The 57671-nt window shown below is 68.6% G+C and carries 48 protein-coding genes and 1 tRNA gene (1 of these 49 running past the window's edge); 27 read left to right on the top strand and 22 right to left on the bottom strand.

Annotated elements, in window-relative coordinates:
• On the bottom strand, positions 1-201 hold the 5' end (the start) of the coding sequence (locus C5E07_RS09580) for a metallophosphoesterase (protein WP_104299279.1). It extends 1479 nt beyond the left edge of the window; 201 of the gene's 1680 nt are visible here — the first part of the coding sequence; it begins with the start codon at positions 199-201; the stop codon falls past the left edge of the window.
• Between the two features lie 286 nt (positions 202-487).
• Between C5E07_RS09580 and C5E07_RS09575 the strand changes: the two genes are divergently transcribed.
• From C5E07_RS09575 to C5E07_RS09560, 4 genes are all read left to right on the top strand, one after another.
• Positions 488-2773, top strand: coding sequence for an amino acid ABC transporter substrate-binding protein/permease (locus tag C5E07_RS09575; protein WP_104299278.1), 2286 nt, complete (start codon positions 488-490; stop codon positions 2771-2773).
• Positions 2774-2880: 107 nt separating this feature from the next.
• Positions 2881-3585: an amino acid ABC transporter ATP-binding protein gene (locus tag C5E07_RS09570; RefSeq protein ID WP_181057946.1), complete on the top strand. Its 705-nt coding sequence runs from the start codon at positions 2881-2883 to the stop codon at positions 3583-3585.
• Between the two features lie 96 nt (positions 3586-3681).
• Positions 3682-5385: a glycoside hydrolase family 13 protein gene (locus C5E07_RS09565; protein ID WP_258063853.1), complete on the top strand. Its 1704-nt coding sequence runs from the start codon at positions 3682-3684 to the stop codon at positions 5383-5385.
• Between the two features lie 168 nt (positions 5386-5553).
• Positions 5554-6309: an SDR family NAD(P)-dependent oxidoreductase gene (locus C5E07_RS09560; protein WP_104299276.1), complete on the top strand. Its 756-nt coding sequence runs from the start codon at positions 5554-5556 to the stop codon at positions 6307-6309.
• Positions 6310-6506: 197 nt separating this feature from the next.
• Here the strand turns inward: C5E07_RS09560 and hrpA are convergent, their stop codons facing one another.
• On the bottom strand, positions 6507-10442 hold the full coding sequence (hrpA, locus tag C5E07_RS09555; protein ID WP_374953201.1) for an ATP-dependent RNA helicase HrpA: 3936 nt from the start codon (positions 10440-10442) through the stop codon (positions 6507-6509).
• 59 nt (positions 10443-10501) lie between these two features.
• Here hrpA and C5E07_RS09550 point away from each other — a divergent pair, with 59 nt between their 5' ends.
• The 4 genes from C5E07_RS09550 to C5E07_RS09535 all read left to right on the top strand — a co-directional run bounded on the left by C5E07_RS09550 (position 10502) and on the right by C5E07_RS09535 (position 13972).
• Positions 10502-11344 (top strand): aldo/keto reductase, encoded by an 843-nt coding sequence (locus C5E07_RS09550; RefSeq protein ID WP_104299275.1) that lies wholly within the window; start codon positions 10502-10504, stop codon positions 11342-11344.
• A 155-nt stretch (positions 11345-11499) separates the two neighbouring features.
• Positions 11500-13152 carry a RecQ family ATP-dependent DNA helicase gene (locus C5E07_RS09545; protein WP_104299274.1) on the top strand — a complete coding sequence of 551 codons (1653 nt, stop codon included), beginning with the start codon at positions 11500-11502 and terminating at the stop codon, positions 13150-13152.
• A gap of 50 nt (positions 13153-13202) precedes the next feature.
• Complete coding sequence (locus C5E07_RS09540; RefSeq protein WP_104299273.1) at positions 13203-13601, top strand: hypothetical protein; 399 nt, start codon at positions 13203-13205, stop codon at positions 13599-13601.
• An 83-nt stretch (positions 13602-13684) separates the two neighbouring features.
• Positions 13685-13972, top strand: a complete 288-nt coding sequence (locus tag C5E07_RS09535) for a hypothetical protein (RefSeq protein ID WP_104299272.1) — start codon at positions 13685-13687, stop codon at positions 13970-13972.
• 79 nt (positions 13973-14051) lie between these two features.
• Here C5E07_RS09535 and C5E07_RS09530 read toward each other — a convergent pair whose 3' ends face one another.
• Positions 14052-14705 (bottom strand): CatB-related O-acetyltransferase, encoded by a 654-nt coding sequence (locus C5E07_RS09530; RefSeq protein WP_258063849.1) that lies wholly within the window; start codon positions 14703-14705, stop codon positions 14052-14054.
• 97 nt (positions 14706-14802) lie between these two features.
• On the opposite strand from C5E07_RS09530, the gene C5E07_RS09525 reads away from it, so the two are divergent.
• Positions 14803-15900: an SDR family oxidoreductase gene (locus C5E07_RS09525; RefSeq protein ID WP_104299270.1), complete on the top strand. Its 1098-nt coding sequence runs from the start codon at positions 14803-14805 to the stop codon at positions 15898-15900.
• Positions 15901-16198: 298 nt separating this feature from the next.
• Here the strand turns inward: C5E07_RS09525 and C5E07_RS09520 are convergent, their stop codons facing one another.
• On the bottom strand, positions 16199-17155 hold the full coding sequence (locus tag C5E07_RS09520) for a hypothetical protein (RefSeq protein ID WP_104299269.1): 957 nt from the start codon (positions 17153-17155) through the stop codon (positions 16199-16201).
• Between the two features lie 515 nt (positions 17156-17670).
• A complete protein-coding gene (locus tag C5E07_RS09515; protein ID WP_258063847.1) occupies positions 17671-19449 on the bottom strand; it encodes a dolichyl-phosphate-mannose--protein mannosyltransferase in 1779 nt (592 codons plus the stop codon).
• Positions 19450-19499: 50 nt separating this feature from the next.
• Here C5E07_RS09515 and rsmI point away from each other — a divergent pair, with 50 nt between their 5' ends.
• The 5 genes from rsmI to C5E07_RS09490 all read left to right on the top strand — a co-directional run bounded on the left by rsmI (position 19500) and on the right by C5E07_RS09490 (position 25360).
• Positions 19500-20312, top strand: a complete 813-nt coding sequence (rsmI, locus tag C5E07_RS09510) for a 16S rRNA (cytidine(1402)-2'-O)-methyltransferase (RefSeq protein ID WP_104299268.1) — start codon at positions 19500-19502, stop codon at positions 20310-20312.
• A 69-nt stretch (positions 20313-20381) separates the two neighbouring features.
• Positions 20382-21950, top strand: a complete 1569-nt coding sequence (gene metG, locus C5E07_RS09505; protein ID WP_104241737.1) for a methionine--tRNA ligase — start codon at positions 20382-20384, stop codon at positions 21948-21950.
• Positions 21951-22030: 80 nt separating this feature from the next.
• Positions 22031-22972: a TatD family hydrolase gene (locus tag C5E07_RS09500; RefSeq protein ID WP_104299473.1), complete on the top strand. Its 942-nt coding sequence runs from the start codon at positions 22031-22033 to the stop codon at positions 22970-22972.
• Positions 22969-23820: a 16S rRNA (adenine(1518)-N(6)/adenine(1519)-N(6))-dimethyltransferase RsmA gene (gene rsmA / locus C5E07_RS09495; protein ID WP_104299267.1), complete on the top strand. Its 852-nt coding sequence runs from the start codon at positions 22969-22971 to the stop codon at positions 23818-23820. The genes C5E07_RS09500 and rsmA overlap by 4 nt, the downstream gene beginning before the upstream one ends.
• Positions 23821-23998: 178 nt before the next feature.
• Positions 23999-25360, top strand: a complete 1362-nt coding sequence (locus C5E07_RS09490) for a hypothetical protein (protein ID WP_146080561.1) — start codon at positions 23999-24001, stop codon at positions 25358-25360.
• An 8-nt stretch (positions 25361-25368) separates the two neighbouring features.
• On the opposite strand, the gene C5E07_RS19470 is transcribed toward C5E07_RS09490, so the two are convergent.
• Positions 25369-25776, bottom strand: a complete 408-nt coding sequence (locus C5E07_RS19470) for an N-acetyltransferase (protein ID WP_181057901.1) — start codon at positions 25774-25776, stop codon at positions 25369-25371.
• A gap of 260 nt (positions 25777-26036) precedes the next feature.
• Here C5E07_RS19470 and C5E07_RS09480 point away from each other — a divergent pair, with 260 nt between their 5' ends.
• The 4 genes from C5E07_RS09480 (at position 26037) to C5E07_RS09465 (ending at position 30854) form a co-directional block, all read left to right on the top strand.
• Positions 26037-27077 carry an LLM class flavin-dependent oxidoreductase gene (locus tag C5E07_RS09480; protein WP_104299264.1) on the top strand — a complete coding sequence of 347 codons (1041 nt, stop codon included), beginning with the start codon at positions 26037-26039 and terminating at the stop codon, positions 27075-27077.
• Between the two features lie 18 nt (positions 27078-27095).
• Positions 27096-28439: an LLM class flavin-dependent oxidoreductase gene (locus tag C5E07_RS09475; RefSeq protein ID WP_104299263.1), complete on the top strand. Its 1344-nt coding sequence runs from the start codon at positions 27096-27098 to the stop codon at positions 28437-28439.
• Between the two features lie 126 nt (positions 28440-28565).
• Positions 28566-29915: a M20/M25/M40 family metallo-hydrolase gene (locus C5E07_RS09470; protein ID WP_104299262.1), complete on the top strand. Its 1350-nt coding sequence runs from the start codon at positions 28566-28568 to the stop codon at positions 29913-29915.
• Positions 29916-30086: 171 nt separating this feature from the next.
• Entirely contained in the window at positions 30087-30854 is a 768-nt protein-coding gene (locus C5E07_RS09465) for a MerR family transcriptional regulator (RefSeq protein WP_104299261.1), read from the top strand.
• A 133-nt stretch (positions 30855-30987) separates the two neighbouring features.
• Here C5E07_RS09465 and C5E07_RS09460 read toward each other — a convergent pair whose 3' ends face one another.
• From C5E07_RS09460 to C5E07_RS09440, 5 genes are all read right to left on the bottom strand, one after another.
• Positions 30988-31350: a hypothetical protein gene (locus tag C5E07_RS09460; RefSeq protein ID WP_104299260.1), complete on the bottom strand. Its 363-nt coding sequence runs from the start codon at positions 31348-31350 to the stop codon at positions 30988-30990.
• The gene (locus C5E07_RS09455) at positions 31347-31793 is read right to left on the bottom strand and encodes a hypothetical protein (RefSeq protein ID WP_104299259.1); all 447 of its coding nucleotides are present in this window, start codon (positions 31791-31793) and stop codon (positions 31347-31349) included. The genes C5E07_RS09460 and C5E07_RS09455 overlap by 4 nt, the downstream gene beginning before the upstream one ends.
• 9 nt (positions 31794-31802) lie before the next feature.
• Positions 31803-33629 carry an ABC-F family ATP-binding cassette domain-containing protein gene (locus tag C5E07_RS09450; protein WP_104299258.1) on the bottom strand — a complete coding sequence of 609 codons (1827 nt, stop codon included), beginning with the start codon at positions 33627-33629 and terminating at the stop codon, positions 31803-31805.
• Between the two features lie 56 nt (positions 33630-33685).
• Positions 33686-34291 carry a MarR family winged helix-turn-helix transcriptional regulator gene (locus C5E07_RS09445; protein ID WP_104299257.1) on the bottom strand — a complete coding sequence of 202 codons (606 nt, stop codon included), beginning with the start codon at positions 34289-34291 and terminating at the stop codon, positions 33686-33688.
• A gap of 128 nt (positions 34292-34419) precedes the next feature.
• Positions 34420-34872, bottom strand: coding sequence for a nuclear transport factor 2 family protein (locus C5E07_RS09440; protein WP_104299256.1), 453 nt, complete (start codon positions 34870-34872; stop codon positions 34420-34422).
• A 122-nt stretch (positions 34873-34994) separates the two neighbouring features.
• Here C5E07_RS09440 and C5E07_RS09435 point away from each other — a divergent pair.
• The 3 genes from C5E07_RS09435 (at position 34995) to C5E07_RS09425 (ending at position 37598) form a co-directional block, all read left to right on the top strand.
• Positions 34995-35066, top strand: a tRNA-Gln gene (locus C5E07_RS09435).
• A gap of 74 nt (positions 35067-35140) precedes the next feature.
• Positions 35141-36586 (top strand): bifunctional UDP-N-acetylglucosamine diphosphorylase/glucosamine-1-phosphate N-acetyltransferase GlmU, encoded by a 1446-nt coding sequence (glmU, locus tag C5E07_RS09430; RefSeq protein ID WP_104241711.1) that lies wholly within the window; start codon positions 35141-35143, stop codon positions 36584-36586.
• Positions 36587-36620: 34 nt separating this feature from the next.
• A complete protein-coding gene (locus tag C5E07_RS09425; protein WP_104241709.1) occupies positions 36621-37598 on the top strand; it encodes a ribose-phosphate diphosphokinase in 978 nt (325 codons plus the stop codon).
• Positions 37599-37785: 187 nt separating this feature from the next.
• Here the strand turns inward: C5E07_RS09425 and C5E07_RS09420 are convergent, their stop codons facing one another.
• Together C5E07_RS09420 and C5E07_RS09415 are read right to left on the bottom strand one after the other, a co-directional pair.
• The gene (locus C5E07_RS09420) at positions 37786-38457 is read right to left on the bottom strand and encodes a response regulator transcription factor (protein ID WP_104299255.1); all 672 of its coding nucleotides are present in this window, start codon (positions 38455-38457) and stop codon (positions 37786-37788) included.
• Complete coding sequence (locus C5E07_RS09415; RefSeq protein WP_258063846.1) at positions 38454-39731, bottom strand: sensor histidine kinase; 1278 nt, start codon at positions 39729-39731, stop codon at positions 38454-38456. Before C5E07_RS09415 ends, C5E07_RS09420 begins: the two co-directional genes overlap by 4 nt.
• A gap of 159 nt (positions 39732-39890) precedes the next feature.
• Here C5E07_RS09415 and C5E07_RS09410 point away from each other — a divergent pair, with 159 nt between their 5' ends.
• Both C5E07_RS09410 and C5E07_RS09405 read left to right on the top strand, forming a co-directional pair.
• Positions 39891-40589, top strand: coding sequence for an ABC transporter ATP-binding protein (locus C5E07_RS09410; protein ID WP_104241706.1), 699 nt, complete (start codon positions 39891-39893; stop codon positions 40587-40589).
• Positions 40586-41887 (top strand): ABC transporter permease, encoded by a 1302-nt coding sequence (locus tag C5E07_RS09405; RefSeq protein ID WP_104299254.1) that lies wholly within the window; start codon positions 40586-40588, stop codon positions 41885-41887. Before C5E07_RS09410 ends, C5E07_RS09405 begins: the two co-directional genes overlap by 4 nt.
• Positions 41888-41959: 72 nt before the next feature.
• On the opposite strand, the gene C5E07_RS09400 is transcribed toward C5E07_RS09405, so the two are convergent.
• From C5E07_RS09400 to C5E07_RS09365, 8 genes are all read right to left on the bottom strand, one after another.
• The gene (locus C5E07_RS09400) at positions 41960-42565 is read right to left on the bottom strand and encodes an HD domain-containing protein (protein ID WP_104299253.1); all 606 of its coding nucleotides are present in this window, start codon (positions 42563-42565) and stop codon (positions 41960-41962) included.
• 39 nt (positions 42566-42604) lie between these two features.
• On the bottom strand, positions 42605-43990 hold the full coding sequence (locus tag C5E07_RS09395) for a glycoside hydrolase family 32 protein (protein ID WP_104299252.1): 1386 nt from the start codon (positions 43988-43990) through the stop codon (positions 42605-42607).
• Positions 43991-44165: 175 nt separating this feature from the next.
• The gene (locus tag C5E07_RS09390) at positions 44166-45779 is read right to left on the bottom strand and encodes an ABC transporter substrate-binding protein (protein ID WP_104299251.1); all 1614 of its coding nucleotides are present in this window, start codon (positions 45777-45779) and stop codon (positions 44166-44168) included.
• A 46-nt stretch (positions 45780-45825) separates the two neighbouring features.
• The gene (locus C5E07_RS09385) at positions 45826-46698 is read right to left on the bottom strand and encodes a carbohydrate ABC transporter permease (protein ID WP_228496612.1); all 873 of its coding nucleotides are present in this window, start codon (positions 46696-46698) and stop codon (positions 45826-45828) included.
• A gap of 122 nt (positions 46699-46820) precedes the next feature.
• Positions 46821-47798, bottom strand: a complete 978-nt coding sequence (locus C5E07_RS09380) for a sugar ABC transporter permease (RefSeq protein ID WP_104241696.1) — start codon at positions 47796-47798, stop codon at positions 46821-46823.
• A complete protein-coding gene (locus C5E07_RS09375; protein WP_104299250.1) occupies positions 47795-48826 on the bottom strand; it encodes a LacI family DNA-binding transcriptional regulator in 1032 nt (343 codons plus the stop codon). Before C5E07_RS09375 ends, C5E07_RS09380 begins: the two co-directional genes overlap by 4 nt.
• 234 nt (positions 48827-49060) lie before the next feature.
• Complete coding sequence (locus C5E07_RS09370; RefSeq protein WP_104299249.1) at positions 49061-50134, bottom strand: alkene reductase; 1074 nt, start codon at positions 50132-50134, stop codon at positions 49061-49063.
• 143 nt (positions 50135-50277) lie between these two features.
• Complete coding sequence (locus C5E07_RS09365) at positions 50278-51468, bottom strand: ROK family protein (RefSeq protein ID WP_258063844.1); 1191 nt, start codon at positions 51466-51468, stop codon at positions 50278-50280.
• Between the two features lie 127 nt (positions 51469-51595).
• Between C5E07_RS09365 and C5E07_RS09360 the strand changes: the two genes are divergently transcribed.
• The 4 genes from C5E07_RS09360 to C5E07_RS09345 all read left to right on the top strand — a co-directional run bounded on the left by C5E07_RS09360 (position 51596) and on the right by C5E07_RS09345 (position 56559).
• The gene (locus C5E07_RS09360) at positions 51596-52876 is read left to right on the top strand and encodes an ABC transporter substrate-binding protein (RefSeq protein ID WP_258063843.1); all 1281 of its coding nucleotides are present in this window, start codon (positions 51596-51598) and stop codon (positions 52874-52876) included.
• Between the two features lie 41 nt (positions 52877-52917).
• The gene (locus tag C5E07_RS09355) at positions 52918-53862 is read left to right on the top strand and encodes a carbohydrate ABC transporter permease (RefSeq protein ID WP_104241689.1); all 945 of its coding nucleotides are present in this window, start codon (positions 52918-52920) and stop codon (positions 53860-53862) included.
• Entirely contained in the window at positions 53862-54743 is an 882-nt protein-coding gene (locus C5E07_RS09350; protein WP_104241687.1) for a carbohydrate ABC transporter permease, read from the top strand. Before C5E07_RS09355 ends, C5E07_RS09350 begins: the two co-directional genes overlap by 1 nt.
• Before the next feature lie 118 nt (positions 54744-54861).
• Positions 54862-56559 carry an alpha-amylase family glycosyl hydrolase gene (locus tag C5E07_RS09345; RefSeq protein WP_104299248.1) on the top strand — a complete coding sequence of 566 codons (1698 nt, stop codon included), beginning with the start codon at positions 54862-54864 and terminating at the stop codon, positions 56557-56559.
• Between the two features lie 366 nt (positions 56560-56925).
• Here the strand turns inward: C5E07_RS09345 and C5E07_RS09340 are convergent.
• On the bottom strand, positions 56926-57671 hold a 746-nt coding region (locus tag C5E07_RS09340; RefSeq protein ID WP_181057899.1), incomplete at its 5' end, for an HNH endonuclease signature motif containing protein.

Below are 57671 nucleotides of genomic sequence, written 5' to 3'. Positions count from 1 at the left end.
CGGCAGCGAGCTCACGAGCGCAGGGTCCTCTAGCTCCTCGACCGACAGCTCCGCGAGACGCTCGCCGAGCCCGATCGGGACGACGATGAGGCGGGAGCCGCGAGCCTCCCCGTCCGTCACCCAGGCGACCTCCACGCCCGAAGCGTCGGGCAGCACCAGATACGGCTCGCAGAGCAAGCTGACGTCGTTCCCGTCCCGCATCGTTCCGCCCTTCGCCGACCCCGGCCGCGGATCCGGCCCAGTCAAGCGTAATCACGAGGGCGTCTCCCGCCGCGCCCTCGAGGCCCAAGACGCCATCGCGAAAACATCACAAGGCGAACACGATCTGCGGATCGTGTCATACAGCAGACTCCCAGCCAGGTAGCGTTGCGCTCACAATTCGGTTGCTGCGATCTGCGGCTGCTGACAGACCGGCAGAAGCGGGGGCTGCGCCGGGTACCGCCAGGTTCCAACGCTCCTCCAGAAACTGCCCTGGCCGAGGAGCACGATGCGAACTTCGCTCACCTCACTCCTGCAACGAGTCGCAGACTCACGAAACCAAGTCCTATCCGTCATCGCGGTCGCACTGCTGCTGCTGTTGACCGGTGGAGCCATCGCGGGAACCGCGCAAGCGGCCACGATCGGCAAGAGCGCGGTCGAGGGACAGACCTACACGATCGCCACCGACACCACGTGGGCGCCGTTCGAGTTCGAGATCGACGGCGAGCTCCGCGGGATCGACATGGACCTGATCAACGCCATCGCGGAAGATCAGGGCTTCAACGTCGAGATCAAGTCGCTCGGCTTCGACGGCGCGCTGCAGGCAGTGCAGACCAACGCCGTCGACGGCATGATCGCCGGAATGTCGATCACCGACGAGCGGAAGGGCACGTTCGACTTCTCGAACCCCTACTTCGACTCCGGCATCCAGATGGCCGTCGCCAAGAGCAACAACGACGTCACCAGCTACGAAGACCTCGAGGGCAAGACCGTCGCCGCGAAGAACGGCACAGAGGGCTTCACCTTCGCCGAGACGCTCGGCAAGGAGATCGGCTTCACCGTCACGGGCTTCCAGGACGCGTCCGACGCGTTCAACGACGTCACGAGCGGCAACTCGGTCGCGGTCTTCGACGACTTCCCGATCCTCCAGTACGGCATCGAGACCGGCGAGATCAACCTCAAGACGGTCACCGAGCCCGAGCGCGCCTCCTCCTATGGCTTCGCCGTCAACAAGGGCCAGAACGCGGAGCTCCGCGAGGCCTTCAACGACGGACTCAAGAACGTCGTCGAGAACGGCACCTACCAGGGCATCCTCGACGAGTACCTCGGAGACGGCGCACCGGATGCGACCAAGATCTCCGGCGGCGTCGTCACCCTCGGCAACGAGGTCATCGAGGACGACGGCCCCGGAACGCTGCCCAAGAACCCGCTCTTCGCCGTCGACACCCCCAAGGACAAGGGCTCGTACGTCATCGCGACGGACAACACCTACGCGCCCTTCGAGTTCGAGCAGAACGGCGAACTCCTCGGCATCGACATGGACCTCATCCGTGCCATCGCCGCGAACCAGGGCTTCGAGATCGACATCAAGCCGCTGGGCTTCGACGCCGCTCTCCAGGCCGTGCAGTCGGGCCAGGCGGACGGCATCATCGCCGGCATGACCATCACCGACGAGCGCAAGCAGGTCTTCGACTTCTCGGAGCCCTACTTCACCTCGGGCGTGCAGATGGCCGTCAAGGACGGCGACACCAGCATCACCGGCTACGAGGACCTCGCCGGCAAGAACGTGGCCGTCAAGACCGGCACGGTCGGCGCAACCACCGCCGAGGAGCTGTCCTCCGAATACGGCTTCACGATCCGCACGTTCTCCGACACCGCCGACATGATCGCGGAGGTGCAGACGGGCAACTCCGTCGCGCTCTTCGAGGACTTCCCGGTGCTGCAGTACGGCATCCAGCAGGGCAACGGCCTCATGACCGTGACCGACCCCATCGAGGGCGGCGAGTACGGCTTCGCGGTCCTCAAGGGCCAGAACCCCGAGCTCCTCGAGCTCTTCGACGCTGGCCTCGCCAACGCCGAGGACACGGGCGTGCTCGCGACGATCAGCGACCGCTACCTCGGCAGCGAGGAGGAGTCGGGCCAGCTCGGCTTCTTCGAGCTCGTCGTCGCCGCCTTCCCGTCGCTCATGGTCGGCCTCGGCTACACGCTGCTCGCCACCGCCCTCTCGCTCGTCTTCGCGATGATCCTGGGCCTCGCGTTCGGCTTCCTGAAGATCTCGAAGAACGTGCTGCTTCGCGGCATCGCCTCCACGTACGTGAACATCTTCCGAGGCACCCCGGTGCTGGTGCAGGCGTTCTTCTTCTACTTCGGCGTGCCAGCCGTGACGGGCATCTCGCTCGACGCGCTCACCGCCGGTGTGATCACGCTGAGCCTCAACGCCGGCGCGTACATCACGGAGACGGTGCGCTCCGGCATCCAGTCGGTCGACCCCGGCCAGATGGAAGCCGCGCGCTCGCTCGGCCTGACCCGCGGCAAGTCGATGCGCCGGGTCGTGCTGCCGCAGGCGTTCAAGATCATGACGCCGTCGCTCATCAACCAGTTCATCATCACGCTGAAGGACACCTCGCTGCTGTCCGTCCTCGGCTTCGCTGAGCTCACCTACCAGGGCCGTATCGTCATCGCCTCGACCTTCCGGTCGTTCGAGATCTGGCTCGTCGTCGGCGTGCTCTACTTCATCGTCATCTACCTGCTGACGGTCCTCTCCAACTACGTCGACAAGAGGTTCAACAAATGAGTGACGTGAACAACTCAGCGTCGGATGCATCAGCCGTGGAGCAGACGCCATTCACCGGTCGCTTCGACGCGGTCAACTCCGGCCAGCCGCGCGTGCGGGTCGTCGAGATGCACAAGTCCTTCGGACCCGTGGAGGTGCTCAAGGGCATCGATCTCGAGATCGCGAACGGCGAGGTCATCGCGATCATCGGCCCGTCCGGCTCCGGGAAGTCGACGCTGCTCCGCTGCCTGAACCGCCTCGAAGAGGTCACGAAGGGGCACGTCTTCGTCGACGACGACGACATCACCGCCCCGAAGACGAACCTCGACAAGGTTCGGCAGCGCATCGGCATGGTGTTCCAGCACTTCAACCTCTTCCCGCACATGACGGTGCTCGAGAACGTGACGCTGGCGCCCCGCGAGATCAAGGGCGTCACGAAGGATGCGGCCAACAAGCGCGGCGAGGAGCTGCTGCGCCGAGTGGGCCTCGACCACCTCATGGACCGCCGCCCCTCGCAGCTGTCCGGCGGCCAGAAGCAGCGCGTTGCGATCGCCCGCGCGCTCGCCATGGACCCGGAGATCATGCTCTTCGACGAGGCGACGAGCGCCCTCGACCCGGAGATGGTCGGCGAAGTGCTCCAGGTCATCCGCGACCTCGCCAAGTCGGGCATGACGATGGCCCTCGTCACCCACGAGATGGGCTTCGCGCGCGAAGTCGCCGACCGTGTCGTGTTCATGGCCGACGGCAAGATCGTCGAGACGGGCACTCCCGACGAGCTCTTCGGGAACCCGAAGGAGCCGCGCACGCAGGACTTCCTCGGCAAGGTCCTCTAGCTGTACATCTCACAGCGACCGCGTCACCGGCGCTCGACGACGACGTGCCCCCTGTCCAGCGGACAGGGGGCACGCCGCATCCACTAGCCTGTCGTGGTGACGCTCAACGATGCACCCACAGAGGCCCAGTTCGCGAAGGACACCACCCCAGGATCCGAATGGTGGCGCTCAGCCGTCATCTACCAGGTCTACCCGCGCTCCTTCGCAGACGGGAGCGGCGACGGCATCGGCGACCTCGAGGGCGTCACGGCGCACATCCCGGACCTCGCCGACCTCGGGATCGACGCCATCTGGCTCTCCCCGTTCTACCCGTCGCCCCTCAACGACGCCGGCTACGACGTCGCCGACTACTGCGACGTCGACCCCGTCTTCGGCACCCTCGACGAGTTCGACCGGATGCTCGAGGCGGCCCACGAGCGGGGTATCCGCATCATCGTCGACATCGTCCCCAACCACTCCTCGTCGGAGCACGCCTGGTTCAAGGCCGCGCTCGCCGCCGGCCCCGGCAGCCCGGAGCGTGCGCGCTACCTGTTCCGCGAGGGCAAGGGCGAGCACGGCGAGCTGCCGCCGAACAACTGGCAGTCGCTCTTCGGGGGGCCGGCATGGACGCGTCTCACCGAAGCAGACGGCACGCCCGGCCAGTGGTACCTGCACCTGTTCGACTCCACCCAGCCCGACTTCGACTGGTCGAACCCGGTTGTGCACCAGGACTTCGAGGACATCCTGCGCTTCTGGCTCGACCGCGGCGTCGACGGCTTCCGCATCGACGTGGCCCACGGCCTCGCGAAGGAAGACGGGTTGCCGGACTACATCCCCGTCGAGAGCGACCTGCCCATCGTCGGCGACCCCCGCACCCCGTACCTCGGCCAGGAGGCGGTCCACGAGATCTTCCGCGCCTGGCACCTCCTCGCTGCCGAGTACGACGGCGACCGCGTGCTGTGCGGCGAGGCGTGGCTGCCGAGCGTCGAGGAGATGGCCGAGTGGGTTCGCCCCGGCCAGCTGCACCAGACCTTCAACTTCGCCTACCTGCGCGCGCCGTGGGATGCGGACGGCCAGAAGGAGGTCGTGTCCCGCTCGCTCGCCGCGTTCGCCGCATCCGGTGCGCCGAGCACCTGGGTGCTCTCGAACCACGACACGGTGCGCCACGCGACCCGCCTCGCCCTGACCGAGCCGAACGCGCACGGAGCCGGCGTCGGCCCGAAGACCCCCGGCCAGCCGGACCCCGTGGTCGGCGAGCGGCGCGCACGAGCCGCGACGGCGCTCATGCTCGGGCTGCCGGGCTCCAGCTACCTGTACCAGGGCGAGGAGCTCGGCCTGCCCGACGTCATCGACCTCGCGGACGAGGCCCGGCAGGACCCGATCTTCATCCGCTCCGAGGGTGAGCTGTACGGCCGCGACGGCTGCCGGGTGCCGATTCCGTGGGAGGTCGATGGTGACAGCTACGGCTTCAGCGCGACGGGAGAGTCGTGGCTTCCGCAGCCGGAGCTGTGGGCGGAGCTCGCGCGCAGCGAGCAGGTGCACGATGCCTCCTCGACCCTGAACCTGTACCGCTCCCTGCTGGCGCTGCGCCGCGAGCACGACCTCGGCATGGGGGATGCCCGCTTCGCGTGGGTCGACGGCTTCGGCGACGAGGTGCTCGCGTACCGCAACGGCGACGTCACGGTGATCACCAACTTCGGCGCTCAGCCGGTTGCGCTGCCGGAGGGGCTCCGAGTGCTCGCCCGCAGCGAGGTGGCGCACGTCGATGACGCCGGTCTCCTGACGACCGATACGACGGTCTGGCTGGGCGACGCCGAGTAGCCGCCGGGCGTGCGCGCCGGGGAGGCCGTGGGGCCGGTCAGGGATACAGAACAGGTGAATGCTACGCCTGTTCGCTGACCCAAAACACAGCCAATTGTGGATGCGCGGGAGCACACTCGAAGGAGCAACCGGTGACCACCGGCCGCGCACTCTGAGAGGAACAGCACCATGGCATTTGCAGGAAAAGTCGCGATCGTGACCGGCGGCGGTTCGGGAATCGGCGAGGCGATCTCGAAGGAGCTCGCCGCCAACGGCGTCCAGGTGGTCGTCTCCGACATCAACCTCGAGGGTGCGAAGCGAGTGGTCGCCGAGATCGAGGCGGCTGGCGGCACCGCCTCGCCGTTCGAGGCGAACACCGCCGTCGCAGAGGACAGCGTCCGCACGGTCGAGCACGCCGTCGCCACCTACGGCAAGCTCAACTACGCCGTGAACAACGCCGGAATCGGCGGCAAGGCGGCCCCCGCCGCTGACGTCGAGGTCGACGACTGGGACCGCGTCATCAACATCAACCTCAACGGAGTGCTGTACGGGCTCCGCGCGCAGATCCCCGCGATCCTCGAGGCCGGCGCCGAAGAGGGAGCCATCGTCAACATGGCCTCCATCCACGGAACGGTCGCGGCGATCGGCAGCGGCGCCTACACGGCCTCCAAGCACGCGGTTGTCGGCATCACGAAGAACTCGGCTGCCGAGTACGGCCCCCAGGGGCTGCGGATCAACGCCGTCGGACCCGGGTACATCTCCACACCGCTGCTCGAGAAGCACCTCAGCGAGGAGCAGCTCGATGCCCTCGTCGCGAAGCACCCGCTGGGGCGCCTCGGCAAGGCCGAAGAGGTCGCCAACCTCACCACCTACCTGCTCTCCGACAAGGCGAGCTTCATGACGGGCTCCTACGTGCTCGTCGACGGCGGCTACACGGCCGTCTAGCGACGGCTGGCCGGCTCAGCGTAGCCCGGCTCGCGTCCAAGGAATCAGCCAGATGCACGCTCCCGCCACCGGGAGCGCGCATCTGGCTGATTTTTGCGCTTGGTGGGGTGGATTGCAGCAGGGCGCGATGCGGCGGGGGCGATGCGGCAGAGCGCAGGGGTGCGCTGCCAGGTGCCAGGCGGCGCGCCCGCCCGGCGCTACTTCTCCGCGAGGGCCTGGCGGATGCGCTTCAGCGAGACCGTCTCGGCCGTGCCGAGCTGCTGCGCGAAGAGGCTCACGCGGAACTCCTCGAGCATCCACCTCGCCTGGACGACGGACGCCGGGGCGGAGCGGTTCGCGGGGAACGTGCCGCCCGCCTCCGTGTACAGGGCCGTCGCCTGCTCCACCTGCATGAGGCCGGCCCGCTCGATGCTGGAGTGGCTGAGCACCCGCTCCAGGCGGTAGGTGAGCGCCCGCAGGTAGCGGGGGAGATGCGCAAGCCGCGTGACGCCGGTCTTCGACACGAAGCCCGGGTAGACGAGCGCCTGCAACTGCGAGCGGGCATCGGACAGCGACGGCAGCACCGAGATGTGGTTGGCCGCCTTGAGTGCCTTGTTGGCCTCGCGGAAGCGGTCGAGGATCTCGGAGACGAGCTTCGTCTGCGCGAACATGCGGTCGAGCAGGGTGGCGTTGAACGTCTCGCGCAGCTCATCGAACGCGGCCCGCGTGCGCACGGGGCCGCCGTGCTCCTGGCTGTACGCGGCAACCGCATCCTGGGCGAGGGCCGCGACGATGTCGCCGAAGAGCGCCGGCGTCGAGTGGTACGGGCTCGTCGCGAGAGCGAGCTTCTCCTTCGCCGTCAGGTGCTCCTGCACGTAGCTCGCGGGGGAGGGCACCGACGCGACGAGGAGGGCAGCGACGCCGATGGGATGCTCGCGCGCCTGGTCCTCTGGCGTCGTCACGAGGCGCAGGTCGATGCTCCCCTTGACGACGGCGAGCGACGGGTAGGCGCGGATGACGCCGTGCTTGCGCTTGATGTCGATGAGCTCGGGGATCTCGTCGAGCGGCCACTCGGTGAGCCCGTGCTGGTCGTAGCGGAGCTCCGCGGTCGACGCGCTCTGCGCGGGCACGGAACCGGCCTCGCGCACCCCGTTCCCGGGGCGGGCGGGCGCCGCGACCTGCTGCGTCGCGCGCAGCACCGACGCCTCCGACGCCTTCTTGAGCTTCTCCTGCAGCGCCCTGAGGTCCTCTCCCGTGCCGAGCTCGCGGCCGCGGTCGTCGAGCACTCGGAAGCGCACCCGAAGGTGCGAGGGGACGCGGCTCCAGTCGAACTCGCTCACGTCGAAGCGGATGCCCGCCTGCCGCTGCATGATCTGCCGCAGCGCGTCGTCGAAGTCGCCAGGAACCTCCTGGCCGAGGTCTGGCCTTGCCTCGCCGAGTTCGCCGAGCAGCTTGTCGGCCCAGTCCGCGGAGGGCACGAAGTTGCGTCGGGTCGCCTTCGGCAACGACTTCAGGAGCGCGATGACCAGCTCCCGGCGCATGCCGGGCACCTGCCAGTCGAAGCCGCGGTCGTCGAGGCGCGACAGCAGGGGCAGCGGGATGTTGACCGTCACGCCGTCGTCGGGCGCACCCGGGTCGAAGCGGTACCGGAGGCGAAGGCGCTGGTCGCCCTGCTTCCACTCGGTGGGGAACCCGGCACCCTGCTCGTCCGGGTCGGCGTGCTCCTCGCCGAGCACATCCGCCCTCGTCATGGTGAGCAGCTGCGGGGTCTGCTGCTGCGCGCCCTGCCACCACTTCTCGAACGTGGACTGCGAGACGACATCCCTGGGGAGGCGCTCGTCGTAGAACTCGAAGACGGCGTCCTCGTCGTCGGTGTAGGCGCCGCGCGAACGGGTGCGCTCCTCGAGGTCGGCGAGGCTCTTGCGCAGCGCCCGGTTCTTGGAGTCGAAGCTGTGGCGCCCGTTCCAGTCGCCCTCGACGAGGGCGTGGCGGATGAACAGGTCGCGCGACCAGGCCGGGTCGATCTTCGAGAACTGCACGGTGCGTCCGCGGACGATGGGCACGCCGTAGAGGGTCACCCGCTCGATGGCGACCGCGGAGCCCTGCTTCTTCTCCCAGTGCGGGTCGGAGTGGTTGCGCTTCGCGAGGGAGCCCGCGAGCACCTCCGCCCAGGCTGGGTCGATCTTCGCGACGGTGCGCGCGAAGAGGCGGCTCGTCTCGACGAGCTCGGCCGCCATGACGACATCCGGCTGCTTCTTCGCCTTCGCGAGCCCGGAACCGGGGAAGATCTGGAACCGGGTGCCGCGTGCTCCCGCGTAGTCGCGCTTCAGCTCGTCGCGGATGCCGATGTGGCTGAGGAGCCCGGCGAGCATGGAGCGGTGGATGGCGTCGGCGAGGGCGCCGGGCTCCTGCACCTGCCCGGCGGCTGGCCGCTGCACCTTCAAGCCGATGGGGCCGGCGAGCTGGCGGAGCTGACGGAACACGTCCTGCCACTCGCGGAAGCGGACGAAGTTGATGAACTCGTCGCGGCACTTGCGACGGAACGCGCTCGAGCCGAGCTCGTGGCTCTGCTCCTCGAGGTAGTTCCACAGGTTCACGAGCGTGAGGAAGTCGCTGGACGGGTCGCGGAACCGCGCGTGCAGCTCGTCGGCCTTCTGCCGTTTCTCGAGCGGACGCTCGCGGATGTCCTGCACCGTCATGCCGGCGACGATGATGAGTATCTCGCGGCTCACGTCGTGCTGCTTCGACTCGATGACCATGCGGCCGAACCGGGGGTCGATGGGGAGGCGGGCGAGGCTGCGGCCCGTCTTCGTGAGGCGCAGCTGGCTGTCTTTCCCGTGGCTGGCCTTGCCAGGTTCCACGGCCCCGAGCTCGCTGAGGAGGTCGGTGCCGTCCTTGATGCCGCGCGCGTCCGGCGGCTGCAGGAACGGGAACTCGGAGAGGGCCCCGAGGCCCAGCTCGAGCATCTGCAGGAGCACGCTCGCGAGGTTCGTGCGGAGGATCTCGGGTTCGGTGAACTCGGGGCGGCGATCGAAGTCGGCCTCCGAGTAGAGGCGGATGGCGACGCCAGCGGAGGTGCGGCCGGCGCGGCCCGAACGCTGCTTCGCGGACGCCTGCGAGATGGCCTCGATCGGGAGGCGCTGCACCTTCGCTCGCGTCGAGTAGCGGGAGATGCGCGCCGTCCCCGTGTCGATGACGGCGACGATGCCCGGCACCGTGAGGCTCGTCTCTGCGACGTTCGTCGCGAGCACCACGCGGCGGCGCACCCCGGGCGGACGCTTCGACTCGAACACGCGGTGCTGCTCCGCGGAGGAGAGGCGGCCGAAGAGCGGGAGGACCTCGGTCGACTCCGGGCGAGCGTCGCGCGCGACGTGGGCGCGGATCGCGTCCTGCGCGTCCCGGATCTCCTGCTCGCCGGACAGGAACACGAGCACGTCGCCGGGCAGGTCGCGATCGAGCTCGTCGAGCGCATCCACGATGCCCTCGAACATGTCGCGCTCCGGCGTCTGCGGGGCCGCGTCCTCGTCCTCCTCACCGGGGAGCGGAGCGTCGGCGACGAGCGGCCGGTAGCGGACGTCGACGGGGAACGTGCGGCCGGAGACCTCGATCATCGGGGCGTCGTTGAAGTGCTTCGAGAACGACTCGGGGTCGATCGTCGCCGACGTGATGATGACCTTCAGGTCGGGTCGCTTCGGGAGGAGCGTCTTCAGGTAGCCGAGGAGGAAGTCGATGTTGAGGCTGCGCTCGTGCGCCTCGTCGATGATGATCGTGTCGTACTTGCGCAGCAGGCGGTCGCGGTGGATCTCGTTGAGGAGGATGCCGTCGGTCATGAGCTTCACGCGCGTCTCGGCCGACACCTCGTCGGTGAAGCGCACCTGGTAGCCGACGAGCCCGCCGATGTCGCCGCCGAGCTCATCCGCGATCCGCTCCGCGATCGTGCGCGCTGCGATACGTCGGGGCTGCGTGTGCCCGATCATCTGCCTGCCGAGCTCGAGGCAGATCTTCGGCAGCTGCGTCGTCTTGCCCGACCCGGTCTCGCCCGCGACGATGACCACCTGGTTGGCGGCGATGGCGTCGCGGATCTCGTCCCGCATCTGGCTGACGGGCAGCTCCGGCGGGTAGGAGATCTCGAGGGGAGTCGTAGTCATGAGCATTACAGTCTATTGCCGTGTCCGGTCAGCGCGGAACCAGTTCCGCTTGCTAGAACAGAGGGATGACCGCATTGCAGATCCCCAACGTTTCCCTCAACGACGGCACCAGCATTCCCCAGCTCGGCTTCGGCGTCTTCAAGGTCGACCCGGCAGAGACCGAGCGCATCGTGTCCGACGCCCTCGAGGTCGGCTACCGCCACATCGACACCGCCAAGATCTACGGCAACGAGGAGGGCGTGGGCAGGGCCATCGCGAAGTCCGGCATCCCGCGCGACGAGCTCTACGTGACCACGAAGCTCTGGAACGACGAGCAGGGCCGCGACACGCCCCGCGCCGCGATCGACGCGAGCCTCGAGCGCCTCGGCCTCGAGAAGGCCGACCTCTACCTCATCCACTGGCCGACGCCGAAGCAGAACAAGTTCGTCGAGAGCTGGGAGGCGCTCGTCGAGCTGCAGCAGGCCGGCCTGACCACGTCCATCGGCGTGTGCAACTTCTTCGAGTCGCACCTGCGCGACATCATCCCGGCAACCGGCGTCAAGCCCGTCGTCAACCAGATCGAGCAGCACCCGATCTTCCAGCAGCCCGAGCTCGACGCCTACCTGCAGGCCGAGGACATCAAGACCGAAGCATGGGGACCGCTTGGCCAGGCCAAGTACCCGCTCTTCGAGCTGGAGCCCGTGAAGGCGGCAGCGGATGCACACGGCAAGACGCCCGCGCAGGTCGTCATCCGCTGGCACCTCCAGAAGGGCAACATCGTCTTCCCGAAGACCACGTCGCGTGAGCGCATGGTCGAGAACGCTCAGGTCTTCGACTTCGAGCTGTCGGGCGCCGAGTACGACGCCATCACGGCACTCGAGCGCGGCGAAGAGGGACGCGTCGCGGCGCACCCCAACGAAGTGAACTAGCTCCCAGCAGCTGCTGAGACGGCCGGTGCCCTAGAGGGGCGCCGGCCGTCTCGTCGTTGGCGCGGTCGTGCGGGCCGCAGAGGGGGTGCGAACACGGCGTGGGAGGGCCTGTCAAGCGAAGTCCTCACCCAGTTCGACGGCGATAGCGTCGGTGCATGAGTTCCTCCGCACCAACCCGTCGCACGCTCGAGCGCATCGCGCGGGACCGGTTCGGGTGGGAGTCGCTGCTCCCCGGTCAGGGCGACGCGATCCGCTCTGCGGCGGCTGGGCGCGACACGCTGCTCGTGCTCGCGACCGGTGGCGGGAAGTCAGCGGTCTACCAGGTCGCGGGCGCTGCGCGCGGCGGCCTCGTACTCGTCGTCTCGCCGCTCATCGCCCTGCAGGCAGACCAGCGCGCATCGATCGAGGCCGCCCCGGATGCCCCCGACGTCGTCGCCATCAACTCGTCACGGGGCGCTGCCGCGGTGGCCCGAGCCTGGGATCGAATCGACGCGGGCGGGTCGTTGTACGTGCTCCTCGCACCGGAGCAGCTGGCGAACGAGGACAACGTCGCCCGCCTCGCAGCGCAGGACGTGTCTCTGCTCGTCGTTGATGAGGCGCACTGCGTCTCCTCGTGGGGGCACGATTTCCGGCCCGACTACCTGAGGCTCGCCGACGTGCGATCGGCGCTCGGCGACCCGCCGGTGCTCGCGATGACCGCGACTGCCTCGAAGCCGGTGCGGGCCGACATCATCGAGCGGCTGCGGATGCAGGATCCGGACGTGCAGGTGCACGGCGTCGACCGACCCGAGATCCGACTGGCAGTCCGGCGCCATGAGAGCGAGGACGACAAGCGGGCCGCGATCGTCGACGAAGCGCGCAGCTGGACCGCCCCCGGTCTCGTCTACGTCGCCTCGCGCAGGGAGACGGAGTCGTATGCGGCCCAGCTCGCCGCGGAAGGGCGGGAGGTTGCCGCGTACCACGCTGGCCTCAAGGTCGCAGAGCGCCGAGCGGTGCAGGACCGCTGGCGGGACGGCGAACTCGATGTCGTCGTCGCGACGTCCGCGTTCGGCATGGGCATCGACCGGGGTGACGTGCGCTTCGTGCTGCACGCGGCGACGACGGAGTCACTCGACGCCTACTACCAGGAGGTCGGCCGCGCGGGGCGGGACGGCGAGCCCGCGACGGCCGTGCTGCACTACCGCGTCGAGGACCTCGCGCTGCGGCGCTTCTTTGCGAAGCGCTCGGTGGACAAGGCCGGACTGCGCACCCTGTGGCGCGCCATCACGCGCACGCCAGGGGCGAGCATCCGGGACCTTGCCGAGGCCGTCGGTCAGCCCGCAAGAACGGTCTCGAGGCTCGTCAACCAGCTCGTGGATGCCGAACTGGTCGAGACGGCCGGGGGCGTGCATCCGCTGCGCAAGACTCGAGTCGATGTCGTGGTGAATGCCGTCAAGGAGGCATCCGCCGCGCGGGAGCGAATCGCCGAGTCGCGACTGTCGATGATGCGCGCCTACGCGGAGGAGACGCAGTGCCGCCGGCGCGTGCTGCTCGACTACTTCGGGGTCGACGGGCCGGAACGGTGCGGGAACTGCGACGGCTGCGAGCGGCGCGAGGACACGTCGGACGCGCAGGCAGACAGCGTGACGGCGGATGCGCCGCTCGCCATCGACGAAACCGTCGAGCACCGTGAGTGGGGAGCAGGCACGGTCATCAGCGTCGAAGAGGACCGGGCGACGATCTTCTTCGAGTCGGAGGGGTACAAGGTCGTCGCCCTCGCGGCGCTCGACTCGAACGTGTTGCGCCAGGTCGCGGACGTCAGCGCGTAGCCGACCGACGTGAGCTAGGTTCGTCGCATGCGCTTCCCGAGGGGCTTCCTGTGAGCGAGACCGCTCAGCGCGACGGCGCCTCCAGCGAGGGCCAAGAGCCTCTCGATGAGGCCGATGGCCCGCTGCGCGCGTGGTTCGCGGTCGCGGCCATCGTCGTGGTCAGCAACTTCCTGTTCTTCTACATCGGGGGACTCGCCTCGTTGGAGCTGATGGATTTTCTTCAGCGAGACCCGTCTTTTCCTTCGAATCCGTACCGGCAGGAAGCGCTGTCAATGGCGCTCGGTATGGGAGCTGTTGCGGCTGGGCTGATCGTGCTGTCCGTCTGGCTCGCCGCCGTCGTGGGTCGAGGATTCCGCGTGCCCGCGTGGCTTGCGCCGGGAGTCGTCGCGACCGCACTGGCACTGCACGCGGTCTCCTGGATCGTGGTCGCGATCGTCAACGGGCGTTGAGCTGGACCTCCTGCTTCTCCTGCGCCCACGGGATACGGAGGACTTCGGATGGCTCGCTCAAGGAGGCGTCCTAGCCTCGCACGATGACGAACTCAAAGACTCGTTCACAGACTCGCAAATTCGCAGGGCTCAGCGGACTCGCCGCGGTTGGCGCGCTCGCGGGATCGCTCTTCGCCGCCACCCCCGCCAGCGCCGCCGGTTCGGCCTACTACGCCTTCGAGACGCAGGCGGCGTGCATGACGAAGTGGGGAGCCGTCGTCGGCGGTTCCGTCGGAACCGGATCGAACGTGCACATCGGGCCGAACGCCTGCGCGCAGGACACGACGGGCACGTTCGCAGGCATGTACCGCCTCTACGTCGCCTACCCGTAAGCGGACTTTGGCACGGCTGTGCTGTGCAGCGGGACCGTGCAGCGCCGCCGCTGGACGGCGTGGTCGTGCCGCGCCGCGGCTACGCCAACCGGCCCGCGATCGAAGCGAGTTCGGCCACTGAACCGTCGGCGATGACACGGACATGCTCCGTGACCGCCTCGAGGGGCCAGTCCCACCAGGCGACCTCGAGGAGCGTCCGGACGTCGTCGTCATCAAAGCGGCGACGGATGAGCGTCGCCGGGTTGCCGCCCACGATGCCGTAGTCGGGCACATCCTTCGTCACGACGGATCCAGTGGAGATGATCGCCCCGTCGCCGATGCGCACCCCCGGCATGATGGTGACGTCCCCGCCGATCCAGACGTCGTTGCCGACGACCGTGTCGCCGCGGCTCGGCAGGTCGCTGACGAGGTCGACGTGCTGCCCCCAGGCTCCGCCCATGATGGGGAACGGATACGTGGATGGCCCAGACATGCGATGGTTGGCGCCGTTCATGATGAACCGCACGCCGGAGGCGATGGCGCAGAACTTCCCGATGACCAGACGCTCGGGCCCATAGTGGTGCAGCACGTTGCGCGTCTCGAACGCCGAGGGGTCGTCGGGGTCGTCGTAGTACGTGAAGTCTCCGACGCTGATGAGCGGGCTGGTGACGAGCGGCTTCAGGAGGATGACCCGTTCCTGACCCGTGATCGGATGCAGCGTGCTGGGGTCAGGGGCAGACGCGGGTTCATTCACCGAACCAGTGTAGAACCGCCCCATTCTCGGCCAGGGGTGCGCATCCCGAACCGCGCGGCTGTGGAATAGCCATCGCGGGAGCCTCGTTGCACCCCTGATGACCTCGAACTCGAACAGCACCGCCAACGCACCGAGGACCGCGCTTGTTGTGGGCGCCTCCGGGATCACCGGCTCCGCCCTCGTCGATCGCCTGAGCCAGGACGGCTGGGAGGTGCTCGCCCTCTCCCGGCGCGCCGTGACGAGCGGCGCCGTGCGGGGCATCGCCGCTGACCTGCGTGACCCGGCGAGCCTGCGCGCTGCGCTCTCGGAGGAGCGCCCCACACACGTGTTCTTCACCGCGTGGCAGCGACAGGCGACGGAGGCGGAGAACATCGCCGTGAACGGCGCCATGGTCCGCGACCTGCTCGCGGCGCTCGACCACGCCCCCGTGCAGCACGCGGCTCTGGTCACCGGACTCAAGCACTACCTGGGCCCATTCGAGGCCTACGCCGCGGGCGAGATGCCCGACACCCCGTTCCGTGAGGAGTCCGAGCGGCTCGACACCCCGAACTTCTACTACGCGCAAGAGGACGAGCTCTTCGCAGCAGCAGCCCGCCAGCAGTTCACGTGGTCGGTGCATCGGTCGCACACTGTCATCGGGCATGCCGTCGGCAACGCCATGAACATGGGCCTGACGATCGCCGTGCAGGCCACGATCGCGAAGCACCTCGGCGTGCCCTTCGTGTTCCCCGGCAGTGCGGCGCAGTGGAACGGCCTCACCGACATGACCGACGCGGGGGTCCTCGCCGAGCAGATGGTGTGGGCGTCGACGGAGCCAGCTGGCCGCAACGAGGCCTTCAACATCGTCAACGGGGACATCTTCCGTTGGCGGTGGATGTGGCCTCGCCTCGCCGAGATGCTCGGCGTCCCCGCCGAGCAGGTCGTCGGGTTCGACGGGCAGGCGCGCCCCCTCGAGGAGCAGATGGCGCAGCTCGAGCAGCACTGGCCTGCCATCGCCGCCGAGCACGGCCTCGTCGAATCGGACATCTCGCGGCTCGCATCCTGGTGGCACACCGACGCCGACCTCGGACGCGAGATGGAGGTCGTCACCGACATGGGCAAGAGCCGCGCCGCTGGCTTCCTCAGCTTCCGCCGGACCGACCAGGCCTTCGCCGACCTCTTCGAGCGCTACCGCGCCGACCGCCTCATCCCCTGAGCGCATCCCCTGGCCGCCTTCCGGCTGGCCGCTTCCGGCTGAGCGCGCTCGGCAGATGGGCCAGGTAGGTCGCTTTCACCCCTCCAGGCGGCTCCGCCTGGCCCGGTTGGGTCACTTTCGCCCCTGCCGACGGCTCCGCCTGGGCTACTTGGGTCACTTTCGCCCCTGCCGACGGCTCCGCCTGGGCTACTTGGGTCACTTTCGCCCCTGCCGACGGCTCCGCCTGGCCCGTTTGGGTCGCTTTCACCCTTCCAGACGGCTCCGAATGGGGTGAAAGTGGCCCAAGTGGGCCTCTGCGCTACCGGGCTACCGCGCTGCCGGCCTGCCGCGCTGCCGCGCTACCGGGACAGCGCCGCACGCAACCGCGCGAGGAAGGCGGCGGCGTCGGGGAACAGGTCAGCGTGGGTGACGCGGATGACGCGCGCCATCCGGCCGCGATCAGCGCCTCCGTGCGGGTTATGTCGCGCCGGAACTGCGCGGGGCTCAGGTGCCCTTCGCCCTCGTACTCCACGACGACGCGCTGGGCTCGGAAGACGAGGTCGCCTCGTGCCAGGAAGCGTCCGCCCGCGTGGATATCGGCGTTGACGGCGGGTTCCTCGATGCCCGCGTCCACGATGAGGCAGCGAAGCCAGCTCTCCGGTGGCGAGGCAACGTGCTCCCGAAGGCGCGGCAGGGCGCCGCGCAGCACCGAGCAGCCACGGAGTCGGCCCCAACGCTCTACGGCGTCCTCCAAGCAGGTGAGCTGGGTCAGCGAGCCGGACGAAACCCGCCCCGGGTAGCGGTCGAAGTCGCTGATCATCGCGTCGCCGACCGTGACCAGCTCCGTCTCGCTGAACGAACTCGCCAGAAGAGTGAAGAGCAGCGGCACGGGAACCACCCGGACCCCCTCGATGAGGTCGGCCTCCCAGAGGTCATCCCGGATGCGCCGCGCACGGACGCCCGCCGCTCGTGGTCTCGAGGCCGACTGCCTGGCAAGCACGTCGACAGTCTCCGAGCGGTGGCGCCGCGGTACCGGCAGCCCGTAGACCCGCAGCGCGGAGGGCCCGCTCAGCGCCTGGCCACCGCGGAGCCGCGGCCCGAAGCGGAGGACCTGCTCCCTGCTGGTCAGTGCGGGTTCCGTCGCTCGCACTCCGCGGTAGGGCCGAGCGAGGCTCTGCCGGGCGAGGGCTTTCTTCGTGAGACCCGCGGCGTTCCCCTCCGCGATGCTGAACGCGCGGTCTCTGAGCTCCTCGGGGATCGGGATGCGCGCGGCCATGCCGGAAACCTACGTATGTCGGCGTCGTCGCGCTGAAGTTCTCCACAGCCCGCCGCCCCCGATGCCCGACGCATCCACGGCTCGGCACATCCGCAGACCACAGACCGCCGACCGCGGTTTCCACCTCCGGCGTCGCCGCGCCTCGTGAAGAGGTCATTTTGGGCCCGTGTTGCGCGGTTCGATGGGGGCAAAGTGGCCCGTTCGGCGTGGGGGCGCGTGCGGGGGATGCGCGCGGCCATGTCGGGAATCTGCGCAGGTCGGCGTCGCGGCGCCTGGTCAAGAGGTCACTTTGGGCCCGTGTTGCGTGGTCAGATGGGGGCAAAGTGGCCCGTTCGGCGTGGGGGCGCGTGCGGGGGATGCGCGCGGCCATGCCGGGAACCTGCGCAGGTCGGCGTTGCCGCGCCTGGTCAAGAGGTCACTTTGGGCCCGTGTTGCGCGGTTCGATGGGGGCAAAGTGACCCATCCGGCACGGGGGTCGCGGATGCGCGGCGCGCGGGGCGCCGGCCGCGGCGCGGCTACCGCCAGCTGGGCAGCCAGTGCGTGAGCGACCAGTAGGAGGTGGAGATCATCTGGCCGGTCCACACGGGCCAGAAGAGCACGGAGACGAGCGCCATGATCACGAGCAGCACCCCGACCGCGGAGACGCCGATGGTCCTGGAGGGGCGCGGGGTCTCGCGGTCGCCGGCGATGGTCTGGATGACCACGAGGGAGGCGAGGATCATGAACGGCAGGAACGCGATCGCGTAGAAGTGGAAGACGGCCTGGCGCTCGAGGTAGGCGAGCCACGGGAAGTAGCCGGCCCCGTAGCCGACGAGGATCGCGAAGTACTGCCATTTCGGGCGCAGGAAGCACATGATGATGAGGAACAGGATCGACACGGTGCCGAACCAGAAGATGATGGGGTTCGAGATCGACGTGATCGCCTCGACGCACTGTCCGACGTCGCAGGATGAGCCGTCGCCCGCCTCCGAGTAGACGTAGCTGAACGCGGTGGGGCGGATGAGGAACGGCCACTCTTGCGGCCCAGACTGGTAGGGATGCTCGGCGCTGAGTCCGCGGTGGAAGTTGTACGCCTCGACCTGGTAGTGCCAGAGGCTCTGCAGGGGCAGCGGCACCCACGAGAGCAGTCCGGTCCACGCGTTGCCCGCCTCTTCGGCCCAGCCGCGGTAGAAGCCGCCCGTGGTGGTGAGCCAGCGGGTCCAGGTCGCGAGGTAGGTGAGGGCTGCGAGCGGCACGGTCAGGAGGAACGACACGGGGCCCTGCATGAGGATCGCGGCGGAGCCCCAGAAGGTCACGCCGAGCCGCTTCCGCTCGATCATGTCGATGACGAGCGTGTAGACGCAGAACGCGGCGAGGAAGTAGAGGCCTGACCACTTCACGGCCGACGCGGCGCCGAGGGTGACGGCCGCCGCCATAAGCCAGGGCCGCCACCAGAGGCGGGGCCCCCAGTCGGGTCCGACGGGCTTCACGTCGGGCGCTCGCGAGGTGGTCGTGGCCTTCGTCGGAATCGGGTCGCCGTCGAGGCCCTCCTCCGCGCGCCAGGCCATGATCTTCGTGCGCAGCTTGCGCTGCTGGTCCTCGCGGTCGAGGAGCACGAAGAGGAAGGCGAGCAGCACGAAGAACATGAGGATGCCGTCGAGGATCCCGACGCGCGACATGACGATCGCGTGCCCGTCGATGGCGAGCATCCCGGCGCCGATCGTGGCGAGCACGGGCGAGCGGAACAGCTTCTTGGCGATGACCCAGAGGAGCGGCACGGCCAGGGTGCCGAGCAGGGCGACGGCGAATCGCCATCCGAAGGGGTTGTCGGCACCGAACACGAGCATCCCGAGCCCGATGAGGTACTTCCCGAGGGGCGGATGCACGACGTACGACGGGTCGGTCGTGTACCCGTTCGGGTCTCCTGCGTTGAACGCGTCGTTCGGGTTCTCGGGCCACTCGGCCTCGTAGCCGAGGTTGAGGAGGGTCCACGCGTCTTTCACGTAGAACGTCTCGTCGAAGATAAGGAAGTGCGCGCCGCCGAGGTTCCAGAACCGGAGGACGGCGGCGAGGAGGGTGACGACGCCGAGGAGGATCCACTCGGTGCGCACTCGCAGCCTGGGGGTGCTCGTGACGCGCGCCCACAGGTCGTCGAACACCGAGCCGCGCGCCACCGGGGCCACCGGCGCCTTCGCCGCCGGCGCGGCAGGGGCAGCGGATGCGGTCACCGTGCCGCTCGTCGCCGTCGCGGGGGCCGTCGTCGGGGACGACTCGGCCGCCTCGTCTGGTGTTCCCGTGTCTGCTTGCTCGCTCACCCAAGCAATCGTAGGGGGCCGCGGGGCGAGCGCGTGGGAGGATCGCAGCCATGATCATCCTGGCCGGCACCCCCATCGGGAACCTCGGCGACGCTTCGGCGCGCCTCATCGACACGTTCAAGAACGCCACCCTCGTGGCGTGCGAGGACACCCGTTCGACGGCGAAGCTGCTCGGGATGCTGGGCGTCGAGAACCGCCCGCGGCTCGTCGCCCTCCACGAGCACAACGAGGACGAGCTCGCGAAGACCATCGTCGAGCAGGCGCGCGAGTCCGATGTGGTGCTCGTCAGCGACGCCGGCATGCCGGGAATCTCCGACCCGGGCTACCCGATCGTGGCGCTCGCGGCGAAGGAGGGGGTGACGGTGACGAGCGTGCCGGGGCCGAGCGCCGTCATCACGGCGCTCGCGATCTCGGGGCTGCCGACCGACCGCTTCACGTTCGACGGCTTCCTGCCTCGCAAGGCGGGGGAGCGGGAGACGTTCCTGCGCTCGTTCTCGAGTGAGCCGCGCACGGTGGTCCTGTTCGAGTCGCCGCACCGCCTGGCGCGCACGCTCGCCGACATGGCCGCGATCTGGCCGGCCGATCGTCGCATCGCCGTCTGCCGGGAGCTGACGAAGCTCTACGAGGAGGTCAGGCGGGGGACCGCGGCTGAGCTGGTTCCGTGGGCGGAGGAAGGGGTGCGCGGCGAGATCGTGATCGTCGTGGAGGGTGCGGCCCCCGCAGTCGTCGACGAGGCTGGGGCCCAAGCGATGGTCGCGGAGCTCGTAGCGGGCGGGATGCGCCTGAAGGACGCGGCCGCGCAGGTCGCCTCCGAGACGGGCATGAGCAAGCGAGACCTCTACCAGGGCCAGCTCGCGAAATAGTGGGCCAGGGGTGGCTCTCCTGGGCACCTCGCGTCGTAACAGTGCTCGGCCGACAATAGGATGATCCCCATGGCTTCCGGCGAATCGTTCTACATCACGACACCGATCTTCTACGTCAACGACGTCCCCCACATCGGTCACGCGTACACGGAGGTCGCCGTCGACGCGCTCGCCAGGTGGCACCGTCAGCGTGGCGACACCACATGGCTGCTCACGGGCACCGATGAGCACGGTCAGAAGATCATGCGCTCGGCGCTCGCGAACAACGTCACCCCGCAGGCGTGGGCCGACAAGCTCGTCAACGAGGCGTGGAAGCCCATGCTCGAGACGCTCAACATCTCGAACGACGACTTCATCCGCACGACGGACGAGCGGCACGAGACTCGCGTGCAGCGCTTCCTGCAGAAGCTCAACGACGCCGGCTTCATCTACGACGCCGAGTTCGAGGCGCTCTACTGCGTGGGCTGCGAGGAGTTCAAGCCGGAGTCCGAGATCGTCGCCGGCACCGGCCAGTACGAGGGCGAGAAGGTCTGCGCCATCCACTCGAAGCCGCTCGAGCTGCTGCAAGAGCAGAACTACTTCTTCAAGCTCAGCGAGTTCCAGGACCGCCTGCTGGCGCTCTACGAGGAGAACCCGGAGTTCATCCAGCCGTCGTCGGCGCGCAACGAGGTCATCTCGTTCGTGCGCTCGGGACTCCGCGACCTTTCGATCTCGCGCACCACGTTCGACTGGGGCGTGAAGGTGCCGTGGGACGAGTCGCACGTCGTCTACGTGTGGTTCGACGCGCTCCTCAACTACATCACGGCCATCGGCTACGGCGACGACGAGTCGGAGCTCGAGAAGTTCTGGCCGGCGCACCACATCGTCGGCAAGGACATCCTGCGCTTCCACGCCGTCATCTGGCCGGCGATGCTCATGGCCGCCGGCCTGCAGGTTCCGGCCGGCATCTTCGCGCACGGCTGGCTGCTCGTGGGCGGCGAGAAGATGTCGAAGTCGAAGCTGACGGGCATCGCGCCGACGGAGATCACCGATGTCTTCGGCTCCGACGCGTTCCGCTACTACTTCCTGCGCGCCATCCACTTCGGGCAGGACGGCTCGTTCTCGTGGGAGGACCTGTCGGCTCGCTACCAGGCTGAGCTCGCGAACGGGTTCGGGAACCTCGCGTCGCGGGTCATCGCGATGGTGAACAAGTACTTCGACGGGGTCGTCCCGGAGCAGTCCACGATGCTGGAGTCGGAGCAGGTCATCATCGACCTCGCGACCGAGGTCGCGGCGAAGGCCGACGAGGCGATGCTGGCGTTCGACATCGATGGCGCTCTCGCGCACATCTGGCGGCTGGTGGATGCGCTCAACGGGTACATCACGGAGCAGGAGCCGTGGGCGCTCTCCAAGCAGGGCGATGAGGGCCGTGCGCGCCTCGCCGCGGTGCTCGAGGTCACGACTCGCTGCCTCGGCCACCTGGCCGTGCTGCTCAACCCGTTCGTCCCGATCGCGGCCGAGAAGCTGTGGTTCGCGATCGGCGGCAACGGCGAGCTCGCCTCGACCCGCATCGACAACGCCTACGCGCTTGTCGGCTCTCGGCCGTTGAGCGAGCTGCCGCCGCTCTTCCCGCGCATCGAGCAGGAAGTCCAGCGCTAGCGGTGACCGAATCCCAGCACGACGCCGGAGCTCACGACGCCGGGGCCCAGGAAGCCGGGGCGCCGGGTGACGCCGAGCGGCTGCGCCGCCGCTCTGCGACAAGCGAGTCCGGGCACACGCGCATCCTCGCCTACCCGCCGTACCCCGAGGCGCTTGCCGTGCCCTGCTACGACAACCACACGCACCTCGAGATCGAGGATGGTGAGGAGGACGAGCGCCTGACGCTCGACGAGCACCTCGCCGCCGCGGTCGCAGCGGGTGTCAAGGGCGTCGTGCAGGTCGGCAACGACGTGCCGTCGAGCCGGTGGTCGGCGCGCGTCGCGGCGTCGCACGAGCGCGTGCTCGCGGCGGTCGCACTCCACCCGAACGTCGTGCCGGAGCTCGCCGCCGCTGGCACCCTGGAGGACGCGATCGCCGAGATCGACCGCCTCGCGGCCGAGCCGCGGGTGCGGGCCATCGGCGAGACGGGGCTCGACTACTTCCGCACGCCGGAGAAGGCCGACCAGCTGCTGCAGGTCGAGGCGTTCGAGCGGCACATCGGGCTCGCGAAGAAGCACGGCCTCGCCATGCAGATCCACGACCGGGATGCGCACGACGACGTCATCTCGACCCTCAAGCGGGTCGGTGCCCCGGAGCGCACGGTCTTCCACTGCTTCTCCGGCGACGCGGACATGGCGCGCATCGCGGCTGCGGAGGGCTGGTACCTCTCGTTCGCGGGCACGGTCACGTTCAAGAACGCCGCGTCCCTGCGGGAGGCGCTGTCGGTGACGCCGATCGAGCGCATCCTCGTGGAGACGGATGCTCCGTTCCTCACGCCGGTGCCCTTCCGTGGCCGCCCCAACGCGCCGTACCTCATCCCGGTCACCCTTCGGGCGATGGCCGAGCATCTGGGGATCGCGGTGGATGCGCTGAGCGCCCAGGTCGCCTCGAACACCGAGGCCGTCTACGGCAGCTGGCACCAGGCAGCAGGCCAAGGCGCCCTCGCCGGTGACCTCACCTCCGACGAGAGAGAGACCGCATGAGCGTCAGCCTGCTCGGCGCCAACGAGATCCGCGAGCTCGCGGCCGAGCTCGATGTGACACCCACGAAGAAGCTCGGACAGAACTTCGTGCACGACCCGGGAACGGTGCGGCGCATCGTGCAGACCGCCAAGGTCCGCTCGGGGGAGCACATCCTCGAGGTCGGGCCCGGACTCGGCTCGCTCACGCTCGGCCTCCTCGAGACGGGGGCGAGCGTCACGGCCATCGAGATCGACGAGCGCCTCGCCGCCCGACTGCCGCAGACGGTGGAGGAGCACGCGCCTGGCGCGCGTCTCGACGTGATCGTCTCCGACGCCCTCCAGGTTCAGGAGGTGCCGGGCGAGCCGGTCGCGCTCGTCGCCAACCTGCCGTACAACGTCTCGGTGCCGGTGCTGCTGCACCTCCTCGAGCGGCTGCCGTCTCTGCAGCGCGGGGTGGTCATGGTGCAGGCCGAGGTGGGGGAGCGCATCGTTGCCGGACCTGGCTCGAAGGTATACGGCTCGCCGAGCGTGAAGGCCGCCTGGTACGGCACGTGGTCGAGTGCGGGTCTTGTGGGCCGCAAGGTGTTCTGGCCGGTGCCGAACGTCGACTCCATCCTCATCTCGTACACGGAACGTGCTGAGCCGCGCGGCTCGGAGGAGCTGCGTCGCAAGGTGTTCCGCATCGTGGATGCCGCGTTCGGTCAGCGCCGCAAGATGCTGCGCCAGGCGCTGTCGCCGTTGCTCGGCGAGAACGCGGCTGCGACCTCGCTTGTGCTCGAGGCATCCGGTATCGACCCCACCGCCCGCGGCGAGACGGTCGGCATCGACGACTACGTGCGGCTCGCGGAGGCCTGGACTCCCGAAGTCTGAGCTCGGCGAGGGGCACCCGGACCCTCGCTACTCCATCGGGTCAGGGAACGCCTGGTCACGGTTGGGAACGGATGGGGACGCCTGGAAATGCGGCGCGCACCGTCGAGCCGACTGGGGCAGACTAGCTTCGGGCACCACAACGAGGTCGGTGCTCGCGCAGCGCGTCGAGGGAGCGGTCATGGGCGACACATCTGCAGCCCGTCGTGTTCCTGGGGCGCCTCCGCGTCGTGCGCGCACCATCACGATCGTCGCCATCGTCACCGTTCTTGTCCTCGCCGCTGGCTGGGTCGTCCTCGCGTTCACGGACGAGTCGGACACCTCTCCGACGGATGCCGTGAGCGAGTCGACGCTGCCCGGCTACCCCACGCGGGGCCCCCGAGCCGACCTCGACGACCAGCGTGCGCTTGTGGCCGCCGCCGACCTCTGGCGGGAGGACGGCGCGGATGACGTGACCGACAGGGCCGACGTGACGGGCGGGAGCGACGGCCTCGAGATCCCGGACGGGCAGGTGATCGAGCTGCTCTGGGCCGGCGATGTCGACTCTCTCGCGCTCGGTTCGGTGCCGGGCCTCCGCAGCTCGTTCTCAGCTCGCCTCGTGATCCTCCGCTCCGACGACGCCGTCGCGGCCCTTGCGCGTCCGCTCGACGGTGCCGGCAGCGACGACGACACGGCGTTCACGATGCTCGGGGCCTCCTCCATCACGACGAGCCGCTACGAGCGCGGGTTCACGGTCGCGCGGGGCGTGCTGCTCTTCCATGAGCGTATGCAGCGCGGCATGTCGCTCGAGACGGCGACCTTCTCCACGGAGACGGCACCCGCGCTGAGCGAGACGCCGACCTCCGACGGGCTCCTCCTCCTGTCTGCCAGGGCGCTGCTGCGCATCCCGGACGCGGGAGGCACGGCTGCGGCGGACGTCTACGCGGGGTTCGCCTACGTGCATCCCAGCTCGGGGCTGACGATGCTGCAGACCGAGGACGCCGACCGGGACTGGAGCGCGGTCACCGATCCCAAGCGCGGCAACGCGCGTTTCGCGGCGCTCTCGCGCGGAATCATCACCGCCCGTGACGAGCAGCGCGGGTACCGGCTGCGAGCATCCATCCTCGACGATCAGCCGCTGCCATCCGGTGAACGGCTCGCGCTCGCCTCGGTCTCCCACCTGGAAAGCCAGGGCCGCGGCTCTGGGGTCCTCTGGGCGGCGGTCATCGCCGTGCGCGGCGACGAGGACCCGGTCGTGCTCGGGGCGGGGGACGTCGCGAAACCGGTGAACGGCGCACCGCAGCTGCCCGTCATCGCGGCCAGGTGGGTCCGAGATGCCGGTGTGGACGTGCTCGTCGTCGCGGGCACCCGCGAGATCACCTCGTTCGACATCGCTGCGTCTGGCGGCACGACCAGCTTCGCCGGTTCTGGCGGTGTCGTCGACCGCTCGCGCCTCGCCCTGACCTGGGAGGACGAGGCCGGGAACGCGGTGAGCCGACCGGCGCTCGTGGTCATCGGGATGTCGGGCGCCGGGCCGGTGCCGTCGCTCGAGCCGGTCAGCTGAACGGTGAGCTAACCGGCGAGCTCGAGGGTGAGCGCGAAGATCTGCGTCCAGCTCTCCTCGCCGTGCTCGAGCTCGGGCCGACGCTCGAAGCCGAGCTGCTCCAGGAGGCGCTGCATGGCGACGTTCTCCTCCGGCACGTAGGTGTCGATTCCGGCAGCCAGGTGCAGGTCCGCCCAGGTGATGGCGGCCCTCGTCACCCGGGTCCCGATGCCGGTTCCGCGCATGTCCGGGGCGACCCAGAGCTCGTCGAACGCGAGCTCCGAGCCGACGGCGTCGAGGGGGCCGGAGAGCACGGCGCTTGCGACGACTCGTGTGCCGTCGAAGGGAATGGCGTGGAACTCGACGCGGCCGCTGCCCGCTCGGGTGGTGGTCACACGGACGGCGTTGCCGATCGACGTGTGCAGCCCGAGGCTCATTGCAGGACCGGCCTGCCTGTCTCGACGCGCTGCTGGCACATGAAGTTCAGGCCTGTTGTCGTGTGTGTCATCTTCATGCTCCTTCCACGGTCGGGGTTGTGCGGTCCGCTCCAGTGCGGGGCGTGCTGCTGCTTCGTTGGTGGGTACCGTACGCCTCACTTCACGAGGCCCGCACCGAGTGTTGCGCCAGAAGTCCTCCCGGGGCGGCAGGTGAAGCGTCGACATCCAGGCGGCGGCGCGCGCTTCCTAGTCTTCGAGGCATGACTCACGAGAACCCGCCGTTTGCCATCGCCGTCGAAGCGGGCAGCGAAGGCGTCGGCCCACAGCGAATCCGCGCGGCGATCGCCGCGCTCGAGCGCTTCGGCGCGACCATCGCCACGTTCGAGGACATCGGCTTCCGCGACCTCAGGGCGGCGGCTCCGCGGCTGGACGCCATCGAGCAGGCCGCGTTCGCCGCCCCGCTCTCCGGGGCGACCGGCCTCGTGCCGCTCATCCGGGTCTCGGCGGTCGAGCCGTTCCACCTCGCGACGCAGCTCGCGACGCTCGACTACGCGTCGCACGGCAGGGCAGGGTGGATCGGCGGCGTCGACGGCAGCGAGGTCGAAGCGGCCGCGTTCGACCGGCCTCCGCTCGAGGGGCCCGAGGCCCGCCGCACCGAACTCGACGACACCATCGAAGTGCTCGGCAGGCTCTGGGACTCCTGGGAGGACGACGCCGTCATCCGCGATGTCGAGACCGGCCGCTACCTCGACCGAGACAAGCTCCACTACGCCGATTTCGAGGGAGCGCGCTTCAGCGTGAAGGGCCCGTCCATCATCCCGCGCCCGCACCAGGGGCTGCTGCCGACCTTCGCGCCGTTCGGCTCGGCGGCGCCCGAGCTCGTCGACGTCGCGCTCATCCGCGAGCGTACGGTCCTCGAGGCGAGCGCCGCGGCCGGGCAGGCCGACTCCCAGGGCATCGCCCGCACGATCGTCGAGGTCTCGTTTGCGCTCGACGCGCCAGGACGCCCCGCAGCCGACCGGGCCGGTGCGTTCGCGGCCGACACGCAGGCGGCGGGTCGCATCCACTACTCCGGGGACGCGGCCGGGCTCGTCGAGCTCATCACCGAGGTCGCGTCGTTCGCGAACGGCGTGCGCCTGCTGCCCGCCGACTTCGGCGCGGATGTGCAGGAGCTCGGCCGCGCCGTGCTCCCAGCGCTTCGCCGCGCAGGCGTCTTCACCTCGCCGCGCGCCGGCGAGCATCTGCGCGACGCTCTCGGGCTCGCGCACCCTGCCAACCGCTACGCCGCCCAGGCCCTCTGAACGCGAAGGATCACGACGATGACACAGCACAGCACAGGTCCGACGCGGCCTGCCTCGGGAGCGGCGGGCGCAGGCCAGATCCAGTTCGGGGTCTTCTTCCAGGGCGTGAACTCGACGACCATCTGGTCGAGCGAGCAGAGCGGATCGCAGACCGAGTTCGAGTCGTTCCGCCGCATCGCGCAGACCGCCGAACGCGGACTCTTCTCCGCCTTCTTCCTCGGTGAGGGGCTGCGGCTGCGCGAGCATCTCGGCAGGATCCACGACAACGACGTGGCCGGGCGACCGGATGGCATCACGCAGCTCGCCGCGCTCGCGCCCGTCACCGAGAAGATCGGCCTCGTCGCCACGCAGAACACCACCTACAACGAGCCGGCCGACCTGGCCTACCGGCTCGCGAGCCTCGATCTCCTCAGCGAGGGGCGCGCGGCGTGGAACATCGTCACGACCGACAACGCGTGGACCGGCGCGAACTTCCGCCGCGGCGGTCACCTCGCGCACGAGCACCGCTACGACCGGGCGGCTGAGTTCGTGCGGGCAGCCAAGGAGCTGTGGGCGAACCGTGGCCGCGTCGATTTCGATGGTGAGTTCATCCGCTTCGTCTCCGAGCGGGTCCTCCCGCAGAGCCCGCAGTCGCGGCCCGTGCTGTTCCAGGCTGGCGACTCGAGCCAGGGGCGCGACTTCGGTGCCGAGCACGCCGACGTCATCTTCTCCGCGCACCCGGAACTGGAGGGTGCGACGGCGTTCGCCGCCGATCTGCGTGAGCGGCTCACGAAGTTCGGCCGTGCACGCGACGAGCTCGCGTTCTTCCCCGGCGCGACGATCATCGTCGCCGGAACTCCCAAGGAGGCGGAGGAGAAGGCCCGCTGGGTGCGCGAGCACCAGATCTCGCCCTCGACGTCGCTTCGCTACCTCGAGCAGTTCTGGGGCAAGGACCTCTCCCACCTCGACCCGGACGGTCCGCTGCCGGTGGAGGATCCGGTGGTGGCCGTCACCGATGGCACCCGCGGCAGCGCGTTCCAGAACGCGAAGGCGCTCGAGCTCGCGCAGCAGTGGCGGGAGAAGTCGGAGGCGCTCGGACTGTCGATCCGCGAATTCGTCATCCACCTCTCGTCGCAGCGTGGATTCGTCGGCGGCGTCGACGAGGTCGCCGACACGCTCACCGAGCTGGCCCGCAGCGGAGCCGTGACGGGCATCAACCTGACCCCGTACCTCGTGCCCTCGGGACTCGACGACATCGTCGACCAGCTCATCCCGGCGCTCCAGGAGCGCGGCTCCTACCGCACCGAGTACCCGGGAACGACGCTGCGCGAGAACCTCGGTCTGCCCGCGGTCGTCGGCGATCTGGTGCCCGCGAGCGTCTGAGCCAGGGCACTCCGGCGAAGGTGGGGGATGTGACAGGAGGGGTCGCGTGACTTCGTTCAGTCTGGCGCGTTACTCCGCGCAACGCTCGGGCGCGCGCCTCGGCTCCCTTCCGCCGAGGATTGGGGAATGACTTCGCTTCGCGACGAGACCGTCACCCTCCTGCAGCAGCTCATCCGCGCCGAGACCGTCAACGACGGTGCGCTCGACTCGGGCAACGAGTGGCGGGCCGCGGCGGTCATCGAGGAGTTCTTCGCCGGCAGCGGCGTCGAGCTCGCGCGCGTCGAGCCGTTCCCCGGTCGTGTCTCCGTCGTGGCACGCCTCGCGGGCAGTGACCCTGCCGCGGAGTCGCTGGCCCTCGTCGGCCACACCGACGTCGTTCCCGTGAAGGCGAGCGACTGGGTGCATCCGCCGCATTCGGGCGAGCTCGTCGACGGCGAGGTCTGGGGCCGCGGTGCGGTGGACATGCTGTTCCTCACTGCCTCCTACGCGGTCATCTTCAAGCGCCTCGCGACGAGCGGCTTCGCCCCCACCGGCGACCTCGTGTTCGCGGCCGTCGCCGACGAGGAGCAGGGCAGCCGGGCGGGGGTCGGCTGGTTCTCCGAGCACGACTGGGCCACGATCGCCGCCGACAACGTGCTCACCGAGTGGGGAGGCGCGCGCCTCGGCGGCATCGGCAGCACCGCCATCACGGTGGGCGTCGGCGAGAAGGGGGCAGCCCCACGGCGCATCGTCGTGCGCGGCGACGCGGCGCACGCCTCGGCCCCGTGGGGCAGATCGAACGCGGCCGTCACCCTCGCCAAGGTCATCGACCGCCTCCAGGCCAATGCGCCGAAGCCCCGCATCAGCGAGCAGTGGCTCGACACGCTCGCAGCCCTCGACCTGCCGGCCGAGCTGAGCACGCGGCTCGCGCATCCGGACACCATCGACGAGGCCATCGACGAGCTCAGCGCGCACCCCGAGCTCGGCGAGCTCGCCCCGTTCGTCCACGCTTGGACGCACACGACCGTCGCCGTCACCGTCGTCGACGCCGGGTCGAAGGTCAACGTCATCCCGGACAGCGGGTCGATCTCGCTCGACATCCGGGTGCTGCCCGGCGTGACCGAGGACGACGTCGAGGCACACCTCGCCGCCGTGGCCGCCGAGTTCCCGGGCCTCGTGAGCGTTGAGGGGGAGTGGTTCTCGCCGGCGAACGAGTCACCCACCACGACTCGCCTCTACGGGCAGATCGAGGAGGCACTCGCCGAGTTCGTGCCAGGAGCGAAGCCCGCCCCCATCCTCGGTGTCGGCGGCTCCGATGCGCGCTTCTACCGGCTGCACGGCGCGAACGCCTTCGGGTTCGGGATCCTCAGCTCCGAGCTGACCTTCTCGGTCGCCCGCAACAGGTTCCACTCCGCGAACGAGCGCCTCGACCTCGAGTCCATCGACCTCACGGTGCGCGGCCTCGATCACGTCGTCCGAGGCTTCCTGTCCGCATGACGCGAGCTTGACGGGCTTGACAAGCTTGATGCACCCGTTCGGGGGCTCGGGCAATCTCGTGCACCCGCTTGACCTTGACGCAGCGTCAACTTCTACAGTCGTTCTCGAGCGGTTCGGATCTCCCGAGAACGGGGGAGCCGCTCACACGATCTGAGCGAGAGGACGCCCGCCATGGAATGGTCGATCGGCGAAGTAGCGAAGCGGTCGGGGGTGACCTCGCGGACGCTGCGGCACTACGAGAGCATCGGCCTGCTTCGGCCGAGCCGAACGGGCGCCAACGGCTACCGCTACTACGACGAGGGCGCGCTGGTTCGGCTGCAGCGCATCCTGCTCCTCCGCGAGCTGGGCGTTGGCCTGGCGGCGATCGGAGACGCCCTCGCCGGCCGCACCGACGACGTCGCTGCGCTCGAGACGCACCTCGGCTGGCTGCACGACGAGCGCGGCCGCCTCACGACGCAGATCGGATCGGTGCGTGCGACGCTCGCCGCGCTCAAGGGAGAGGAACAGCTCATGCCCGAGCAGATGTTCGACGGATTCGACCACACGCAGTACAAAGGCGAGGTCGAGGAGCGGTGGGGTGCCGAAGCCTCTGCCGAGAGCGACACGTGGTGGCGCGGCCTCGGCGAGGACGGCAAGAAGGGCTTCCTGGAGGAGCAGACGCGGATCCAGGATGCGTTCAGCGCAGCCCAGTCTGCGGGGCTCGGGCCGGACAGCGATCAGGCGCAGTCGGCCGCCGCCCGCCAATTCGCGTGGATCAGCGACAGCTGGCAGGGCAAGGCGCCAACGGCCGAGCTGTTCACGAACCTCGGCGAGATGTACGTCGCCGACGAGCGCTTCGCCAAGAACTACACGCGCGTCCATGCCACGGGCGCCGAGTTCGTGCGCGACGCGATGCGCATCTACGCCGAGCGCACCCTCGACTATCAGTCCCTTCCGTAGCTCGAGCCGACCGAGTCCGCACAATCGTCAGGGAGATGCATCTCCGCGTTGAGCGCAACGTGCATCTGGGTGACTCCTGCGCAGGCGACCTGAGACGGGAGGTGCGCAGAAGTGGGTGCGCAGAGGTGGGTGCTCAGGGCAGCGTCGCCGTGTCGACCTGCGGGCCGCCCTCGTACGTGACGGTGATGGTGAGCGGCCGACTGCTCGCGCTCTCCGGCAGCTCGAACTCGAACGAGACGGGTGCGAGCATGAGGATGCAGATGGCGTCCGGGTCGACGATGGGGAAGTGGATGCGCACCTCGCCCGCCGAGGTGACGAGCAGTTCGGGGTCTCCCGCGCCGCACAGGGGCCGGTTGTTGAGCATGTCGAGTCGGAACCTCGACGCGGCGACCCAGGCGAAGCTCGGTGCCACATCCTCGTTGGTGCCCGCGCCGAGAGGATCGTAGTCCGCGGGCTGCGTGACAGAGACGCCGGTTGCCAGGTCCGGTCCCCTCATTCGAGTGTGCCGTGGTCGACGTGCTTCATGTTCTCTGCCGTGACCGTGATCTGCAGGGGGCGGCCGCTCGCGTCCTCCGGCAACTCGAACTCGTAGGCAAGCGTCCGTTCCGAGGCGTCGCACGCCGCGTCCCGATCAGTGATCGCGTAGTGGATGTGCAGCTCGGTCGTCGACGCTGCGACGACCGTCGGCGCCCCCGAACCGCACTGCGCGCGACTGTTCCAGGTGCTCATCGTGAAGTGCGTCTCGTCGACCCACTCGAAGTAGGGCACGACCCCCGGGCTGCCGTCGCTCGGGTACGGGTCAAAGTTGGGGCTCGGTGCCATGAACACACCGGCGTTCTGGGCGGGCCCGGTTGAGCAAGCCGCCAGGGTCGATGCCACCGCCAGGGCGCACAGCGCCGCCGCCGAGGTGAGACGGAGGCGGCGCGCGCTGACCTTCATGAGCTCAGGCTACGCCTCGAGGATCTCGGAGAGCTCGAGCCAGCGCTCCTCGAGCGCGTCGATGTCGGCCGCGAGGGCTTGCCGCTTGGCGGTGATGGTCCCGAGTCCCTCGTAGTCGCCCTGGTCGTGGGCGGCGAGTTCGGCGTCGACCTTCTTCATGGACTGCTCGATCTTCTGGATCTTGCGGGCGATGCCCTGCACCTCCTTCTCGGCGCTGCGGCGGTCGGCGCCGCCGATGGAGAGGCCGGAGGTGCTGGAGGCTGAAGCCGACGAGGAACCGCCGGCGGTCGCATCCGTCGTGCTGGAGAGCGTCGCGGGGGCTGAGCCCTTGAGGCTGTTGGCGCGCAGCTCGAGGTACTGGTCGACGCCGCCGGGAAGGTGGCGGAAGCCGCCGTCCCACACGGCGTACTGCTGGTCGGTGACGCGTTCGAGCAGGTACCGGTCGTGCGACACGACGAGGAGGGTGCCCGGCCACGTGTCGAGGAGGTCTTCCATCGCGGCGAGCATGTCGGTGTCGAGGTCGTTGGTGGGCTCGTCGAGGATGAGCACGTTCGGCTCGTCGAGGAGGATGAGGAGCAGCTGGAGGCGCCTGCGCTGGCCACCGGAGAGGTCCTTCACGGGGGTCTGGAGCTGCGTGGTCGTGAAGCCGAGGCGCTCGAGCAGCTGCGACGGCGTCATCTCCTTGCCGCCGGACACGTAGCTCGACTTTTGGCGCGCGACGACCTCGCGGACGCGGTCGTTCTGGTGCTCGTCGAGTTCGGCGAGGCGCTGCGAGAGGGTCGCGATCTTGACGGTCTTGCCGCGCTTCACCTTGCCGCTCGTCGGCTCGAGGGTGCCCGCGACGAGGTTGAGGAGCGTCGACTTGCCCGCCCCGTTCACGCCGAGGATGCCGGTGCGCTCGCCAGGTGCGATGCGCCACTCGATGTCGCGGAGCACCTCCTTGTCGCCGAAGGTGACGCCGACGTCGAGGAGGTCGACGACGTCCTTGCCGAGGCGCGCCGTCGCGAGCTGCGACAGCTCGACGGGGTTGCGCACGGGAGGTTCGTCCTCGATGAGCTGCGTCGCGGCCTCGATGCGGAACTTCGGCTTCGCCGTGCGAGCTGGGGCGCCGCGGCGCAGCCACGCGAGCTCCTTGCGCATGAGGTTCTGCCGCTTCGACTCGATGGCGGCAGACTGCCGGTCGCGCTCGACGCGCTGCAGGATGTACGCCGCGTAGCCTCCCTCGAACGGGTCGAGAACGCGGTCGTGCACTTCCCACGTCGTCTCGCAGACCGCATCGAGGAACCACCGGTCGTGCGTCACGACGACGAGCCCGCCCTGGTTCTTCGACCAGCGGCCGTTGAGGTGCTTGGCGAGCCAGGCGATGCCCTCGACGTCGAGGTGGTTGGTGGGCTCGTCGAGCATGATGATGTCGTCGTCGCCGATGAGCAGGGCCGCGAGGGCCACACGACGCTGCTGGCCACCGGAGAGGTCGCCGATCTTGTCGGTCCATTCGAGGTCGCCCGCGAGCCCGTTCACGACGTCGCGGATCTTCGCGTCGGAAGCCCAGTCGTGGTCGTCCATGTCGCCGACGATGGCCTGCTTGACGGTGAGCTCCGGGTCGAGGGTGTCGGCTTGGTCGAGCATCCCGACGCGCACGCCCCGCCGCCGTGTGACCTTGCCGCCATCGGGCTGGATGCGGTCGGCGAGCAGCTTGAGCAGGGTCGACTTGCCGTCGCCGTTGCGTCCGACGATGCCGATGCGGTCGCCCTCTTGGATGCCGACGGAGACGCTGTCGAAGACGACTCGAGTCGGGAACTCGAGGTGGAGCGCTTCCGCGCCGAGGAGATGGGCCATCAGACCAGCTTAAGGCCGGGGAGGCCCGGTGGCCTCCGAGCGAGGGCGGTGGGCGCTCAGTGAGCGGGGTCGTCCATCCGCAGCGAGAGGGTGCGCAGGGCGGTCGCGAGGTCGTCCCGCGTCTCGAGGTCGAGCTCGGCGAGCAGCTCGCGCTCGGCGGCGACGAGCCGAGTGAGGGCCTGGTCGACGAGATCGCGCCCGTTTGCGGTCATGGTGACGAGGATGCCGCGGCCGTCGTTGGGGTCGACCTCGCGGGTCACGAGGCCCCGGCTGACGAGGCGATCGATGCGGTTCGTCATGGTGCCGCTCGAGACGAGGTTCGACGCGAGCAGGTGCTTGGGGCTGAGGCGGTGCGGGGACCCGGCGCGACGCAGCGCCGAGAGGACGTCGAACTCCCACAGCTCGAGCCCGGTCTCGGCGAACGCGGCCTTGCGGAGCGCGTCGAGCTGCTTCGCGATGCGCTTCACGCGGGAGAAGATGCGCAGCGGGTCGACGTCCAGGTCGGGCCGTTCCCGCGACCAGTCGCGCACGATCGTGTCGACCGTGTCGGTCGGATGCGCGGCGCGGCCGCCGTGCCCGACCTCGCCGTGCCCGCCCCCGCTGAGCTCGACCGTCGCGCGCGGAATGTCACGCTGGTGAGCTGCACGTCTGGGGGCATCCATACGTCCCATTATGGCGAGTCCCGGGAGTGCACGTTGACGAGCCCGGGGTGGGGCCCTCGTTCCGCCGGGCGGCGCGTTCGCCGACGCGACGCGGCGCGGTCTCTCTGTCGCGGCAGAACGCTCGGTTCCTAGGAGTTCGGGTGGTGCGCGTCCACGTCGCGCTTCGTGACGACGAGGCCGTCGTCGGCGCCGACAGGGGCTGAGGTGTGCTCGTGCGCGACCACCCATTCGCCCTTGTGCTGCACGATCGCCCAGGTGAGGCGGTTGTCCATCCACTCGAGCTCGCCCTCGGGGTTCTGCCAGGAGTAGCGGACGAAGCTCTCGACGACCACGACGTCGTGGTCTCCGTAGGCCCGCAGATCGGTGAAGGTGGCCGCATGCGTGCCCGACTCGATGGAGTCGAACCAGGCGTCGAGTGAGGTGCCCCAGGCGTCAGCTCCCTCGTGGGACCAGGTGCTCCAGAGGTCGAAGACGCGCACGTCGGGCGCGTAGAGCGACATGATGGCGGCTTTGTCGCGACCTGCGACGGCTGCCGAGTAGGTGTCGGTGAATCGCCGCGCGATGGACAGGGCTTCGGACATGACGCCTCCTTGTGTCTTCTGCTTCGCAGTCTGGCCCAATCCCCTCCACAGCACCAGTGGCGCTTGCCCGCGGTCTCTCCGGTTCTGGCACAATTGGCGAGTGCGCGCGAGAGCGGGCACGTTCCTCCTTGGTGTAACGGCAGCACGACAGCCTTTGGAGCTGTTAGGTCCAGGTTCGAATCCTGGGGGAGGAGCGGCGCGGGGGTGCTGCATGCCACCGTGGACCGTGATGGCGTTCGAATCACGGCGCCCACAACGAGGAGGATCTGTGACCGATCGAGAACTCGCAATCGTCATCCTGGCGGCTGGCCAGGGCACGCGGATGCGCTCGAGCACCCCGAAGGTGCTGCACCGACTCGGTGGCATCCCGCTCGTGGGGCACGTGCTGCACACGGCCGCCGAGCTTGGCCCCGCGCACACCGTCACGGTGGTCCGGCACGATCGCGACCGCGTCGTCTCGGCGATCCAAGACCTGGCCCCCGACACGCAGTTCGCCGACCAGGACGAGGTCCCCGGCACCGGTCGTGCCCTCGAGGTCGGCCTCGAGTCGCTCCCCGCTGACTTCGACGGCGTCGTCGTCGTGCTCTCCGGCGACGTTCCGCTGCTCGACTCCGGCACGATCGGGCGGATGATCGAGCAGCACCGTCGCGCGCAGAACCAGCTCACGCTGCTGAGCGCCTTCGTGCAGGAGCCCGCGGGCTTCGGGCGCATCGTGCGCTCCGCCGGCGGCGACTTCGACGAGATCGTCGAGCACAAGGACGCGAGCGAGGAGCTGCTGCGCATCTCCGAGATCAACGCCGGGGTGTACGCGTTCGACGCCCGCACGGTGCGTCAGGTGCTCGGCCGAATCGACGACTCGAACTCGCAGCGGGAGAAGTACCTCACCGACGCGGCGAAGCTCATCAAGGCGGATGCGGGGCGCATCGAGGCGATCGCCGTCACCGACCCGGAGATCGTGCAGGGCATCAACGACCGCGTGCAGCTCGCGGAGGCGCAGCGTTACTACAACGCGCGTCAGATCCGGCACTGGCAGCTCGAGGGCGTCACGGTGCACGACCCGGCGACGACCGTCATCGAGGGCAACGTCTCACTCGGCCGAGACGTCGAGCTGCTCCCCGGAACCCAGCTGCGCGGGGCGACGTCCGTCGCCGAGGGTGCCATCATCGGGCCGGACACGACGCTCGTCGACTGCGAGGTCGGCGAGGGCGCCGTCGTGAAGCGCACCGACGCGACCCTCAGCGTCATCGGCGCTGGTGCGACCGTCGGCCCGTGGGCGTACCTTCGGCCGAACACGATCCTGGGGGTCGGAGGCAAGATCGGCACGTTCGTGGAGACGAAGAACGCGCAGATCGGCGACGGCTCGAAGGTCCCGCACCTCTCCTACATCGGGGACACCGAGGTGGGGCAGAACTCGAACGTCGGCGCTGGCACGATCACGGCCAACTACGACGGGGTGAACAAGCACCGCACCACGGTGGGCAGCAACGTCCGCTCCGGCTCGCACAACGTCTTCGTCGCCCCGGTTAGGATTGGCGACGGAGCCTACACAGGGGCCGGGACCGTCGTCCGCAAGGACGTTCCGGCTGGTGCACTCGCCATCAACGTCGCACCTCAGCGCAACGCTGAGGGGTGGGTGCTGAAGAACCGAGCGGGCACCGCCGCGGCAGAGGCCGCCGAGGCAGCCTCTGCTGCAGATTCCACACCGAACGCGTAACAACAGAGCAAGCACAGGAAACGGGCGGTACAGCGTGTCTGGCATCATCACCTCCACGGAGAAGCGACTTGTTCTCGTCTCGGGCAGAGCTCATCCTGAGCTCGCCGAGGCAGTCGCCGCAGAACTGGGCATCGAGCTCGGAGAGACCGAGTCGCGCACCTTCGCGAACGGCGAGATCTACGCTCGCTACGGCGAGAGCATGCGAGGGGCCGACGTGTTCGTGCTCCAGTCGCACTGCCCGCCCATCAACGAGTGGCTGATGGAGCAGCTCATCATGCTGGACGCGCTCAAGCGCGCGTCGGCGAAGCGCATCACGGTCGTCGCACCGTTCTACCCGTACGCGCGTCAGGACAAGAAGGGCCGCGGCCGCGAGCCGATCTCGGCCCGTCTCGTCGCCGACCTCTTCAAGGCGGCCGGCGCCGACCGCATCATGTCGGTCGACCTGCACGCCCCGCAGGTGCAGGGCTTCTTCGACGGGCCCGTCGACCACCTCTTCGCGATGCCGGTGCTGCTGCAGCACTTCCGCGAGAAGCTCGACCCGGCGACCCTCACCGTCGTGTCCCCGGACATGGGGCGCGTGCGCGTCGCCGACGTGTGGAGCGATCAGCTGGATGCGCCGCTGGCGATCATCCACAAGCGCCGCGACCCGAGGGTCGCGAACCAGGTGAGCGTGCACGAGATCGTGGGTGACGTGAAGGGTCGCGTCTGCCTGCTCGTCGACGACCTGATCGACACGGGTGGAACCATCGTGAAGGCCGCCGAGGCGCTCAAGGCCGCCGGTGCCATCGGTGTCGTCGTCGCGGCCACGCACGCCGTGTTCTCGCACCCGGCCGTCGAGCGTCTGAGCTCGGATGCGATCGACGAGGTCGTCGTCACCGACACGCTGCCGTTGCCGCCCGAGAAGCGCTTCGACAAGCTCACGATCCTGCCGATCGCCCCGACGCTCGCTCGCGCGATCACCGAGGTCTTCACCGACGGATCGGTCACCTCCATGTTCGACGGCGCCGCCTAGCCACCACGGGTTGCCGCACCCACGTCACACGCCCCGCCTGAACCACCCGGTTCCGGCGGGGCGTCTGCGTGTGCGGCGCTTTCTCTGCTGATGCGCTGTGACTCCCGCACGGTGCTGGCAGCGCCAGGTCTCTGCACCGCCTCTTCTCCGTGCTCTCCGGTGAGTCGCTGTGCTCCCCAGACGAGTCTCAGTGCCCTCCGGGCGATAAGAGCCCGCTCTCGTAGGCGATGATCACCAGCTGCGCCCGGTCATGGGCATGGACCTTCGCCATGATGCGGTTCACGTGCGTCTTCGCCGTGTGCGGCGAGATGAAGAGCAGCTCGGCGATCTCGGCGTTGGCGTGTCCGCGAGCGACGAGGAGCAGCACCTCACGCTCGCGATCCGTCAGCTGCTCGAGTTGCTCCGGCACGATGGACGGCCCTGTTGGCTGCGACCGGAGCACATATCTCGTGATGAGGCTGCGGGTCGCGGCCGGAGAGAGCAGTGCGTCGCCGGCGTGGACCGCGCGGACGGCTCGGACGATGTCGTCGGGTTCGGCACCCTTCCCGATGAAGCCGCTCGCTCCGGCGCGGAGGGCGGCCAGCAGGTACTCGTCCTCTTCGAAGGTGGTCAGGATGAGCACGCGCACCTCGGTGTTCCGCGGATCGCCGCAGATGGCGGCGGTCGCCTCGATCCCGTCGAGCTCCGGCATCCGGATGTCCATCAGCACGACGTCGGGTCGCAGCGTGGCGACGAGCGCCACGGCCTCCCTGCCGTTTCGTGCCTCGCCGACGACGTCGATGCCGGGCTCCTGGCCCAGGATGTCGGAGACGGCCTGCCGGATGAGGGCCTGGTCGTCGACGACGAGCACGCGGGTCATCGGGGGTCTCCGTGGGTGGCTGCGCCGAGGTGCGGACGGTCCTGCCGGGGGAGGGTCACAGCCACACGGTAGCCGCCCGCGGCTGTGCCTGTCGTGACGGTGCCGCGCACCGAGGCGACCCGCTCGCGGAGGCCGAGGAGCCCGAGCCCGCCCGACGCGCGGGCGTCCGGCTCGTCCGTGGCAAGGGGCGAGTCCGCCGCCGCGACTGGGCCCGACACGGGGTTCGTGACCACGACGCGCAGCTCCGTCTCCGTGAGGGCAAGCAGGACGTGCGCGCGGTTCTCGGCGCCGTGCTTGTGCGCGTTCGTCAGCGATTCCTGGATGACGCGGTACGCGACGAGGCTCGTCGCGCCCGTGACCTGCTGCAGCTCGCCCTCAGCTCGCACCTTGACGTGGAGTCCTGCTTCGCCGAACGACTCGACGAGGGCGTCGAGCCGTTCGAGTCCAGGCTGTGGGGCGGCGGATGCGTCGCCTGTGTCGTCGGCGCGGAGCACGGTGAGCAGGTCGCCGATCTCGGCGAGCACTGAGCGTGCAGCCCCTCGGATGGTGAGGAGCGCGTCCTCGGCTCGCTCGGGGCGGGTCCGGAGGGTGCTCGAGGCGACCCCGGCGTTCAGACTGATGACGGAGATCTGGTGAGCGACGGCGTCGTGCAGGTCGCGCGCGATCCGAAGCCTCTCCTCGGTGACACGGCGGCGTGCCTCCGATTCGCGGGTCTGCTCGGCGCGTTCGGCTCGCTCGGTGATCGCGACGATGTACTCGCGCCGGGAGCGGGTCGCGTCTCCGGCGGCCGCGGCGAAAGCGATGGTGACCGCGAACTGGATCGCACGCGGATCGAAGACGCTTCCGAGCGCTGCGAACAGACTGAGCAGGGCGACGCCGAGGACGGCGAGGGCCGCGGTGAGGGCCGCCCGGCGGCGGGTCGACTGCGTCGCGACGCTGAACATCGCCATCGCTGCGGCCAGGACGACGCCGGGTGAGAGGGTTCCGGTCAGTGCGGTGGCTCCGTAGATCACGAGCGTCGCGACGAGCACGGTGACCGGGTAGCGGCGGCGGAACGGCAGGAGGGCGGCCGGGGCCAGGACCATCGCGAACGCGAAGGGTGTGCTCGGTCGAAACTCATCCCCGCCGAACGGCATGACGGCGACGCCGACGATGAAGAGCGCAGCCAGCACGTCGACGACCCAGGATGGCGCTCGGGGGAGCGTCCTGGCGCGGCCTGCCATCGGCGAGTGCGGCCTGCCCTGGCCGGGCGCGGTGCTGCGGGATTCCTGCATGGACCAAGTGTGCCCGCCGCATCTTGCTCGCGCGTCCCCCGTCGAGAGCACGGCTGTACCGCATCCGCAGTACTCGGTGACCGCGGTCGGGGGACGCGCGGCGCTCGGGGAGCCGCGAGCATCAGAGGGTCGAGACCTCGGCACCAGCTAGGAGGCAGCATGCCAGCACCGATCATCTCCGTCCGCGACGTCCGTCGCTCGTACGGTCGGGGACAGAACCGCTTCGAAGCTCTGAAGGGCGTGAGCTTCGACATCCGCGAGGGGGAGAGCCTCGCCATCGTCGGGAAGAGCGGCTCGGGGAAGTCGACCCTCATGCACGTGCTCGCGCTCTTGGACGTGCCGACCTCGGGCACCGTGGAGTTGGAGGGCACCGACACCCGGACGCTGCGGGGGAAGAGGCTCAACCGAACCAGGAACAAGACGTTCGGCTTCGTGTTCCAGCAGTTCTTCCTCACCCCGAACGTCTCCGTGCTCGAGAACGTGGTGCTCCCCATGAAAATCGCCGGCGTTCCGCGCGGCGAGCGGCGCAAGCGCGGGCTGGCGGCGCTCGAGCAGCTCGAGCTCGATGACAAGGCGAGGAGCAAGGCCCTCAACCTGTCTGGCGGCCAGAAGCAGCGGACCGTGATCGCGCGTGCGCTCGTCAACAATCCGAGGATCATCTTCGCGGATGAGCCGACGGGCAATCTCGACACCGGCACCGGCGGAGTTGTCGAGGACATCCTGTTCCGTCTGAACCGGGAGAACGGCATCACCTTGATCGTCGTCACCCACGATGAGGACCTCGCGGCGCGCTGCGATCGCCGCATCCTGATCCGCGATGGCCTGATCGTCGAAGACTCTGCGCAGGTGGCGGCATGAGAACCATGGACCTCATCGGCACCGCCGTCTCGAACACGTTCCGCTCGAAGACTCGCCTGCTCCTCACGATCCTGGCGATCTTCGTCGGAGCGTTCACGCTGACGCTCACGAATGGGCTCGGCACGGGCATCAACGCTTACATCGACGACACCGTCAACGGGGTGGGGGCGGCGGACACCTTGACGGTGACGAAGACGAGCGACGCGACGGGCTTCGGCAGCGGCGAGTCCGGCCCGCTCGAGTACAACCCGGACGCCGTTGCGAGCGCAGGCCCTCCAGGGTCGACCGTCACCGCGCTCCTGCCCGCCGACCTGGAGTCGCTCGCGAGCATCGAGGGTGTCGTCGACGTGCAGGCCACGAAGTCGCTCTCGGTCGACTTCGTGCAGGCCGGTGCTGGCACGAGGTTCGCGGTGGGGGCGGGAAGTCTCGTGGAGGGTCAGACCGTCCAGCTGCAGGCCGGCTCCGATCCCGACGATGCGAGCGGCGAGCTGCAGGTGCTGCTGCCGACGTCCTACGTCGAGCCGCTCGGCTTCGCCGACGCGGATGCGGCGCTCGGCCAGACCGTGACGATCGGCAGCACGGATGCGCTCCGCGGCACCCACGAGACCCAGGCGGTTGTCGTCGGCGTCGCCGAGGAGAGCATCGCCTCGCCGACGGGGGCAGCGCTCGTGCCGAACGACGCGCTCACAGATCAGCTCTACGCCACGCAGAACATCGGGATCCCTGCGGATCAGGTTGAGCGCTACGCACAGGCCACGGTCTGGTTCAGCCCTGATGCGAGCAGCGGCGACATCGATCTCCTCAAGCAGCGGCTCTCGGATGCCGGCTACACCGGGAGCACCGTCGCCGATCAGCTCGGCACGATCAAGACGGTGATCGACGGGATCGTGCTCGTGCTGAACGCCTTCGCGGTGATCGCGCTCCTCGCTGCGAGCTTCGGCATCGTCAACACGCTGCTGATGTCCGTGCAGGAGCGAACTCGCGAGATCGGGTTGATGAAGGCCATGGGGATGGGCAGCGGCCGCGTGTTCACGCTCTTCAGCATCGAGGCGGCGTTCATCGGCTTGCTGGGGAGCGCGATCGGTGCGGTCGTCGCCGTGGTCGCCGGGACGGTCATCAGTGCCTCGCTCGCGACGACGCTGCTGGCGGACCTGCCGGGGCTGACGCTCATCGCGTTCGACCCGGTCTCGATCGGCGTGGTCATCCTCGTCGTCATGGTCATCGCGTTCCTGGCGGGGACGCTGCCTGCGGCTCGAGCCGCACGAGCCGACCCGGTGGAGTCGCTGCGCTACGAGTGACGGTGGCAGTGCACCTGAACGAGAACGGGGATGGGTCCCGGTGGAGCCTCTGCAACCGCCGGAACTCAGCCCCTACCCGAGCTGCTCGAGCGGGTTCATTTCGAGCTTCTGGAGGAGGCCGCCGTCGACGAGCCTGCGGGCGGAGGTCGTCGGCTTCCTCGCCGCCTGGTCGGTCACGCATGCACCGAACTCGGCGGCGAGCGTGCCTCGCGGATGCGCTGCCAGGACCTCCCGCAGGAATCCCTCCGGCAGCGCATCCGGCCTGCTCCCGGTGATATCGAGGCCGGTGGCGCGTTCGAGCAGGTACCCCTCGAGATCCAATCGTGGGTCGACGCTCGTCCAGTTGTGGCGCACGATCACGTCGAGGACCCGCGTTCGACGCTCCGCGGCCCAGCCCGCGCCGGCCGTCAGGGCGACGGCGACGTGCCCACCCGCGTGCTCGTAGGAGACGGTCTGGTTGTCGTACTCCGTCGTCGTCCCGATGTCGTGGAGGAGAGCTGCGACGTAGAGCAGCTCGTGGTCGACACCAGCTCGGCCCTCGACCGCGGCGATGCCCTCCGCCCACAGCCACGAGCGGACGGCGTGGGCGGTGAGCGACGCCGTCTGGTATTGGAGCGCCAGCTCGAGCGCGCCTCGGGCGGCGGCGGAATCAGGCACGGGGAAGTCGGCGATGCGCATGGCCAACTGTCCCACGTGATCCGAGATCCGTGCCGCTGCTCACTGCTGTGTTCGTGCGCGGCTCAGCGCGACGCTGGGGAAGACCTGCTCCGTCACCGTCTGCGTGCCGTCGGCGAGGAAGATCTCGATGACGGTCGCGTCCACCACGATCCTGACGTCGATGGGTGACGCGATGTGCGCGCCGATCGGTACTCGGTTGGGGGCCGCGAACCGGGGGTGGAAGTCCACGATGCCGCTGCTCCCGCGCTCGACGGTGAGGCTGGCGGAGTCCCCGTCGCGATCGAAGTGGACCAGCACCTGCTCGTCGGTAGCCCCGTCGCTGTCGAGCACGATCGTCGACCTACTGCCCGGCTCGACGGCGATCGTGTGCTCCGAGATGGTCATGCCCGCGTGGCCTTCCCCGATGACCGGAACCTGACCCAGCCGGTGGCGGCCGTCGGCACAGCGCACGAGCCTCATCTCGCGGACGAGCGACATCGCGGAGCGCCACGGCGAGGTCGGCGTCTCGTTGGCGTAGTCCCAGTTGCTCGCCCAGCCGATCATGAGGCGGCGGTTGTCCGGGGCGTTGTCGAAGGAAACGGCCGCGTAGTAGTCCCGCCCGTGGTCGAGCCAGTCGTACTCCTCAAGATCGTCGGAGGCGGTCAGGCGCTCGGCGACGAAGGTGGTGCCGTCGAAGTCGCCGACGAAGTACTGCGTGCCGGACCCGCCGGCCCGCGCTCCGGGGTTCATGCTCACGATCAGCACCCACCGCGTCTCCCCGGTCTCCTCGACTCGGAGCGGGAAGAGGTCGGGGCATTCCCAGACGCCACTCGTCGCGTGCGCTGGCCCGAAGTCCGACGCGAACGTCCAGTCGATGAGGTTGTTCGAGGTGTAGAACAGTACCTTCCTGGCGACCGCATCCACCACCACCATGACCCAGTTGCCGTCGTCGCCGCCGTGCCAGAAGACCTTCGGGTCTCGGAACTCGGACGAGCCGATGTCGAGGACCGGGTTCCCCGCGTACCGCGTCCAGGTGGCGCCGTCATCGGTGCTGAAGGCGAGCGACTGCGCCTGCAGGCCGGGCTTCTCTCCCACGGGTGGGCGTGCGCTCGTGTAGATGGCGACGAGGGCCGTCTCGCCGTCGTTCGCGAAGCCGGCCGTGTTGCGGGTGTCGACGACGGCGCTTCCCGAGAACGCCATCTCCTCGTCGGTCGCGGGAATCGCGACGGCCTGCTCCGTCCAGGACACGAGGTCGGTGGACGTGGCGTGCCCCCAGGAGATGTTGCCCCAGGTGCTGCCGAACGGGTTCGTCTGGAAGAACAGGTGGTAGACGCCCTGGTGGTAGACGAGTCCGTTCGGGTCGTTCAGCCAGGACGTGTGGGACGTGAAGTGAGCGGATGGCCGCAGCGGGGTGACGGCCGTGGTCGTCGGGGGAGTCATGGTCATGGATGCGTTCCGTTCTTGAAGGTGAGCACTCACGGGTGAGCGCTCACGTGAGATCTCTTGCACGTGAGCTCAGGCAGCTGATCTCTGCCGGTGGCAGCTCGTGCGGGGCGGTTCTGCGCTTCGGACGGGGTAGGCGCGATGACGGCGGGACCGGGAGAGTCCCGCCGCACCTCGGCTACTCGCCGCCTTGCTGGAACCGGTCGTAGGCCTGCTGGTAGATGTCGGTGACCTCTGCGACGCCGAGACCCTCGAGCTGAGACGTGTAGCTCTCCCATTCGGCGTCGATGTTCCCGTTCACGACCCAGCTCGCGAACTTCTCCTTCACGAGGCTGTTGATGTCGGTGAGCGCGAAGGCGGTCTGGTCGAGCTCCTCGTTCGACAGCAGCACTGGTGGGTACGCCTCGTTGGCGGCGTATGGCGCGTAGTTCTCGTTCACGAGGTCCTGGCGCAGCTTCGCGCGGGGCTCTGGCGCGACGACCGTCTCGAAGTCCTCGGCTGTCGTGATCTTGGGGCCGCCCGGGGCGACCTTCTGGCGTCGTTCGCCTTCGGACTCGCCCTCCGGGGCGGGGATCTGCACGAGGAGGCCAGCTGCGTCCTCTTCCAGCGTCACGCCGATGGGTCCCCAGCTGGTCTGGGCCGACATGACCGGGTCGAAGAGGCGATCTGCCCAGCGGATGGTCGCTGACGGGTACTGGTTGGCGCGGGTGAGCGCCATGGCGCCGCGGTTGATCTCCTGGTTGTTGGAGACGCTCGCGAGGCGCTCGCCGTTCGTGCCCTCGAGGACGCCGACCAGCTCGTAGTCGCCGCTCTTGTCCTCGCCGACCATCTCTTCGAGTTCCCACCAGAAGAAGGACCCGAGGATCGGCGTCTCCGCCTTGCCCTTGGACAGGTAGGCGACGTCGTCCTGCGAGAACGATTCGGGGTCGATGAGCCCGTCCGCGTACCACTCGCCGAGCGCTTCGACGCCGGCACGGTACTCGCTGGTGTTGGCGGTGAATTCCACGGTCCCGTCGCGGACGATGCGGTGGTCGTTGTTCTCCGGCTGGCCGCCGAGGGCGGTGATGAGGTCGGAGGGGTTGGCGGCGAAGGAGTCGGTTCGGAACGAAAGTGGGACCTCGTCGGCCTTGCCGTTGCCGTTCGGGTCGCGTGTCTTGAACGCCTCGAGCGCAGCCTGGTATTCGTCGATCGTGGTCGGCATCGGGAGGCCCAGGGTGTCGAGCCACTGCTTGTTGATGTAGAGGAAGTTCGGGTACTGGAGGATGCCGAGCTCCTCGACGGAGGGGAGCGTGTAGATGTGCCCGTCGGATGCGGTGAGCGCGGCCCTGATGTCAGGTCGAGCGTCGAGGATGCCGGACAGGGTGGGCGCGTGCGCTGCGATGAGGTCCTCGAGTGGGATGAGGGTGCCGTTCGAGCCGTTCTGGACGATCTCGGAGTCGCTCAGGCCCGAGTTGAAGAGCACGTCGGGGAGCTCGTCTCCGGCCAGCATGAGGTTCTTCTTCTCGGCGTAGACCTGCTCGGGCAGGTTGCGCCAGTCGATCGTGATGTTGGTGTCCTCTGCCCACTGCTGGACGAGTTCCATGGAGGCGTAGTCGGGGGCGAGCGCCGACTTGGTGCCTCCGAACGTGAGGCTCAGAGGCTCGGTGACGATGGGCAGCCCTTCGGCGTTGAATCCGTAGTCGGAGGAGAGGTCGGTGAGCTCGCCGCCGCCGCTGCCGCCTGTGCATCCGGTCAGCAGGAGGCCGCTCACGGTCACGAGGGCGATCGAGGTCGCGAAACGTCGCTGTTTCATGTTCGTTCTGTCTTTCTTGTCGAGCGATGGTGGGATGAGGAGCTGTTCAGCTCTTGACGGCGCCGAGAAGGGCACCCTTGGTGAAGTGCTTCTGCATGAAGGGCAGAACGATGAGCAGCGGCAGGCTCGAGATGACGATCATTCCGTACTTCATGAGCTCGCCCAGGCGCTGAGCGGCGGCGTAGGAATCGACTGCGCCCGTGCCTCCTGCGGAGTTGACCTCCGACTGGATGAGCACGTTTCGGAGGACAAGCTGGAGTGGGTACTTGCTCTCGTCGTCGAGGTAGATGAGGGCGTCGAAGAAGGCGTTCCAGTTCGCGACGAGGTGGATCATGATCATGAGGAAGATGAGGGGCTTCGAGAGCGGGAGCACGATCTGGAAGAAGAAGCGGAAGTCGTTCGCTCCATCGATCTGAGCGGCTTCCCGGAGCTCGCTCGGGACGTTGTTCTCGAAGAAGGCCCTCGCGATGATGAGGTTCCAGACGCCGACCGCGCCGGGGAGCACGACGGCCCAGATCGTGTCCAGCATGCCGAGGTCGCGCACGACGAGGTACCGGGCGATGAGCCCGCCGTCGATGAACATCGTGAGGATGAAGACGAGCATGAGGACCTTGCGCCCGTACAGGTCCTTCCGCGAGAGCGCGTAGGCGCCGCAGAGGATCGACACGACGCTGATGAGGGTGCCGACGCTCGTGTAGAGCACGGAGTTCCCGAAGCCCTGCCAGATGGCTGCATCCGCGAAGATCCTGGCGTAGCCCTCGAGGGTGAACCCCTGGGGCCACAGCCAGACGTTGCCGTTGAGGATCTCGGCGGGTTCGCTGACGGAGGCGATCACGATGAAGTACAGCGGGTACAGGACGGCGGCGATGGCGAGCAGCAGGGTCCCAACCGCGAAGGTGTTGAAGACCGGGTCTGCCATGCGCTTGCGCCAGGGGTCTCGTCGGCGCGGGACAGGGCGGGGAGCCACCCGGGGTCGCGCGCCGTGGTCGAGCGGCGCGGGTGCATCGGATTGGGGGCGTGAGGCCGTTGAGGTCATGTTCATCACCAGAGAGTCGACTGGCCTGCACGCTTCGCGACCCAGTTGAAGGTCAGGAGCAGCACCATGTTGATGAGGGAGTTGAAGAGGCCGATGGCGGCCGAGTAGCTGAACTGGGCCTGCTTGAGGCCGGCTTGGTACACGTAGGTCTGGATGACCTCGGAGGTCGGCAGGTTGAGGTCGGTCTGCATGAGGAGGACCTTCTCGAAGCCGAGGTTGAAGAGGTTCCCGATCGCGAGGATGAAGAGGATCGTGATGACGGGGAGGATCCCGGGGATGTCGATGTGCCGGATCCGCTGCCATTTGTTGGCCCCGTCGACGCGCGCCGCTTCGTGGAGCGACGGGTCGATGGCGGTCAGGGCGGCGAGGTAGACGATCATCGAGAATCCTGCGTTCTGCCAGATGTCCGAGCCGATGTAGAGGGGCCTGAACCACTCCGCCGAGCCCATGAAGAAGATGGGGTCGCCGCCGAACACCGTGATGGCGTTGTTGACGATTCCGGATCTCGGCGAGAAGAGCAGGTAGATCATGCCGACGACGACCACCACCGAGATGAACGACGGCGAGTAGAGGACGGTCTGCGTGAACTTCTTGAAGCGCTCGCTCTGCAGCTGGTTGACGATGAGCGCCAGGATGATCGGCACGGGGAACGCGATGAGCAGCCCGAGTGCGTTCAGCGTCAGGGTGTTCGCGATGAGCCGCTCGAACTGGAACGAGGTGACGAAGCGCTCGAAGTGCTCGAGCCCCACCCAGGGGCTCCCGGCGAATCCGTCTGCCGGGTTGTAGTTGCGGAAGGCGATCTGCGCGCCGTACATGGGCCAGTACTTGAAGACCAGCACCGAGGCGAGTGCGGGGAGGAGTAATACGTATAACTGCCAGCTCCGCATGGCGCGGCGGACTTCAGTTCTGAAATCTCGTCGCGGGCGGCGCGGCTGCCGGGACTGCCGTGGTTTGCGTGCCGGGAGGGTGATCTTCGTGGTCATGCTTTGGCCTTTGCTACAGACCCGCGAGTCACGACGGTGCACTCGAGTGGGATGTGAAGGGATGGGGAGGATGTCGGTTCGAGGAGCAGGTCGATGGCGGTCCGCGCCATCTGCTCGTAGGGAAGGGCGACCGTGGTCAGGCCGGGGTCGAGGTGGGGCGCGAGCATCTCGTGGTTGTCGAAGCCGATGATGGAGCAGTCGTCTGGCACACTGAGGCCGAGGGCCTCGAGGGCGCGGTAGGCGCCCCAGGCGGTTCGGTCGTTGCCGCAGAAGATCGCCGTAGGTCGGTCGTCGCCCGCCATGAGCTCCTTCGTGAGTCGCAGGCCATCCTCGACGATTCCGGTGCCGGGGAGGATCCACTCGGGCCTCGGTGAGAGGCCAGCTTCGGTGAGCGCGCGCCGGAACCCGGCGAGGCGTCCGATGCCGGCTGGCAGGTCGCTGATCTGGGGCTGGATGTTGATCATCGCCAGCTTCGTGTGGCCTGCGTCGAGCAGCTGGCGCGTTGCCGCGTAGCCACCCATCTCCTCGTCGGGGAACACACTCGGCACGAGGCCGGCGCGGTCCTCCGCGTTGACGACGACGGTGGGCACTCCGCTGAGTGCCTCGGGGACATCGAGGACCCGGTGGTACATCGAGGCGTAGACGACGCCGCGCACTCGGTAGGACTGCATCATCTCGACGGCGGCCTGCTCGAGTCCAGCGTCGTTGTAGGTGTCGACGGTCAGGATCACGTTGCCGTTCTCCCAAGCGAGGCGCTGTGCGCCTTTCAGGAGCCCGCCGGCGAAGGGGGAGCTGGCCACTTCGTCGGAGATGAAGCCGATCATCTCGGACTCGCCGCTCCGCAGGGTCTTCGCGAAGGCGTTCGTCCGGTAGTCGAGCTCGCGGACCGCTTCCAGAACGCGCTCCTTGGTGGCCTCGGCGACGCGGGATCCCGCGACATTGTTGAGGACCAGCGACACCGTGGCCTGCGATACACCGGCGTGCTCTGCCACCTGTGACATCGTCGTCGTCTTGGGGCGTCTCGCCATTGCCCACCTCCTCGTGGATCAGTTAATCGTATAACGCATGCTAGCACGGGCGCAGAGATCCGCAATGGCGGTGTGGTGCGGCGACGCACGACATCGGTGCGTGATCGCGCCGCGCACGACGCCACCCGGAGATCATCCGGGTGGCGTCGTGCGCGAGCTGCCGTTCTGCCGTTCTGCCGTTCTGCCGTTCTGCCGTTCTGGCAGGGTGGCGCGCGCCTCGCTGGGCTGCGCTGGTTACGCGGAGAGCCGCGGGTAGTCGGTGTAGCCGACCGCCCCTTCGCCGTAGAAGGTCGCCGGGTTCGGCTCGTTCTCGGGGTGGTCGCCCTGCCAGCGCTCGACGAGGTCGGGGTTCGCGATCGCGAGGCGGCCGACGGCCACCGCATCCGCGTTGCCCTGGCCGACGAGGTTGAGGGCCTCCTCGCGGGTCGTGACGCTGCTGAAGCCGCTGTTCGCGATGAAGGCGCCGCCGAAGCGGGCCCGCAGGTCCTGCACCAGCGCGCCTTCCGGGTCGGCGTGCAGCACGCTCAGGTACGCGAGGCCGAGCGGGGCGAGGCCATCCGCCACCGCGTCGTACGTTGCGCGCACGTCGGCCTCGTCCGTCTCGACGACGTCCTGGATGTTGTGGGCGGGTGACAGGCGCACGCCGACGCGTCCCGCGCCGATCGCCTCCGCGACGGCTGCCGTCACCTCGACGACGAACCGGGCGCGGGCCGCGGGCGAGCCGCCGTACTCGTCGGTGCGCTGGTTCGATACGGGCGAGAGGAACTCGTGCAGGAGGTAGCCGTTCGCGCCGTGGATCTCGACGCCGTCGAGGCCGGCCTCGATGGCGCGCCTGGCGGCATCCACGAACTCCTCGCGGACCTCGGCGAGCTCAGCCGTCGTGAGTGCGTGCGGAACCGGGTAGGGGAGCTTCCCGTTCGGGGTGCGCACCTCGCCGTCGATCGCGATGGCGCTCGGAGCGACGATCCGGTCGGTGCCCGTGATGTCGGTGTGCGAGACGCGGCCGCCATTCATGAGCTGCATCACGATGCGCCCGCCGCGGGCGTGCACGGCCTCGGCGACGCGGCGCCAGCCCTCGGCCTGTTCGGGGGTGACGATGCCCGGCTGGCCCGGGTAGGCGCGCGACTCGGCGCTCGGGTAGGTGCCCTCGGTGATGATCAGGCCGAGGCTCGCGCGCTGCGCGTAGTGCTCCGCGACGAGCTCACCCGGTACGCCTGCAGCGTCTGCGCGGGTGCGGGTCAGTGGCGCCATGACGACACGGTTGGCGAGCTCGATGTCGCCGAGAGTCAAGGGGGAGAAGAGGTCCACTGGGACTGCCTTTCGGATCGCGGGACCCGCTCATGCGCGGCCCCACAGATCGAACAGCGGCCCGCCCGCTCGCATTCCGTGCGGGCGTGTTGCGCGCTCAGGCGGCCCGTGTTCAGGGAGTCCTCGTTCGGGGAGCTCCTCGTTCAGAGGTCGAGGATGCTGCCCCTCACGGAGCTGAGGGCGTGCTGCACGGCGCCGATCGACACGACTCCGGCGCCGAGTTCTGAGCGCACGAGTTGCGGCACGGGCAGGTGCAGGAGCGCGGGGAGTTCCTCCCGGGCCGCCGCGATGATGCCGTCGGCGCCCGGCGCGACGCCTCCCGCGATGATGACCCGCTCGGGGTCGAAGAGGCTTGCGACGAGGCCGACGATGCGAGCCAGCACTCCGCCGACTTCCGTGACGACCCGACGAGCGTCCGGGTCTCCGTCCCTGGCCGCTTCGAGCACGAGCTTGCCGTCGATCTGGTCCGGCTCCACCCGCAGGAGTGGGCTCCCGGGCAGCACGTTCCCGTCGGCGACGGCCGCCCTGGCGAGCCGCGCCGCGCGCAGCCCGAGGCCGTCGACGCCTCCCGCGCCGGCCACGAGGTCGAGGCCGAGCATCTCGCCGACCCCGCCGTGGGCGCCACGGAGCAGTCGCCCATCGACGACGATGCCCGCACCGAAGCGTTCGCCGCTCAGGAAGGTCACGAAGTCGCTGCTGCCGACGCCTCCGCCCACGCTGCCCTCCGCGACGGCGGCGAGCAGGGCGTCGTTCTCGACGCGGATGATCGGGATCTGCTCCTCGAAGACCGTCACGAAGTCCGGGTTGGTGCGCTGCCAGAACCTGTCGACGTGCGTGGGGGAGGTGCCGCGCGCGTCGACGGGCGCTGGGACGCCGATGCAGATCGCCGCGACCTCCTCAAAGGCGTGCCCGGTCACGCCGAGCTGGTCGGTGACGACCCGGCGCAGGAGATCCCGCCTCGTCTCGGGGGAGTCGGCCTCCGGGTCGACCTCGACCTGGCCGGTGCTGATCGTCGAGCCGCGCAGGTTCGACACGGTCGTCGTCAGATGCTCGCGTCCGGCGTCGACGCCGACGACGACTCCTGCGTCCGCCGCGAACTCGAAGCGGCGCGCGGGTCGCCCCTTCTGATAGCTGCCGTCCTGTCGCGAGTTGGGGAGCTCGGTGATGAGCCCGCACGAGGCGAGCTCGTCGAGGAGGTCGATGATGGTCGACCTCGTGAGGCCGATGCTCATGGCATCCGTCGCGGTGAATGCCTCGGAGCTCCAGGCGTACTCGAGCAGCAGCTGCAGGTTGGTGCGCTTCAGGGGAGGTGGGGTGCTGGGAAGGCTGAACACGGTGTTGACCTTTCGCTGGCCGTGGGTTTACATTACCTCCAGCAGTAAATTTAGACACAAAATTTAGTGTTCGTTTCAATGTCTGGTCAGCGTCCGCAGCGGCCAGCTCAGCCCAAGGGACAACGACGTGCCAACACCTTCGAAACGCTTCCGGCCCCGCGCCCTGCTGCGTGCGCTTGTCGCCGCGCTCGTGATCGCGCTCGCCGGCTCAGGACTCGCAGCCTGCACCAGTACTGGGCCCACCGAGGTGCGCTTCTTCCTGAGCAAGCCGGAAGCCATCCCGTACTTCCGAGCGCTCATCCAGGACTACAACTCCTCGCAGAGCGAGGTGCGAGTGGTCCTCGACACCTCCTCCAACCTGCAGGCCGGGTTCCTTCGCGGCAACCCGCCGGACCTGGGGCTCCTCAACTACAACATGGAGATGGCCCGCTTCATGGAACGCGGCGCGCTCTCAGACCTGTCCGACCTGCCCGAGGCCGACCGCATCCTGCCGGAGATCCAGGGCCTCGTCGACCAGTACGCCAGCTACCCGGGGCGCACGAGCGTGCTGCCCTACTCGGTCATGGCCGCATCCGTCATCTACAACAAGGACATCTTCGAAGAGCAGGGCCTCGAGGTGCCGACCACCTACAGCGAGCTCATCGAGGTCTGCGATCAGCTCAAGTCGGCCGGCGTCGATCCGTTCTACGCCACCTTCAAGGACCCGTGGACGGTGAGCCAGGGATGGTTCGACTACACGGTTGGCGGCTCGATCGACGTCGCGGGCTTCTACGACGAGCTCAACGAGCTCGGCACCGATGTCGGGCCCGACTCGCCCGTCTCGTTCGAGTCGACCATGACCGACCCGGTCACGCGGATGACGGAGCTCGCCAGCACCTACACGAACGCGGATGCTGGCAGCCGGGGCTACGGCGACGGCAACGTGGCCTTCGCCGAGGGCAAGGCTGCCATGTACCTGCAGGGGCCGTGGGCGCTCGGCGAGATCGCCAAGACCAACCCGGACGCGAACCTCGGCATGTTCCCCCTCCCGATGACGGAGAACGCCGACGACCGGGAGGTGCGCGTCAACATCGACCTCGCGGCCTGGATCCCGGAGGCCTCCAAGCACAAGGAGGAGGCGCGCGAGTTCCTCCAGTACCTCTTCCAGCCGGAGGTCATCAACGCCTACAACGCGGCCCAGCTCGGCTTCGGCACGACCGTCGACGCCGACCCGGTCACCGACCCGCGGCTCGTCGAACTCCAGCCCTACTACGAGAACGCCGCCTTCTACCAGGGGCCGTCGAAGGCGATCCCGCTGACGATCCCCACCGAGAACTACATGCAGGGACTCGTCACCGGGGGAGCGAGCGTCGACTCGACGCTCAGCACGCTCGACGCCGACTGGGCCCGCCTCGCGCTGCGCCAATGACGGCCAGCCCAACTCGATCAAGAACCGGACCGGAGACACCAATGTCGACCACCATCGAGGCAACCACCACGGAGGCGATCCGCACCGAGGAAGCCGCCCGCGAAGGCAAGAAGATCAGGCCGCGAAGCTCACGTCGCATCGACCGCGTCCACTATCTCTTCCTCGTCCCGACGCTCGTGCTCTTCACGATCGCCATCACCATCCCCGCCGTCATCGGCATCTTCTTCAGCTTCACGAACTCCATCGGCTTCGGCGAATGGAATTTCGTCGGCATCACCAACTACATCGCCATGTTCGGCGACCCCGCCATCTGGCAGAGCTACGGGTTCACGATGGGCTTCGCGGCCGTCACGGTGATCCTCGTCAACGTGCTCGCGTTCCTCCTCGCGATCGGCCTCGTCGCGCGCATCCGCCTCAAGGCTCCTCTGCGCACCGTGTTCGTGATCCCCATGGTCATCTCGGGCATCGTCATCGCGTTCGTGTTCAACTTCCTGTTCTCCAACGCCGTGCCGGCGCTCGGGCAGAGTCTGAACATCCCGTGGCTGTCGGAGAGCATCCTCGCGAACCCGAACCTCGCGTGGATCGGCATCGTCATCGTGACGGCCTGGCAGGCGATCCCCGGCACGCTGCTCATCTACATCGCCGGTCTCCTCGCGGTTCCCGGCGACGTCTACGAGGCGGCCGACCTCGATGGGGCCTCGAAATGGCAGCAGATGCTGCAGATCACGCTTCCGCTCGTCGCCGGCTACGTCGTCATCAACGTGATCCTCGGCTTCAAGAACTTCCTCAACGCCTACGACATCATCGTCGGCCTCACGGACGGGGGCCCGGGCACGTCGACCAGAAGCATCGCCATGACGATCTTCACCGGCTTCAGCGGCGGCGACTACGCCTACCAGATGGCCAACGCGACGTTCTTCTTCGTCCTCGTCGTCGTCATCTCCCTCCTCCAGCTCCGCCTCACCCAGGGAAAGAACCAACTCTGATGGCACTTCAACAGCCCATCGTCAGCCGCGCACGAGTGGCCCCCGCGAGCAGGAACCGTGGCGGACGAGGTCGATGGTCGACGACGATCATCCTGCTCCTCTGCGCCGTGACCGTGCTCATCCCGCTCTACGTGACCGTGGTGACCGCCTTCAAGACCACCTCTCAGGCCGTCAGCGGCAACGTGTTCGCGCTGCCTGCGCCCTTCAGCTTCGACGGATTCGTCGAGGCCTGGAACCTCACCAACTTCCCGCAGGCGTTCAGCGTCTCCGTGTTCATCACGGCGGGCACCGTCGCGGGCGTCATCCTGCTCGCGGCTCTCGCCTCGTACGCCATCACGCGCAACTGGAACAACCGGTTCTTCCGGGGCTCTTTCTACTACCTGCTGGCGGCGATGTTCCTGCCCTTCCCGGCTGTTGCCCTCCCGCAGATCCAGATGAGCGGACTCTTCGGGCTCGACAACCCGGTCGGCGTCATCATCCTCCACGTCATGTTCCAGCTCAGCTTCTCGATCCTGCTCTTCACCGCGTTCCTGAGGTCGATCCCGGGCGAGCTCGAGGAGAGCGCCCGCATCGACGGCGCCAGCACGTGGCAGACGTTCTGGCGGGTCATCTTCCCGCTCCTCGCCCCGATGAGCGCGACGGTCGGCATCTTCGCCTTCCTCGCCTCCTGGAACGACTTCATGATGCCGTCGCTCATCATCTCCGACCCGGCGATGCAGACCCTGCCCGTGGTGCAGAAGATCTTCCAGACCCAGTTCAGCAACAACTACAACGTGTCCTTCGCCTCCTACCTGATGGCGATGGCGCCGGCGCTCATCGCCTACCTGTTCACGCAGCGGTGGGTCATGGAGGGCGTCACGCAGGGCGCCGTCAAGGGATGACCGCTTCGCGGACGCTGCACGCGCTTCCACAGGAGCATCTCGCGCCTACCGCGAGCCCTCTTGAACCCAGAACCCTCTCTCAGTCACAGACCACCAACAACCCGAGGAATACCCAACTATGAGCTCGACCTTCTCCGCAGAGACCGACGTCCTCACCCGCGCCCGCCCGCAGGACGCCAACTGGTGGCGTCAGGCGGCGGTCTACCAGATCTATCCGCGCAGCTTCGCGGACGCCAACGGCGACGGGCTCGGCGACCTGCCGGGCATCACCGCGAAGGTGCCGTACCTGCAGGCGCTTGGCATCGACGCCGTCTGGCTCAGCCCCTTCTATCCGTCTGAGCTCGCCGACGGCGGCTACGACGTTGCCGACTACCGCAACGTGGATCCCCGCCTGGGCACGCTCGAGGACTTCGACCGCATGGTCGCGGCCCTGCACGGGGCCGGGATCCGCGTGATCGTGGACATCGTCCCGAACCACTCGTCCGACCAGCACGAGTGGTTCCAGGCGGCTCTTGCCGCTGGGCCGGGCTCCCCGGAGCGCGACCGCTACATCTTCCGCGACGGCAATGGGCCGGACGGGGCGGAGGCGCCCACGGATTGGGAGTCGGTGTTCGGCGGACCGGCTTGGCATCGTGTCGAGGACGGCCAGTGGTACTTCCACAACTTCGCGGTCGAGCAGCCCGACTTCAACTGGGCGAACCCAGAGGTGCGGGCCGATTTCCTGCACACCCTGCGGTTCTGGTCAGACCGAGGTGTTGACGGCTTCCGCATCGACGTCGCCCACATGCTGACGAAGGACCTCAGCGGCGAGCTGCCGTCGAAGGCGGTGCTCGACGCGATGCCCTTCGACGGCAATCACCCCATCATCGACCGCGACGACGTGCACGAGGTCTACGCCGAGTGGCGCAAGGTCTTCAACTCGTACGACCCACCGCGGACGGCCGTCGCCGAGGCGTGGGTCGAGCGTGATCGCCGCCCGCGCTACGCGAGCCCGGAGGGGCTCGGGCAGGCGTTCAACTTCGATCTCCTCGAGGCCGACTTCGATGCCCGCCAGTTCTCGAGCATCGTGACCGACAACCTCGAGCTCGCCGAGCGCTCTGGGTCGTCGACCACGTGGGTGCTGTCGAACCACGACGTGGTGCGTCACGCGACGCGCTACGGACTCCCGCATCCGGAGCGCAGCGAGAAGGGGCACCCGGTCGTGAAACACGGCTCCGAGTGGCTGCTCTCGGGTGGCGAGCACCCTGTGCTCGACGCGGAGGGTGGGCTGCGTCGGGCGCGGGCGGCGACCCTGTTCACGCTCGGGCTGCCGGGTTCTGCGTACCTGTACCAGGGTGAGGAGCTCGGGCTCCACGAGGTCGCAGACATCCCAGATGCGGAGCGCCAGGACCCCACCTTCTTCCGCAACCCCGGTGTCGACATCGGCCGCGACGGCTGCCGTGTTCCTCTGCCTTGGGTTGCCGAGGGTCGATCGTTCGGGTTCGGGGAAGCGGATGCGCACCTTCCCCAGCCCGGATGGTTCGGCGCGTCGGCCGTCGAGCTCCAGGAAGAGGACGCCGGTTCGGTGCTTGCGCTCTACCGGAAGGCCCTCGCGCTGCGGCACGAGCTGCAGAGCGGGGAGCAGCTCGAGTGGCTGCCGAGCGGGAGCGCGGACGTGCTTCGCTTCGCCCGCCCGAACGGCTGGGAGATCGTGGCGAACTTCGGGTCCGAGCCGTTCGACCTGGGCGCTGACGCCGAGGTGCTGCTGCGCAGCGACCTCGACAGCGGCACAGACTTGGCGGGCGAGACGACCGCGTGGGTGCGTCGCCCGGCCTAGTCGGTCATTGGTCGTTGATCGATGGTAGGCGGTAGGCGCTAGGAAGTAGGAAGCAGGGAGTAGGAAGAAGCGGGCAGCACCCTAGCGACTCGCGGCTGCCACTTGGGTGCGCCCTCGCTCGTCACAGGAGCGAGGGCGCACCTCTGCGAGTGCGGCTCGTGGAGGCAGCGCGTCGCGTCCGTAGTGCGTCGTGCGAGCAGCGCGCCAGGCGGTTAGGGGTCGTCTGGGTACCGCGCCAGGCTGCCAGGGGGTCGTCTGGGTGCCGCGCCGTCTGGGCAGCGTTTCGGGCGTCGCGTGCTCCGCACAGCTCGTCGGAGGGGCAACTCGTCGTCTGGATACCGCGCCGCCCGGGGGCGCGTCGCCGAGTCAGAACGGTGGCGCGCTGGAGGCGGGGCCGAGCCGCGGCGGCGGGTCTTCTTCAGGGGCCGAGCGCTCACTCGAGTTGGCCCCTGGGTGCTCGTCCGCTGGTCTGAAGAGTTGATCGGTGGGTGTGGAGGTGGGGCCGTGGGGTTCGGGGTGATCGATGTAGGTTTTTCCGCTTGGGGTGGTCCATTCGAGGGTGCCGCCGTCGTGTTGGGTGACGGTCCAGGCGGTGTGGTGCTTGACGATGTGATGGTTTTTGCAGAAGTCGCTGAGGTTCCAGATTGCGGGTTCGCCGCCGTATTGGTGGTCGATGGTGTGGTCGAGTTCGCAGTTCGTGGCGGGTTGGCGGCAGCCGATGAAGCGGCAGTGGATGTCGCGGGCTTTCAGGAAGGCGCGCATGGCCGCGGTGGGGGTGTAGGCGTCGACGGTTTGGATTGCTCCGGTGATGGGGTGGGTGAGGAGGCGGATGAAGGCGGGTGCGGTCGCGGCGAGGTGTTTCGCGTCTTCGATGGGCATGGGGGACATGCCCTCGAGCAGCGCCGGGGCGCGGCGAGGGCGGCCATCTCTGCCGGTTTCGGTCGGGCCTCCGCCTCCGCCTCCGCCTCCGCCTCCGCCTCCGCCTCCGCTGCCGTCCACGCCGGTGTCGGTGTGGGTGAGGAGTGTCGTGATGGGGATGCTGAGCTGGACGGTGGCTTGAATGCCTTTCGCGGCGCTCGAGACGGTGGGGTCGCTCGTGAGGAGCAGGTCCG

Origin of the sequence: Pseudoclavibacter sp. RFBJ3, assembly GCF_002931375.1 — a bacterium.
Lineage (GTDB): Bacteria > Actinomycetota > Actinomycetes > Actinomycetales > Microbacteriaceae > Pseudoclavibacter.
The sequence above is the reverse complement of the archived record's forward strand: the minus strand, read 5'-3'. Positions and strand labels throughout refer to the sequence as shown.

Excerpts from the sequence above, each read along its gene's own strand:
- C5E07_RS09575 (WP_104299278.1), top strand. The coding sequence starts at position 488 with ATGCGAACTTCGCTCACCTCACTCCTGCAACGAGTCGCAGACTCACGA.
- C5E07_RS09570 (WP_181057946.1), top strand. The coding sequence starts at position 2,881 with ATGCACAAGTCCTTCGGACCCGTGGAGGTGCTCAAGGGCATCGATCTC.
- C5E07_RS09560 (WP_104299276.1), top strand. The coding sequence starts at position 5,554 with ATGGCATTTGCAGGAAAAGTCGCGATCGTGACCGGCGGCGGTTCGGGA.
- hrpA (WP_374953201.1), bottom strand. The coding sequence starts at position 10,442 with ATGCTCATGACTACGACTCCCCTCGAGATCTCCTACCCGCCGGAGCTG.
- C5E07_RS09550 (WP_104299275.1), top strand. The coding sequence starts at position 10,502 with ATGACCGCATTGCAGATCCCCAACGTTTCCCTCAACGACGGCACCAGC.
- C5E07_RS09545 (WP_104299274.1), top strand. The coding sequence starts at position 11,500 with ATGAGTTCCTCCGCACCAACCCGTCGCACGCTCGAGCGCATCGCGCGG.
- C5E07_RS09535 (WP_104299272.1), top strand. The coding sequence starts at position 13,685 with ATGACGAACTCAAAGACTCGTTCACAGACTCGCAAATTCGCAGGGCTC.
- C5E07_RS09525 (WP_104299270.1), top strand. The coding sequence starts at position 14,803 with ATGACCTCGAACTCGAACAGCACCGCCAACGCACCGAGGACCGCGCTT.
- C5E07_RS09520 (WP_104299269.1), bottom strand. The coding sequence starts at position 17,155 with ATGGCCGCGCGCATCCCGATCCCCGAGGAGCTCAGAGACCGCGCGTTC.
- rsmI (WP_104299268.1), top strand. The coding sequence starts at position 19,500 with ATGATCATCCTGGCCGGCACCCCCATCGGGAACCTCGGCGACGCTTCG.
- metG (WP_104241737.1), top strand. The coding sequence starts at position 20,382 with ATGGCTTCCGGCGAATCGTTCTACATCACGACACCGATCTTCTACGTC.
- rsmA (WP_104299267.1), top strand. The coding sequence starts at position 22,969 with ATGAGCGTCAGCCTGCTCGGCGCCAACGAGATCCGCGAGCTCGCGGCC.
- C5E07_RS09490 (WP_146080561.1), top strand. The coding sequence starts at position 23,999 with ATGGGCGACACATCTGCAGCCCGTCGTGTTCCTGGGGCGCCTCCGCGT.
- C5E07_RS19470 (WP_181057901.1), bottom strand. The coding sequence starts at position 25,776 with ATGAGCCTCGGGCTGCACACGTCGATCGGCAACGCCGTCCGTGTGACC.
- C5E07_RS09480 (WP_104299264.1), top strand. The coding sequence starts at position 26,037 with ATGACTCACGAGAACCCGCCGTTTGCCATCGCCGTCGAAGCGGGCAGC.
- C5E07_RS09475 (WP_104299263.1), top strand. The coding sequence starts at position 27,096 with ATGACACAGCACAGCACAGGTCCGACGCGGCCTGCCTCGGGAGCGGCG.
- C5E07_RS09470 (WP_104299262.1), top strand. The coding sequence starts at position 28,566 with ATGACTTCGCTTCGCGACGAGACCGTCACCCTCCTGCAGCAGCTCATC.
- C5E07_RS09465 (WP_104299261.1), top strand. The coding sequence starts at position 30,087 with ATGGAATGGTCGATCGGCGAAGTAGCGAAGCGGTCGGGGGTGACCTCG.
- C5E07_RS09460 (WP_104299260.1), bottom strand. The coding sequence starts at position 31,350 with ATGAGGGGACCGGACCTGGCAACCGGCGTCTCTGTCACGCAGCCCGCG.
- C5E07_RS09455 (WP_104299259.1), bottom strand. The coding sequence starts at position 31,793 with ATGAAGGTCAGCGCGCGCCGCCTCCGTCTCACCTCGGCGGCGGCGCTG.
- C5E07_RS09450 (WP_104299258.1), bottom strand. The coding sequence starts at position 33,629 with ATGGCCCATCTCCTCGGCGCGGAAGCGCTCCACCTCGAGTTCCCGACT.
- C5E07_RS09445 (WP_104299257.1), bottom strand. The coding sequence starts at position 34,291 with ATGGATGCCCCCAGACGTGCAGCTCACCAGCGTGACATTCCGCGCGCG.
- C5E07_RS09440 (WP_104299256.1), bottom strand. The coding sequence starts at position 34,872 with ATGTCCGAAGCCCTGTCCATCGCGCGGCGATTCACCGACACCTACTCG.
- C5E07_RS09420 (WP_104299255.1), bottom strand. The coding sequence starts at position 38,457 with ATGACCCGCGTGCTCGTCGTCGACGACCAGGCCCTCATCCGGCAGGCC.
- C5E07_RS09415 (WP_258063846.1), bottom strand. The coding sequence starts at position 39,731 with ATGCAGGAATCCCGCAGCACCGCGCCCGGCCAGGGCAGGCCGCACTCG.
- C5E07_RS09410 (WP_104241706.1), top strand. The coding sequence starts at position 39,891 with ATGCCAGCACCGATCATCTCCGTCCGCGACGTCCGTCGCTCGTACGGT.
- C5E07_RS09405 (WP_104299254.1), top strand. The coding sequence starts at position 40,586 with ATGAGAACCATGGACCTCATCGGCACCGCCGTCTCGAACACGTTCCGC.
- C5E07_RS09400 (WP_104299253.1), bottom strand. The coding sequence starts at position 42,565 with ATGCGCATCGCCGACTTCCCCGTGCCTGATTCCGCCGCCGCCCGAGGC.
- C5E07_RS09395 (WP_104299252.1), bottom strand. The coding sequence starts at position 43,990 with ATGACCATGACTCCCCCGACGACCACGGCCGTCACCCCGCTGCGGCCA.
- C5E07_RS09390 (WP_104299251.1), bottom strand. The coding sequence starts at position 45,779 with ATGAAACAGCGACGTTTCGCGACCTCGATCGCCCTCGTGACCGTGAGC.
- C5E07_RS09385 (WP_228496612.1), bottom strand. The coding sequence starts at position 46,698 with ATGGCAGACCCGGTCTTCAACACCTTCGCGGTTGGGACCCTGCTGCTC.
- C5E07_RS09380 (WP_104241696.1), bottom strand. The coding sequence starts at position 47,798 with ATGACCACGAAGATCACCCTCCCGGCACGCAAACCACGGCAGTCCCGG.
- C5E07_RS09375 (WP_104299250.1), bottom strand. The coding sequence starts at position 48,826 with ATGGCGAGACGCCCCAAGACGACGACGATGTCACAGGTGGCAGAGCAC.
- C5E07_RS09355 (WP_104241689.1), top strand. The coding sequence starts at position 52,918 with ATGTCGACCACCATCGAGGCAACCACCACGGAGGCGATCCGCACCGAG.
- C5E07_RS09350 (WP_104241687.1), top strand. The coding sequence starts at position 53,862 with ATGGCACTTCAACAGCCCATCGTCAGCCGCGCACGAGTGGCCCCCGCG.
- C5E07_RS09345 (WP_104299248.1), top strand. The coding sequence starts at position 54,862 with ATGAGCTCGACCTTCTCCGCAGAGACCGACGTCCTCACCCGCGCCCGC.